Below are 49,287 nucleotides of genomic sequence, written 5' to 3' on the forward strand. Positions count from 1 at the left end.
CATTCAGCGGGTTTGCAATGAATTGCAACATTTAACTACAGATTAATTCTGGCTGGCCGATATCAATATAAATAGTATTCACTTAATGAGGAAGTGTTGATATGATCCGGGTATTTATCGGTTATGACCGCGCTGAAGCGGCTGCATTTAATGTCCTTTCTCATAGTATTCATACGCATGCGTCACAACCGGTGTCAATAACGCCATTAATGTTGAGTCAGTTGCACAATACCTTTACGCGTGAGAGAGACCCTCTGCAGTCCACTGATTTTTCTTTTTCTCGCTTTTTAGTACCTTATTTATGTAACTACCAAGGCTGGGCGATTTTTATGGATTGCGACATGATAGTGAAGGAGGATATTAATAAGCTGTGGTCGCTTCGTGATAGTCGCTTTGCTGTACAAGTGGTGAAACATTGTCATGAGCCAGCAAACCAGCGAAAATTTTTAAATCATGTGCAGACTCGCTATCAAAAGAAAAACTGGTCCAGTGTCATGTTGTTTAATTGTGAGCGCTGTAAAGCATTAACACCTGATTATGTCAATCAAGCCTCTGGATTAGCGCTGCACCAATTTAAGTGGTTAGGGACAGATGATTTAATTGGTGAATTACCCCGTCGTTGGAACCATTTAGTTGGTTATGATGCCGCCAATGAAGATATTGCACTGTTACATTATACAGAAGGAGGCCCTTATTTTGACGAGTACCAGCAATGTGAGTATGCAGAGGACTGGTTTGCTGCCCGTGACCGTATGTTATTTGTAGCACAGGGAGTGCGGGCTGCAAAGCTAAAAAAACATAAAACAGATAAGCACTATTCACATGATCGTCATAAAACAGAAGCAGCTTATTCCCTAAAAGGACAATAAAAATAGAGGATGTCGAAAAAGATTCTGTTATTAGCCAGTAAACTGCTAGGTTTGCAAGTATGTAATCAGTTATTTCAATGCCAAACAAATGAACAACTAATTGTTATCACTTTTACCGATCAACATGACTCCCGCTCATGTTTTACTGATTTTCAGCAATTTACCAACGATCACGGAATTGAGCTCATAGTTGTTGCCAATCAACAAGAAACTAATGACTGGATTACAGCGTTGCAACCTGATTTATGTTTGGTAGTAGGCTGGTATTGGCTGATCCCTGAGCCAATATTGCGTCAGGTACCGATGGGGTTTATTGGTTTACATAATTCACTACTGCCAAAGTACCGTGGTGGCTCACCTTTAGTATGGACATTGATTAACGGCGACTCCTATGCAGGCTTTTCATTTTTTTCGTTAACAGCTGGAATCGATGATGGGCCAGTTTGGGCCCAAGACAAAATCGCAATCAAAGAAAGTGATACCATTGCAGATTGTCTGGCCATTTTGTCAGAAAAAGCAGTAGAAGTGCTTGCCCGAATTTACCCGCAAATTATTTCAGGTCAGTTGCAACCACAACCACAAAAGCACGAGCAGGCCAGTTATTGTGGACTGCGGCGACCAGCAGATGGACTGATCAATTGGCATTGGTCAGCCACTCAAATTAACAACTTTATCAGAGCTCAAAGCCAACCTTATCCGGGCGCATTCACTGAGGTCGACAGTAAACGAGTGGTTATTTGGCAGGCGCAACAGTTTTCTTACCCTTATTACGCAGTACCAGGGCAAGTATTATTGATTGAAGGTGATCAAGTGACAATAGGTTGTGGTGATAATACGGCAATAATTGTCAATCAAGTAGAGGTTAATGAGCAACTGTTGCCTGCAAGTGAAATTTTCAAGTCAATTAAGCAGCGGCTGTAATAGGCTCATATGCTGTTTCTTATGAAAATACTCATTGGAACAAGTCGTTTATCGCTTCTGTTAAACGCTGATCTTTGAAAACTTGCTCGAAAGACTGGTCGTAATCATCAATGATTTTTTTAATGCCAGGCATTTTTTTCGACCAACATACATAGATATAACCATTTTTGAAATCTGGGCCTGCACTTGCAAGCTCATACTTTAGTTTAGGAAACTTATTTCTATATTGATATTTCAGTACTAATGGGTTTTCAAGGATTAGATCTACTCTTTTATATTCAATTAATTCAAAAAGTTGTGCTATCGAATCAACCTCAACTAAAAAGGTCTTTTTTTCTTTAATTGAGTTTATTAGTGTATCACTTAATGCAAAATGTCGAATTACTCCTACTGTCAGGCTTTCTAAGTCTGACGGACTCTTTACAAGAATTTTTTCGGATTGTTTTTTTATAAAGTGGGGACCAGCATCAAGCATTTTTTTGGTAAAATAGTAATAGGCTTCTCGCTCTTTAGTATGCCAACAGCCCAACAAAGCATGGTATTTACCTGCTTTGGTAAGCGCTAAAGCTCTCGCCCATGGTAAAAAGTCTACTGTGAGTGAATGCCCTAGCGGCTTAAGCGTTTCTTTGACTATATAAGTAAGTATCCCATCATTTTCAACTTTAGGAGAGTAAAAAGGAGGCCAGTCTGAAGTGGCTACTCTAATTCTTTCAGCGTATATGCTATAAGATAGCAACAAACAAACTAATAGTGTGATAACAGGTTTCATACTCTTTCTCCTTATACTGTAAACTTAAGTAGAAAAAGGACGTATTTAAAAGGCTAAAATGATATTTGATTAGGCGGGTCCAATCAGAGGTGCCATTTAATGGCATCTACAACTTGGTCAACTGGTGCATCTTTAAAGCAGGGGAGAGTAATCGTATGGTTTTGTAGTTGTTCAGCGTTAGGCTGAACGCTATGGTATTTATGTTGATAGTAGGTGGTTGCGCTTAAACAATAGGTACCTAAAGTCGTTTCTATCTGCTGTTCCCTTAATGAAAATACTAAATGATCACGGCTAATCGTTTCAGGTACTTGGAATACGACAGACTGACAATTAAAAGTAACGTTACTATCTACAGTTTGGGGGATAAAACCGAGACTGGCTAACTCGCCTATGTAATAGTCCCTAATAGCATTGCGTTGGGTAATAATATCGTTCAGCTTGGGAAGTTGAGCTAAAATCATCGCAGCCTGTAATTCAGATAGCCGATAATTATAACCGGCAGCAATAAAATCTAAGGCTATATTATTTTGATGACTGCAGGCGCCATGGTTAAGTAAAATACTTAATTGTTTGGCCAAGGCGCCATGGTTGGTGGCAATAGCCCCACCTTCACCAGCAGTGATCAATTTTCGAGGATGAAAGCTAAAGCAACTCAGGTCAGCGATTGACCCACAAGGTTGGTTATTTTCACAGCTACCAATGGCACAGGCAGCGTCTTCTATTAACCACAGTTTATGTTGTTGACACCATTGTTTGACATCAAGTAACCCGGAAGGGTTACCAAAGCAACTCACAAAAATTACGGCTTTGGTTCTGGCTGTATATTTATTTTCCAGGTCACTGGATTGCAGATTATAGGTGTGTAAATCAACATCGGCAAAAACCGGGGTGGCACCACAATTTTCTACTACATTGGCTGTCGCGGGAAAAGAAAAATCAGCGATAATAACTTCATCACCTTGACCGATCCCTAATACAGCAAGTGCCGTACTGAGTGCAGTGGTGGCCGAACTGGTGGTGAATGTGTATTGGCAGTTAAGTAGGTTAGCCAGGGCAGCTTCCAGTTGTGCAATATAGTTGCCTTTACTGAACTGGCCTGACTGAAAAATCTCTGCAAATGTTGTTTCAACATCAGAGAGTGATATATAAGGTTTAATTAGCCTGATCATCATGTCTTGCAATTATTTGAGACAGGTATACCATTCGATAGTTTTTGCCAGTCCTTCTTTAAACGGCGTTATCGATGGGTTAATTAAACGATTGAGTTTTTCATTACTGGCCTGATGAGCCATTACATCAGCAGGTCTGGCTGATTTTTTGATAATGTCACCTGTATAATCCATTTGGGTACATAACTCGGTAATGAGTGCTTTGATTGACAGTTGATTGTGGCTGGCAATATTGACGCTGTCACCGGCAGGCAGCACTGAATACAGTTGAATAATGGCATCGATAGTATCTTGCACATAAATAAAGTCTCTGGTTTGTTCGCCACTGCCATGTATTTCAGGCGCTTGCCCGGCTAAAAGTCGGTTAATGGTTAAGGGAATAATACTGGCTAATTGTCCTTGGTGGTTTTGTCTAGGACCATAATTATTAAAAGGTCTAACAATAAAGGCATCCAAATCAAACATGCGAACATAAGCCTCTAGCGCCAAATCGGCAGCCGCCTTTCCTGCTGCGTAGGTTGTGGTAGGGTTGCGTGGGTGTTGCTCATCCATTGGGGCGTATACTGCAGTACCATAAACTTCTGAGGTTGAAAAATGACAAAGGGTTTTAAATTGTTCCTGGCGTAACAGCTCTAATAAATTGATGATGCCATGGGTATTGGTACTAAATGCATCAGCGGGATTAATGAAGGAGTAGTTTAATGCTTTAGTCGCACAGTTAAACACAGTATCTATTGTATATTCATTAAATAGAAATGATAGGGTTGCAGGTATTTCAATGTCGCCTTGTAAAAATACACCACCTTGATTAATGGCTTCATGCAGGTTGGCTGTATTACCTAAAAATAGATTATCAATGGCAATCACTTGTTTTGCGCCTGCTGCTAGCAGCTGATCAACTAAATGGCTACCAATAAATCCTGCACCGCCGGTGACTAAGATAGTTTGATTAACTAGAGAATCTCGCATATTTGCTTAGTTTTTAGTGACTGCTGTGGGAGTGATGGTTGATTGGATTTGTTCACATATTATTGCTGCTGTGAGAGCTTGCTCAACACCTGGGAAGGGGACAGGGTTGCCCTGACAATTAGCAATAAATGTTTTTAATTCTTTCAATAGTGCCTCTTGTGGGGGTACGGCAACTGATTCCACCGTTGCAGAGATAGTATAAGGTTGATGTTCATTTTGAAATACCTGGGTTTGGCGATTAATGACAATTTCTTTCCTTAATAAATCACAGTCAATAAAACGGTCGATACAGGTGGCTTGAATCAGCCGGGTTTTTTTCTCGGTTAAGCGACTGGCTAATACTCTTGAAAAGGCCCCATTTTTATGAATTAAAGTAGCAGAAGCGAAGCCAACTTTGCCGGAAGACTCGATCAAACCATTAGCACGAATTTCAGCGACAGGTCCATTCAGTAGCAATGCCAGGTCAATATCATGGATCATTAAGTCAGATATAACATCCACGTCACTGATTCGTGCACTTAATTTATTGGTACGAAAAAAGTCGATATTGATGACTTGGCCACTGTTTTGAAGAATATTGTTTAACTCAACAATGGCAGGACTAAATCGCTCGATAAAACCAACTTGAATGGTTAACTGGTTTTTATTAGCTAGATAAGCAATGGATTGGATAGACTTAATACTAGCTGCTAAGGGCTTTTCTACAAAGAATTGAGTCACGTACTGACTGCACATTTCAATGTAATAGGTATGGGTCGAGGTGGGGGTGGCAATCACCACTGCATCAATCAGTGGGAGCAGTGCCTGGAGGTCAGTTCCACAACGGGTTTGGTATTGATGGGCCAGTGTCTCCATTCGCTGCTGGTGGGTATCAAAAACGAATACCAGGTCTACTGCGCGGAGCATAGCTAAAATGCGCAAGTGATTTTGGCCCATTTTTCCTAAGCCGAGGAGCCCTATTCGAATTGGAGGCATTGACTGATTCAACACGTTACTACCTTTTATTATCTTTGCACGGTTGACGGTTAACCCGATGACCAGCTTTATCAACATAACCTATATGACGAGCAGGATTACCTATTACCAGAGAAAATGGCGCAACATCATGTGTGACCACGGAACCTGCGGCAATCATGGCATATTCACCAATAGTGATCCCACAGATAAGAGTGGTATTAGCACCAATACTAGCACCAGACAATACGACAGTAGGGCTTACTTGCCACTCCTGATTGAACGCTCGTGGCACTTTGTCATTGGTAAAACACACATGGGGGCCAATAAATACATCGTCATAAATAGTGACGCCATAAAAAATTGAAACGCTATTTTGAATTTTGCAGCCGTTGCCAATTATTACATCGTGGTCAATATAGACATCTTTACCAATAGTACAGTGGTTGCCAATTCGGGCATTTTCACGAATTTGGGTATTGATCCAGATGTTACAGTTTTCACCAATCATTGCCCGTTCATCAATAATAGCCGTTTTATCAATCATGATACCCTTCGCGAATCATTGGTGGACGGTTACATTTTTAGTGAGCTTGAATTTATCGGTAATACCATCAGTCATATTGAAGCCAGATACAATATCCGAGCCAGAAGTAGCAAAGTGTTGTTTTGATTCGGTCATTTACAATAGTCAGTGGTTAATAATGATTATCGGCTGGTGGATTTAATTACTTTAACGATTTGATCAATGACTGCCGCTTCTAGATAAGGGTGCATGGGTAGACTGAACAGGGTATTGGCTAGCTGTTCAGCCATTGGTAGATCACCGGGTTGATAACCTAAATAGTGAAAAGCCGGTTGTAAGTGTAGGGGAATAGGGTAGTAAATTTGGTAAGGTATTTTATTCATTTTAAGGGCGTTGCAAATGGCAGAGCGTTGATCCTGCTGTTTTGCTTTGACGGTAAATTGTGCCCAGGCACTTTGCTTTTGACTTTCATTCGATGGGGTGTTGATGCCCTGGGTCGCTAAGTTAATATGTTTACATGCGGTTTGATAATAGTCGGCAATTCTTTGCCGTTGTTGCAGCTCTTGAGGAAAAATAGTTAGTTTTTCAAGTAAAATAGCTGCTTGTAGTGTATCTAAGCGACTATTGAGGCCTATTTGGATATGCTCCGCGCGGGTTGGTCCCTGCCCGTGAAGGTGAATAGAACGCAATGTTGAAGCTAATTTCTCGTTATTGGTAAATAAAGCCCCTCCATCCCCATAGCAACCTAAAGGCTTGGTTGGAAAAAAAGAAGTGGTTGTAATATCACTCGCGAGGCTACCGACTTTTTGCTTATTTATGCTGGCACCAAAACTTTGGGCGGCATCAGCAATGACAAATAAATTATATTGGTGAGCCAGCTGATTAATAGCTGAATAATGACAGGGTAGGCCGAATAAATCCACCGTAATAATACCAGCAACGCGCGGTTTATCTGGCAGCTGTTGTTGAAGTGATTTAGGTAGCAACTGTTGTTGATTATAAAAATCAGTAATTACTACTTCCAGCTGAGTGGCATCTAAATTAAAGTCATCTGGATTTACATCGCAAAATAGCGGAATTCCACCAACTAATGCAATCGCCTCCGCAGTTGCAAAAAAACTATAAGGGGTCGTGATAATCACATCCCCAGGCTTCACTTGCAATGCATAAAGAGCCAAGATCAAGGCATCAGTGCCTGATGCACAGCTAATGACGTGTTCTACTTGACAATAATCAGCCAGCTGTCGCTCCAGCTCAGAAACTTCAGGCCCTAAAATATAATGGTTATGATTCAGTACATCAGAAATGCGTTGGTTAAGTTGATCTTTAATAATAGCTTGTTGTGCTTTTAGGTCAATAAATGGAATCATGTTTGTTGGCTGATTGACAGAAAATGCTGGCAGTATATCTGGGCACATCGCTGTTGATTGGCAAATAACTCATTAATTAAATGCTGGTTAAGCTGACTGGCTTGTTGGTATTGGTGCGGATCGGTAGCCAGGTGTAACGCAATAGCCTGATATTCGTTAACATTAGTTGCAATTGACTGATAAAAAGCGACTGTCGTAATATTCGCCGGAAAGTAGGTGTTAATTAATGCATCAATTGTAGGGTAATAACTAACATAATTTGGTTGATTAAACATCACCACTGGCTTTTCTGCTGCCATACTTTCTAGAAGTGAATAACCGCTTCCACAGGGGAATGAATCGAGAAAAATATCAATAACCTGGCAATATAATTTCGAGTTTACCCACCCTACATAATGGCAGCGGTGAGCAACTCCGCGTTCGCTAAAAACCTGTTCAATGGTTGGGTCCAGCTCTCGGCCTGTAAATAAATAACCGGCGTCCGGGTTAGCTGTTAAAATGTCGGCAATACAATTTAGAAACAGTGGGTCATTGAGCTTTTCTTCTCGGGCAATAGTGCCGTATAAACAAGCATAGGGATACTGATGACGTAGTTGTTTTGCAGTAGCGGTTTGGGTTTCATCAAACCAATTAGTTGATGACAGTGTGCCACCATGCCACTGGATGCCATTGTGTTCGAAGGTTTCATCCACATGCATACTCGATACATAGCCATCAATATCAGGCAAAGAGAAACCGTGGAATTTCATCGTCCACCAAATTTGGGTTTTGGCTAGGCGTAAACCAAATGCAAATGACATTTCAGGCACAGAGGTTACCCAGACCAGGGTTTGATAGCCCTGAGTATATAAATAAGATTTTAAGAAAGCATAACGGGCAGAGCGGGGCATTTGAGGGTGCTCAGTTTCAACCTCTATTATTGGCACCTTGAGCGCTTGTAATTGGTTGACCATATCGGTGTTGTGGTCGGCGATAGTAATTACCATCGGGCTAATTAAGGGCGTTGCTAATTGCTGATGACCAGCCAAAAAGCTAATAAGTGCTTCCACATGGGCGAGGGTGCTGCTGGTATGTAAAATAAAGACGATTTTAGGTAAATTATGTTCAGCTAGTGGGTTGCCCGCTGACCAGTTTTCACCTGCAATCATTTCATCAACGGTTTTTCGATAACGTTGACCTGCTTCATGTAATTGGTTTTTCCAGCACTTAAATGCCTGTTCAAAATGTGTTTCCGATTCTTCCCGTTTGACATAGTGCTGGTAAATATAACCTTCCAGAAAAAAAGCTAAGTCATAGTGATCATGTTGAGCTGCTGTCAGCAAGATAGGCAACGCATAATTTTCAAAGATGGCTGTTAGCCACTCCATTGGCTCGGCTTTATTAAATGCCAATTTATCAAAGGTGAGTTTGATTAAATTACCCATTTCGGGTTTTAACTCAGGTCTCATCCATTGGATTAACGTATTAGCTAACGGTTTTAAATACTGATCAGCATGGCTACGTTGCTTTCCTACTAGTGCACACAGGTTATAAATAGCATCAGAATTACTTGGGTTAGCAAGCATGGCCTTGGCAAAGTAGTCCATTGCCTCATAAGTATTACCTTGCAAGGCAGCAATAACGGCAGCAATATTCAGTGCCTTATCATTATTGGGCTGTTGTAATAATACCGGCTGAATGGTAGCCAGTGCGTCATTATATTGCTGCTGACGGACTAACTGCTCGGCTTGTTGAATAATATGATCCATATATCCTTCAAGAGCCCAATTATTAGTATAAAGCGTTTATTGTAGTTAGCATCATGCTCCTTTTGTATGACTATTTTGTTATACGCCATTAGCCTTGTAATAATTGTAATACCTGCTGTGGTAGAGCATTAGCCTGTGACAGCATGGCAATACCCGCCTGTTGTAGTACTTGGGTTCTGGCCAGCTCGGCGGTTTCTGCTGCAAAATCGGCATCTTTTATCCGTGAATTAGCAGCAGATAAGTTCTCTGCTGCAATGGCCTGGTTGGATACTGTCGATTCAAAACGGTTTTGAATCGCACCTAAGTTAGACCGTTGTAAATTAATAGATTGTAACGCATGGTCAACTGACTCTAGTGCAGTGAGTGCGCCCTCTACCGTTGAGATATCGATGTCTTGAAGAAACTGACCTGTTTCGGCGCCGCCAAAAGTGCCTGCTTGTAATCCATGATTAGTCAATCCATTTGCATTATTGCTGGTTAGGGTTATAGGGGCTGCGGAGTTAAGCCTGATTGATGACTCATAAGTACCGGCGGTACCTGCAGCAAGCCCGGTATTGACTAAACCTGTTGACGCTGGGGTTAAAGGGGTTCCCGCCGTTGGGAACGTGATTGTTATATTTCTACCATCTTCAGCAAATAATTGAACTCCACCGGTATCACTGCCTGTATCAACAGCGGTGACTCCTGTTTGGCCAGAAATAGCATTGATCGCGTTAACTACGGCAAATCGGCTCGCCTCAGAATCAGTGGTTGTATTAATAGTGGACGTTTGAACGCCATTAATGGTGAGTACGCCACTGGTTGCCGCAGCAGTCATAGTACTGCCATTCACTAAATTAGGGTTAGGCGTCGCAGTCACGCCTGTTCGCTCACTGACTTTGTTGATAGCAGCCGCTTTAGTGATAGCGCTGCTGCCTTTATCCTGACTAGAGGCAGTATCATCCAAAGGGTTACCAGCAGGGACGGGAACATCATTGATGACAAGATCGCCATCATTAAGCGTCGGGGCTGCCTGCTTTCCTGCTGTGCCCGAGTCACCATCTATTGCCGCGAGTGAGGAAAGGAACGCGCCTGTTCCTGGGTAGGTGCCTTCTGCCAGGCCAACATTTTGATTCAGCTGGCCACTCGTGCCTTGTTCGATTTTAATGGGGGTGCCATCTTTGGATATTAAGGTAAAGCCACCTGATGCTGACGCTCCGGAAGACGCAGCAGTAATGGCAGCTGCACTGGTAATATCAGCCGTGGTACCGACATTCGCGGCTCCTCCGATAGTAGGCATGCCGGTAGCGGCGGAAGTGACATTATCGCCACCACTATTATTGTAAATAAGCGTTATGTTTCTGCCATCCGCCGCTTCCAATACGATACCGGAGGCATCTTGTCCAGTATTGGTGGCTACCACCCCCGTTTGATTAGAAAAGGCATTAATAGCCGTTACCACCGCCTCGCGATTAGAGTCGGTTGATAAATTAGCGCTGGTGGCTAGGGTAATGGTGACTCCATTCAGCAAAATATCACCTGCAGTTGTCACCGCGGGGGTTGTCTGGTTGGTTCCTTCAACAGAGTTGGTTAATACTTCTGCTGTAACGCCTGTTTCATCAGACTTGGAGTTAATTGCAGCGACTTTAGAGATGGCACTGGCACTTTTGTTGGCTACTGATGCGGTATCAGAAGTGGATTTTGAGCTGGGAATTGGCACCCCGTTAATTAATAAATCCCCTTGAGCTATGCCGGTACTGGTACCGCGAGCACTGACACCAACTTCTTCAGAAGCACCTAGTTGATCAACCCTTGCGCCTTCAATGTTAAAAGCGATATTTTCCCCTTCATTGGCCCCAATTTGAAAAGTGACTTCCGTAAAGGTGCCATCTAGTAGCTGGGTGCCGTTATAGTTAGTTTGCTCAGAAACTCGTTGAATTTCTTTTTTCAGTTGTTGTACTTCGGCATTGAGTGCTTCACGGTCTTCAGCGCTGTTGGTGGCATTAGCCGCTTGTAAGGCCAGATCACGAATCCGTAATAAATTATCTTTCATGGCACTTAATGCACCCTCGGCAATTTGTGCAAGGGAAACTCCATCATTGGCATTGCGAATAGCTACATTAAGTCCTCGCACCTGGGTATCAAAGCGGGTAGAAATGGATAGCCCGGCAGCATCATCTCTGGCACTGTTAATCCGTAAACCAGAAGATAACCGTTGCAAAGCAGTGGCATTGGCTGACTGGGAAGAATTTAAATGACGCTGGGCATTTAACGACGCAATATTGGTATTAATGACTTGTGGCATCACTGCTCTCCTTGTCTATACCTAAAGCAAACTGTTTTTACTAATAAACAGCCCTGTTTTAGATATATTTATGACCCGTGACTCACCGCCCTATAAAGTCATATTGACATGGTTATAGTGCAGCTGTATTAGGTTAATCTCTGGCCTCTCGTAGGCAATACATGACTCACTACACGTTATACAAGGGGTATGCCAAGGGATAATTCACCTGCCTTATAAATCAAAATAAGTCTTATAAATCAAATAGCTGATTTTATTTTACGTGAAACTATCAGGAAAATAGAAGCCTGTTAGTGGCAGAATTTTGCCACTAATAAACTGAGTTTTAAGAACCAAAAAATGTAATAAAAAATTAAACTTTTTATTAATTAAGCCGTTAAGGGAATTGTCAATAATGTTGATGTTAGGTGAAATAAATAGAAAGAATAATAACAAGCTAATAATAAAAACTTAATATTAAAAAAGTGACTTATTCTGTCGCGATTAAGTTACTGTTTTATTTTGCTCCACTAACCTTATTAGTAAGGCTGGTGGCGCACTTATTTTCTCTATAAAAATGTGCCACTTATTATCCCGTGAGGATAATGCTCACAAGTTTTATCCCCTTAGCCCAACCTTCTCTTAGATGAAGGTGTTGTAAAGGTGATCCAAACCAAGTTCCTTCTCCCCCTTGGGGGAGAAGGTTAGGATGAGGGGGTGGCATAAGCTAGTAGCTCTAAAATTAAACCCTCACCCCAGCCCTCTCCCAAAGGGAGAGGGGGCTAAAAATGCCTTTTGTGACGGAGAGAGATTTAATCTAAGTACTAAAGCAGTGAGCAAAGCCTCTCGATCAGCAGGGTAGTATGATCAGAGGTGACTTATGGTACAGGTCATTAATACCAATATTGCTTCGTTAGTGGCGCAGCGCAATTTAGATCGTGCTGATCGGTTGCAGAGTACTGCGTTGGAGCGATTATCATCAGGGCTGCGGATTAATGGTGCCAAGGACGATGCGGCGGGATTTGCTATTGCCATTCGCTTTGATAGCAAAATCCGCAGTACGTCTGTCGCCATTCAAAATGCCAACAATGGTATTTCCCTTTCTCAAACCGCTGAAGGCGCGTTGGGCTCGATAACGGAAAACCTACAACGCATTCGCGAACTAGCCCTTCAGTCGGCCAATACCAATAACACGGAGGTGGATCGAGGCGCGTTAAATGAAGAAGCTAAACAACTGATTGCCGAAATCCAAAGTGTTGCTGTAAATACAGATTTCAACGGCAAAAAATTATTGGATGGCTCTTTTTCCACTACGTTATTTCAAACCGGGCCGGATATTGGGGAAACCATCCCCATCGATATCGTGAAAGCGACCACTGACAGTTTAGGCAGTGCCTTAACAGATGGTATTTCTTCAACTCGGCCTGCCACTGTCACAGCCTCTTTATCGGGTGATTTACTGCTTAATGGGTTTTCAGTGGGTGCATCCAGCTCGGTAGATGATAACCTGTCCAGCGTGTCTAAAGATGCCAGTGCGGTTGCTAAGGCTGCTGCCATTAATAAAGTCACTAACCAAACGAATGTCAGCGCGACAGTGAATGCCAATAGCGTAGGTTATACCGGGGCGACAGCAACTAATGCGACAGTCAACGGCGGCATTAAAATTAATGGTGTATCCATATCAGTTGCAACCAATACTGCACTATCAGCCGATGTTAACCGGGCGGCTGTCGTTACGGCTCTTAATAATGTGAGTGGCCAGACCGGAGTCAAAGCCATTGATACGGGTAATACCACTACCGGCATTACATTGGAAGCCAGTGATGGTCGCAATATCCAATATGATGATAATGCTTCCGGGTTGGCAGCGGCTGTCGGAGTAGGGCAGGCAGGTGCCGCCACTACCTATGTAGGGACATTTAGTTTGGTATCAACCAATGGTAAGGAATTTACCGTTGATTTTGGCCGTTCAGAAATCGGCAATAATATTTTTGGCCTTAATGTAGGGACGTTTAGTGGTGGTAATAGTGGTGCTGTCAGCCAGCGGCTGGTGAGCAGTACCTTAAATGTGGGGGATTTAGTGATTAATGGAACCGCTGTGGGGCAGTCATTAGCCAGTTCTGATAATGCATCGTCAAGTACAAATGCAGGCAGCGCTATTGCTAAAGCAGCGGCAATTAATTCAGTCAGCACTCAAACTGGTGTGACGGCTCAAGCACTTTCCACCATTGTTTATGGTGGTGCAATTACAACGGGTAATACCCGTAATGAATCCATCCAAATAAATGGCGTTACTATCAATATTTCATTTAATGCTGCCGATAGTGCCAGCACGATTGTGAATAATGTGATTACAGCCGTTAATAACAGCCAGGGCACAACAGGCGTAACAGCAGAAACCTTTGGTACTTCATTTCGTTTAGTAGCACAAGATGGCCGGAATATTATTTTGGAAAATGAATCGGCGAATATTGGCGAAGCAGGTTTTGGTGCTGCAACACTATTTTTTAATAATGCCCAAGCGGCTCCTGTTTTATTGTTGTCTGCGGGTAAAATTGCGTTGACCACTAATACCGGTTCTATCGCTAATTCTGGTTTTAGGGTGGGTAATTTCGGTAATGTATTATCAGGGCAGTTAGTGAAAGATATTGATTTAACCACCAGCACAGGGGCGAACGACGCGATAACTGCAATCGATAATGCCCTTGACCAAATTGCCCTTCAGCAATCCCGATTAGGGGCTTTTCAAAATCGGTTTCAATCGGCTATTGATAATTTATCTATTTTTAATGAAACCCAAACCACCGCATTATCACGGATTCGTGATGCCGACTTTGCGGCCGAAACGGCTAATTTATCCAAGGCATTGGTATTACAACAAGCGGGAATTTCCGTACTGGCCCAGGCCAATGCCAGACCGCAGCAGGTGTTAGAGTTACTGCAAGCGGCAGAGTAAAAACAAACCCTCCTAACCAAGGGGATTTCGCAAAACTGTTTCCCCCTTTAATAAAGGAGGCTGTCGCGAAAGCTGTTCCCCCCTTTGATAAAGGGGGGCTAGGGGGGATTTAAATGGACTAGGGTTATAAACCGTCTTTGCCTTATTTGTATATAAAAATCCCCCTCAATCCCCCTTTTACAAAGGGGGAAGTTGGATTGTGCTATCGTTCTAATGCCCCTGTTTTTGACAACAGTTTTAGAATACCCTGTTACTTCATATTTATTCACCAATACCCTTTTGCAACAGCCTCAAAGGGGGAAGCTGTATTCCTAATCCTCCATATGCGACAACCATCCATATGTAGCTGAAGAACCCTCTACACCCAGCAATCAACCCTATATGACATTCAGTTATCAAAAAATATGAAGTAATTTTGTATTTTTTGTTAAAGAAATCACATTGATCGCCGTTAACTCAATCAGACAGGTGAGTCGCGATCCATTCAGCAAGCTGCTGGGACCTCGCGCCGACCCTCTGACCATAACCAAGTGATTGGTGATGTAACGGGAGATCAAGCATGCCCCAGATAATAAATACCAATATTGCTTCGCTGAATGCCCAGCGGAACTTAGACTCTTCTCAAGCAGCAACAGACCTATCCCTTCAACGACTATCCTCAGGTCTGCGAATTAATAGCGCAAAAGATGATGCCGCTGGATTAGCCATATCTACACGCTTTGATTCGCAAATTCGGGGTACCTCAGTTGCCATTAGGAACTCCAACGATGGGATTTCACTCGCTCAAACCGCAGAAGGTGCTTTAGCATCAATCACTTCAAGCTTGCAGCGGATACGTGAGTTGGCCCTGCAATCAGCCAATGGCAGTAATACCGACGTTGACCGAGTAGCACTTAACGAAGAAGTGCAGCAATTGGTTACTGAAATACAAAATGTTGCGGAAAAAACCAATTTTAATGGGACCAAGTTACTTGATGGATCATTTGATAATACCCTGTTTCAAACCGGGGCCAACTTGGGTGACACTATTGATGTAAGCATTGCTAAAGTAACAACAAATAGTTTAGGGAGCTCATTAGTTGATGGGGTTTCCTCAACTAGAACAGCTCCTGCCAATAACTCTGCTTTAAATGCAGGAGACTTAGTGATTAATGGTGTGGCTATCAGTGCATCTAGTGGAGCGGATGATAGCTTCTCTACAGTGAGTCAAGACCAGAGCTCAATAGCTAAGGCTGCAGTAATTAACCGAGCTTCTGAACAAACCGGTGTTACTGCCCGAGTTAATGCTAATGTCGTTGGATACTCAGGCGTTGCTGCTACAAATGCAACAGTTGCTGCTGGTGCATCTATAAAAATAAATGGAGTTGTAATAAAAGTTTCAGCTGATACCAACCTTGATGCTGATACTAACAGAGAGGCAACAATTGCTTCTATTAACGCTGTGTCAGCACAAACAGGAGTAAGGGGTGTCAATACAGGAGATGCTAATACAGGGATTACTTTAATCGCTGATGATGGTAGGAATATTGCCTATGACGATAATGGCTCAGGTATTGCGGCTGCAGTAGGTTTAAGTGATGGTGCCGCAGGTACAGATACTTACACTGGTACTTTCACCTTAATATCTAGAGATGGTAGTGATATTCAGCTTAATACTAATAATGCTACCAACGGTAATGGAGGCATAGATAATGCTGGCCTACAGGTTGGTACTTTTAGTGGCGTAAATAGTGGACTTCTAGGTAGAGAGTTAACAACAGCTGCGCTTGTAACTGGTGACCTTGTGATTAATGGGGTGGCTATAGGTCCCTCCTTAGTTGTGGATGACACGGCTTCAACTGTTAACAAGGATGGTAGTGCTATAGCTAAATCAGCCGCAATAAATAGAGTTTCTTCTCAAACTGGAGTAATAGCTCAGACAGCTGCTACTCAAGTATTTGGTGAGGCTATTACAGCGGGTAATGATCGGACTGAAAGCATAAAAATAAATGATGTGTTGATCAGTGTCTCTTTTGGTGCAGCTGATACAGTTGGTGATATTCAAGCTGCAGTAATTACAGCTGTAAATAGTAAGTCGGGCCAAACAGGCGTCAGAGCTGAAGCGTTTGGTCAGTCTTTTCGCTTAATTGCAGACGATGGCCGTAATATTAGACTTGATACTGGGTCAGGTAACGTTGCTGATGCAGGGTTTGGAGCCAATATAGCTGGTGCTGGTACAACTCACTTAGGGTCAATTAACTTACTATCAGCGGGTAAAATTGAGCTGACATCTAATACGGCTTCTGGTGGAATTACTAAGTCAGGATTTGAGGTTGGTACCTATGGTAATGGTGATGATGGTCAATTAGTGAAGGATATTGACATATCATCAGTTGAAGGGGCGAATGAAGCGATTGTATCGGTGGAAAATGCCTTACAACAAATATCTTCCCAACAAGCCCAGTTAGGTGCAATCCAAAACCGGTTCTTATCAACCATCAATAACCTATCAATTAGTAATGAAAACCTGTCAGCTGCTAACTCTCGGATTCGAGATGCGGACTTTGCGGCAGAAACCGCTGAACTATCAAGAGCGCAGGTACTACAACAAGCAGGTATCTCAGTGCTGGCTCAAGCCAACGCAAGACCACAGCAGGTGTTATCACTTCTACAGTAATAACTAAATAATAAAATAACAGCCGGCCTTGAATATTCAAGGCCGGTTTTAAGCTCAAGGAAAAAAATAATTAGTTTAATCAATAACCGTTTTAAAAAATTAATAAAAATAGTCTTATTTAATTAATGATTAATAAATGTAAGTAAATAAGAGGAGATAGAGTAGAACCCAAAACACTGTAAATCATTGAGAAGTAAATATAAAAATTGATGATGTAGGTTAATTAATATTGATGATGTTTTTAATTACTAAAACATCTAAAATATTTTTTCCTTATTGCCGCTAACCAACTCAGGAAGGTTAGCCGCGACACTTCAGTCACCTGCTGAGACATCGCGTAGGCCCTCTGACCTGGAATTGTTAGAGGTTAATAAGGAGAACAAGCATGCCTCAGATCATTAATACGAATATTGCTTCTATCATGGCACGTCGTAACTTGGACACCTCACAAGCTGCTCAAGACCAAGCGCTACAGCGGCTGTCATCAGGCTTACGAATTAACAGTGCCAGAGACGATGCTGCGGGTTTAGCCATTTCTTCTCGACTAGATGCACAAATACGAGGAACCTCGGTGGCCATACGTAATGCAAATGATGGAATTTCTTTAGCCCAAACAGCGGAAGGGGCATTGGGGTCTATCAGCTCGAACTTACAACGGATTCGTGACCTGGCATTGCAATCAGCTAATGGCAGTAACACCAGCATTGACCGAGAAGCCTTAAATGCCGAGGTCAAACAGTTGGTCACTGAAATTCAAAATGTGGCGGAAAAAACCAACTTTAACGGCAAAAAACTACTGGATGGTACCTTTGATGGCTCTATTTTCCAAACGGGAGCCAATCTCGGGGATACCATTGGGGTGAGTGTCTCCAAAGCAACCACAGATAGTTTAGGCAGCGCTATAGAAGCAGGTATTTCCTCTAATATTGTTGCGGCTAACGCATTAGCAGCTGGTGACCTGGTAATTAATGGCATTGCCGTAGGTGCGTCGTCAGGGGTGGATGATGGTTTTTCAACAAGTTCTCAAGCGGAAAGTGCAATTGCAAAGGCTGCAGCAGTCAATAGAGTCTCAGATCAAACCGGTGTGATTGCTAAAGTTGATGGTACCACTGTTGCTGGGACAACTTACACATCGACTGATAAAAATGGTGGGATTTCGATTAATGGGCTGTCCATAGAGGTAGCCACTGACGCTAGTTTGTCTGCGCAAGCTAACCTTCAAAGTGTTGTTAATGCCATAAATGAAAAGTCAGGTCAGACTGGTGTGGTTGCTTCTTTTGATGGCAACGCTACAACCGGTATTACCCTAACGGCAGCTGATGGTCGCAATATTGTTTTGGCAGATGGAGCAATTGCAACGAATGCTGTTGGGCTAGCAGCTGCTGGTACCTCAATTGGGACATATTCGTTAATTTCTCGTGATGGTACTGATATTTCTCTGGATACAACAACAGGCAGTATTGATAACGCGGGTTTTGAGGTAGGTACTTATAGTGGCGTTAATAGTGGTGTGGCTGGCGATAATGTGACTAACGCAGCATTGGCTACTGGTGATTTGGTCATAAATGGTGTGGCAGTAGGACCATCACTTGACTCTTATGATACCGCCTCAGTTGATGTTGGTGGCAATGAAAAAGCGGAAAGTGCAATTGCTAAAGCGGCGGCTATTAACTTAGTTAGTGAACAAACTGGCGTAACAGCAAAGGCTAATCAAACAATAGTAGTGAGTGATGCTATTACAGACCCCGCAGCAAACAAATCGGGAAGTGTTGTTATCAATGGTGTATCAATCAATATATCTTATGTGGACGATGACACAATTAGTGACGTTCAAAATATTGTTGTGACAGCCATTAATAATGCATCAGGGCAAACTGGGGTTAGAGCAGAAGCATTTGGGTCAAATAGATTTAGGCTTATTGCGGAAGATGGTCGAAATATCCAAACAGGTGCTTTGACAACCATAGGCGCTGAGACTGGATTTGCTAACAGTTTGGCTGCTAATACCACCAACTTTAGCTCTGTGGCATTGTTCTCAGGAGACAAAATAGAGCTAAGCAGTAACACTGGAAGTATAGGCAGTGCAGGTTTTCAAGTTGGTACTTTCGGCGGTGGCCTGGATGGCCAGCTACTCAAAGATGTTGATATTACGACAGTGGATGGAGCCAACAAAGCTATACAATCGGTAGACAATGCTCTCCAGCAAATCTCTAAACAACAAGCAGACTTAGGGGCTATTCAAAACCGATTCCAGTCTGCCATCAGTAACTTAACCATTAATAGTGAAAATTTATCTGCTGCCAATTCGCGGATTAAGGATGCGGACTTTGCGGCAGAAACTGCTGAGCTCTCACGAGCCCAGGTATTACAACAGGCTGGTATTTCGATACTGGCGCAGGCTAACGCCAGGCCGCAGCAGGTTTTATCTCTACTACAGTAGTGACGTTGCTACAGTAATAGAGGTCGACTTAGCTGTGGGCCGACACCGGGAAACTGGTGTCGGCTTTGGTGTTTGAGAGGTGATGAGGTGAGATATGAAAGAGGTTGATCTGACATCGCCTACCTTGAGAATGGAGGCTGTAACAACCAAGCCTAGTTCATTGCCCCCCCAGGTGGCGGCGAGTACCAAGGAAGTGAGTGAAACAAGGAAGGCTGCAAGTGTGAAGCAGGATGTAAGCCCTAGTCATGCTGAACGTGCTGTTAATATCAATACGGGTGATGCAAAGGAGTTGCAATCATCACAACAGCAAAAGCGGCAGCAAGTTGAACTGGCAGTTACCAAGCTGAATGAGTTCGTTCAGGCTCAGCAGCGAGACCTTCGTTTTGATATGGATTCTGCTTCGGGCAGAACTGTAATCACGGTAGTCGATAGAAAATCAGAAGAGGTAGTCAGACAAATACCAGATGAGTTGGCATTAAAGTTGGCGCAAAGCTTGAATGTTGAAGATGATATTCACTTGTTGAATATACGAGCTTGAAGCATTCATAGCTGATAAAGGCATTCTGCAAAGTGTCTGCAGCAAGTAGCTTGCTTATAGGCTTATTACAAATGGCTTGATAAGAAGGGTAAAGTTTTGCCGCTAATTGCCGCTTTAATGAGTAAGCTTAGTAAGTTCCTCCTGATAGAACGTGGGTTTAAATAGGTAGCAGCCATGGCAGGTATTTCATCCATCGGTATAGGATCAGGGGTATTAACCAGTGACTTGATTGATAAGCTGGTTGCCGTTGAAAAAGAGCCCGCTGATAAGCGTTTGACCAGCCGGGAAAACACCCTGAATACTCAACTATCAGAGTTTGGACGAGTGCAAAGTGCGTTGGTTGATTTACGCTTAGCTTCGCGTTCATTAGACTCGATGGCCGATGTGCTTGCTGTTAAAGCTTCAACTACCTCCTCAGCATTTTCAGCAACGGCTTCTTCCGACGCACCGTTGGGGCAGTTTTCAATAGAGGTCACTCAATTAGCTCAAGCCCACTCACTCGCTTCTAGTGTATTCACCAATAAAACCGATACGATTGGCACCGGTACCCTCAGTATTACCGTGGGCACTACCACAAAAAATATTACTATCAATAGCAGTAACAACACCCTAGAAGGTATTCGAGATGCGGTCAATGCAGAAACGGGGCTGGATGTTTCTGCCAGTGTACTGGATACCGGTTCAGGCTTTCAGCTGGTATTTAATGCCACTCAAACCGGGCTGGCAAATGACATTACCATCAATGTAACCGATGACGATAGCAACAATACCGATACCAATGGTTTGTCCCAGCTAGTGTTTAATGGCACCACCAATAATTTAACCGAAACCGTGCAAGCCAAAGATGCCAATTTAAAAGTGAATGGCATCAGCATCACCCGCTCATCTAATACCGTATCTGATGCGATTGAAGGGGTAACATTAAACCTAACTGGCACCAATACAGGCGCTGCTTCCAGCTTATCAATCACTCGTGATGAAGCAACTATCGTTGATCGAGTGCAGGAATTTGTCGATAAATTCAACGCTTATCAAACCCTGGTCAATGAATTGACGGCGTTTAATCCTGACACCTTGGAAGCGGGGGTGCTAATTGGTGATTCGACTTTACGGAGTATTACTGCCCAAACCCGAGATATTCTGAGTGGGGTAGTTAAAGGGTTAGAAACAGCCAATATTCGAAGCCTGGCTGATATTGGTATTAGTACTCAAGTGTCTGCCTCAGCAGGTTCAAATGATGGCGGCACCTTAATTTTTGATAGCGTTAAATTTAAAACAAAATTAGCAGAGTCACCTGATGATGTGGTGGGGCTGTTTGCTAGCCAAGGCCGTACCTCTGATAATCAGGTGAAATTCTTATCCAATACCGGTGCCACCCAAAAAGGTACCTATGCCATTAATATTACGACGGCAGCGACACAAGGAAATTTAAATGGCACGGTAGCATTGGGTGGCTCAACAACCATTGATGGAAATAACGATACCCTTAAAGTCAACATCGATGGCACTGAAACGGCTGAGTTAACTCTTGCACCTGGTAGTTATTCGCCAACCCAGCTAGCAGCAGAAATTCAAAGTAAAATTAATGCCGATAATAATTTAATAAATGCAGGTAAAACGGTGTCTGTGACAGTGGATGGTTCTAATCAGCTGGTGATTACCTCTAATACTTTTGGTACCACATCTACTGTTGAAATAACGCAAGTTGATACGAATACGGCGGCGCAGCTGGGACTATCAGTAGGTACCGGTACGGCAGGAGTAAATGTAGCAGGCACGATTAACGGCAAAACTGCCACAGGCTCTGGCAAAGTACTGACGGCGGCAGTGGGAGATGACGCTGAAGGTATTCGCTTGGAAGTCAGTGGTACCACCACCGGTGACCGAGGTACAGTCACATTTATTTCCGGTGTAGCGGATCAATTAATTGATAAGGTGACTTCATTTTTAGCTTCAGATGGTGCTGTGACCACCAAAACCAATTCATTAACTGAAAGTTTGGATGATATTGCTGATGAAAGGGTCAAACTAGATGAACGGGTTGAAGCCTTTAGAAAACAGTTGGAAACCCAGTTTACTGCAGCAGATATTCAAATTGCTAAGCTTAAAAATACCCAGGACTTTATCAAATCCCAATTGGATGCGTTAGTAGCTAGTAGTAAGAGTGATTGATAACGAGAGAATGAGGTGATCGATGAATGCATATAATCAACTGAAGCAATATCAGGCAGTGAATCGGGAGACGGGCATTATCGATGCAGACCCACATAAACTGATTCAATTATTAATTGATGGTGCTTTAGAACGTTTACTGACTGCTAAAGGTCATATTGAGCGGCAAGAAATTGAAGAAAAAAATCGCTTTATCAATAAAGCCATTGAGATTATTGGTGGGCTGAGAAGCTTTCTTAATAAAGAGCAAGGCGGTGAAGTGGCTGAAAACCTTTTTAGCCTTTATGAGTACATGGAATTCCGCTTATTTGAAGCTAATGCCTCTAATAGCCCAGAGCTGGTTGAAGAAGTGATTACATTATTAAGAGAAGTGAAAACCGGTTGGGATGGTATTCGTGAACAAGTGGCCCAGCCAACGGCAGTCGGTTAATCATATACAACGCAATACTTTGATAATTATGAAAATATCAGTTATTGCCGTTGATTGATAAGCGCTTTTTTCATTTTATGGATTAATATAGGTAACGCTCACAAACTGTACTTAATGATGAAAAATAATCGTCCATTACCAGCTGTTTTACAGCTTAGCCAATTACATGACCAGTTACAGGTTATTGTTAAGCAACAAACCTGGGAACAGTTTGAGGTAGTTGATCAGCAGTGTCGTGAGATATTGTCTCAGTTAACAATCAAGGCTCCCCAATCCACTGAAGTTGTTACTGTGCTTCGCCAGCTGTATCAAGGCTATCAAGAGGCCATTAGCCAGTATGAGCAATATAAACAACAATTAGCTAGCCAATTACAGCGATGTCAACAAGGTATTGTTGGAGTAACTGCTTACCGTCAAATTCAAAATTAATCTGCATTTAGCTTTTAATCGCTGTCTTTCAAACGGTTTAAAACAATCTTCTTTATATCTGACCCTTTGGCACTATCTATCTAAACTTTAGCACTAGCTATGGTTTTTAGCTCGTAAAAGCCTGTCTGGTTGTTATGTTGGTATTATCCAAGCCACTGTCAAGAATTAACCTCACTATCATGATTGCAATATGTCAATTAGATGAAGGTTGCTAGCACAAACCGGTTAAATCGATTATAAATGTGAATCATGTCACTTTAGCGGGAATGCCTGTCATAAATTTGACCAATCTCACATTTCTGACTTTACTGAGGTAAGCATCGCTTGGTCATCCGACGATGATATTACCAAACGGTCTTTCAAGCGAGTTTGGTATTTTCTGCAATAATAAAGCTGTTGCAAAAGGTGTTGCGCATAATCGCTTTGTGACAGCTTCTAATAATGAAAGTCGAGCGGAAGTGGGTATGTGGCGAGAAATCAAAGTCTTGCTAATTGATGATAATGCCAATCGTCGGCACGAAATGAAGGTCATCCTGGAGTTCTTAGGAGAAGACTTTATTGCTTTGGATTCCAGTCATTGGTTGCAGGCGTTAAAAGAGCAGGATGTTAACCCTGAAGGTATCGCTGGGTTATTATTGGGCGATTGCCATAGCCCTTTGGAGTCGATGATTGCTGATATCCAAAAATGGTATGGCGGTATAGCCGTATTATTAATTGGTGAACAATCGCTGTCAGAAGCCTGTGATCCAGACTTGAAACGGCAAGTGATCGCGACGATTGATTACCCGCCCAGCTATAACAAGCTACTGGATAGCCTGCATCGTTCTCAGGTTTTTCACGAGCAATATCAGCTTAGTCGTCATCATGGTCGTAGCCAGCAGCGAGAAATTCAGTTGTTCCGCAGCTTAGTTGGCACCAGCCGGAAGGTACAACAGGTGAGGGAGATGATGGCTCAGGTGGCGGATAAGGATGTCAGTGTACTGATCACCGGGGAGTCTGGAACCGGTAAAGAAGTGGTTGCACGAAACCTGCATTATAACTCCCATCGCCGCAATGGCCCTTTTGTACCTGTCAACTGTGGTGCCATCCCTGGTGAGTTACTGGAAAGCGAATTATTTGGCCATGAAAAAGGCGCATTTACTGGGGCCATTTCTACTCGTATTGGACGGTTTGAACTGGCACAGGGAGGCACGCTGTTTCTAGATGAAATTGGTGATATGCCTCTGCATATGCAAGTGAAAATACTACGGGTGTTGCAGGAAAAATATTTTGAGCGAGTAGGGGGCAATAAAACCATTACCACAGATGTACGCATTATAGCAGCCACCCATAAGAATCTAGAAGACATGATTCAGGATGGCGGGTTTCGTGAAGACTTGTATTATCGGTTAAATGTTTTCCCCATTGATATGCCACCCCTTCGAGAACGTGTGGAAGATATACCGCTGCTGTTGAATGAGTTAATTGCCCGGTTGGAAAATGAAAAGCGCGGTTCAATCCGATTTAATTCCGCGGCGATTATGTCGTTGTGTCGTCATGAATGGCACGGTAATGTCCGAGAGTTAGCAAATTTGGTTGAGCGCTTAGCCATTATGCATCCCTATGGTGTTATTGGCGTACAGGAATTACCCAAAAAATACCGGCATATTGATGAGCATGATGAAAATACTAAAGATGTGGTAGACATGTTTCCCCAACAGATCGAAACCGTCGGTTTAGTTGGCTTGGATACGCCCGCCTTATTACCTGTGAATGGTTTGGATTTAAAAGACTACCTGACTAACCTGGAAAAAAGCTTAATTAAACAAGCCCTGGATGATAGTAATGGGGTTGTTGCTCGGGCTGCTGAGCGGTTGCATATTCGCCGAACCACCTTGGTAGAAAAAATGCGAAAATACGGTTTGCAACGTCGTGAATCCATGTCAGGGAATTGACTGCAATTTGTTTTGGTCAGCTAACCTATTGATTTAATAAATAAAAAATATTGGGCATTGATATTGCAAACACCGGTTAAGTCCAATGAATTGGCACCACAGAGTGTCTTCAGGGAGCTTACCGATGTCGAATTATATAAAAACGCTCACGGCGGAGCCCACGTCTACCGCTAAAAGCCAAGCAGAGTTACCTGATGTAAGTACTGAGGAAATGATTCAGCTGCGGCCTGATAGTAACGTAACCGTTCCTTATTCCACACTATTTAGCTCAGCACTTAAATGGGAAAGCCAGTCACTTGAGAGTCAAGTGAATTGTTTAGCTCAGCAGCTAGCGACAACTAAAACTCAATACCAACGAGAAATTGCAGAAAAGGTTCGGTTATCTCAGCGGCTAGAAAGTTTGTTACATATTTTACCGGCAGGGGTTGTGGTCATTGATGCCCAGGGAATAGTGGTAGAATGTAATCAAACGGCAGTTGATTTATTAGGTGAGCCACTACTGGGAGAGGTATGGCGGAATATTATAACACGCTGCTTTGCCCCTCGTGATGATGATGGCCACGAAATATCGCTAAAAGATGGGCGCCGAGTGAATATTGCCACCCGCTCACTGGAATCTGAGCCGGGTCAAATCATCCTGTTAAATGATTTAACGGAAACACGACGCTTGCAGCAAGCGCTGAGTCATCATCAACGGTTATCAGCACTGGGCAAAATGGTGGCGTCATTAGCTCATCAAATTCGAACACCACTTTCAGCAGCGATGCTCTATGCAGGGCATTTAATGAAAGGATCGCTGCCGCCTGTCCAACAAATTAAATTTGCTGAAAAACTCATGGCCAGACTGAGTCATCTGGATCGACAAGTACGAGATATGCTGGTGTTTGCTCGTGGAGAATTGCCCATGGCGAACCAGTTGTCGGTTATTGCGTTTTTTACCAGCTTGCAACATGCGGTGGAAGGGGTAGCAGTTTTTCAACGGGCCAAGATTGAATGGCAATGTCCTGCCAATAAAGATAAGCCCAATCAAGAGACGATTTATCAGCAGGCAATTTTGCAGTGTAATCAGGATGCGTTGGTTGGGGCTTGTTTAAATTTAATGACTAATGCAGTTGAAGCCGCTAATCAACAGGCTGTTTGGTTGCGGGTAACGGCCAGGGTAACCCGTAGTCGATTGCTAATCACTATTAAAGATAACGGGCCTGGTATGAGTCAAGCGCAAATAAAGCAAGCGAAAGAACCTTTTTTTACCACTAAAGCTCAGGGAACAGGGCTAGGCATCGCTGTGGTACAAGCCGTGGTGCGTGCCCACCAAGGGGATTTTCACTTGCACTCTATACCGGATCAGGGTACTTGCGCTCAAATCAGTATTCCCTTATCAAATCAGCCAATAGCCACCAATGTAGCTGAAAAAATAGTGAATATTTAGCAAACAATATTGGCAAAGGAATAATGGAGGTAGTCAGTATAATGAGTCAATACACTGTATTAGTTGTAGAAGATGACCAGGCCTTACAAGAAGCTATTTGTGATACCTTGTCTTTAGCTGGCTATCACTGCCGGGCTGCCATCCATGGTAAAGAAGCGGTTCAGCAGCTGAGTCAGCAACGCGTGGATATGGTGGTAACCGATGTCAATATGCCAGAAATGAATGGCCATGATTTACTGTTGTATATTAAGCAGCATTTCCCCCAAATTCCGGTGTTATTAGCTACGGCTTATGGCAGCATTAATCAAGCAGTGCAGGCAATGAAAATGGGTGCTATTGACTATTTGGTCAAACCCTTTGCGCCAGAAGCACTGCTGGATATTGTCGGCAGGGTCATTACTGGTTGCTCTAATATCAAAGGAGCTGATAGCCCCGTTGCAGCGGCAGAAACCAGTCGACAGTTGTTGGCTTTAGCAAAACGGGTGGCTGCTTCCGACTCCACAGTGTTGATTTCAGGTGAAAGCGGCTCGGGCAAAGAGGTTTTAGCTCGCTATATCCATCAACAATCTGCCAGGGTAAAACAACCTTTTATTGCCATTAATTGTGCTGCTATCCCTGAAAATATGTTGGAAGCGACTTTATTTGGCCATGAAAAAGGGGCTTTTACAGGTGCTTACCAAAGTATGCCAGGTAAATTTGAGCAAGCGGATGGGGGCACATTATTGCTGGATGAAATTTCAGAAATGGCCTTGGGGCTGCAAGCCAAACTATTACGGGTATTACAAGAAAGAGAAGTTGAGCGAGTGGGGGGACGAAAAACCATTTCCCTGGATGTAAGAGTGCTAGCAACCACGAATAGAGATATGCTGGAGCAAGTGAAAGCGGGCAGTTTTCGTGAAGATTTATACTACCGGCTGTGTGTATTTCCACTGCAGTTGTTGCCATTACGGGAGCGGCCGGCGGATATTGTGCCCATTGCTGAACGGTTATTTAGCCAGCATTGTCAAAAAATGCAGCGGGTACCTGTGCAATTAGATGCATCAGCTAAACAGCAATTGTTGCATTATCATTGGCCTGGCAATGTCAGGGAGCTGGATAATGCCATACAACGGGCATTAATTTTACAACCAGGTGATGTTATTTATGCCAGTGACTTATGTGTTGATCTGTCACCTGAGCAGCTGATGAGTGATATTCAAGTTAATCCGCCTGCCTTTCATACGACTGCTCCCGTCGCTGCCATGGTTGATTCACAGCCATCTGATGGGTCGTTGTCGGAGTGTAGCCATAAGGCTCAGTTATGTGATGGGGTTCGACAACGGGAATTTCAGTTAATTATTGATGCGTTACGACAAGAGCGGGGGAAACGCAAAGAAGCGGCAGTGAAACTCGGTATTAGCCCACGTACCTTACGTTATAAATTAGCGAAAATGCGGGAAGCAGGGATTAATGTGGAAGCAGCGATTGGTGGGTAGCCCATTTCATCATTACTTTAAATCCTGTTAAGCTTGGGTGGTTTTATTTATTTGTTTAGAACCTCATGAGCGACCCAACTAAAATAGTATCTCCGTTACCTGATAAGGTTGATAAGGCTGACAAAAAAGTAACCGGCATTATTTTGGCGGGTGGTCAGGCAAGCCGAATGGATTACCAGGACAAAGGCTTAATTGATTTAGCGGGTAGGCCGCTGGCCAGTTGGGTTAAACAGGCAATGGAGGGGGTGGTTACTGATGTCTACATTAGCTGCAATCGTCACTTCGATCAGTATCAACAAATCACCAGGCAATTAATTAATGATGCTGAACCGACTCAGTATCAAGGCCCTTTAGCGGGTATTCTAGCGACGGCAAAACAAGTCGATACACCTTGGCTATTATGTGTACCCACTGATACCCCATTAATCACCGAAAACCTGTTGGCTAGCTGGATAAATGAAGTTAATTTAACCGCTAACCCGACCAGTTATTTACAAACAGAAAAACAAGGACATTTTCTCCACTGCCTTGTTAAAACGGTCGATGCATTACGTATCGAACAGCAATTACAACAAGGTAATCGCAAAGTATTTGACTGGTTAGCTGCTATTGGTGCGAAACCTTGGCAAGTACCTGCTTTATTTCATTCACAGCTAATGAATATCAATACTCCCCAAGAACTGACAGCTGCTGGTGAGTTGCTGAAAAAAATACATCAAGTTTAAATAAAAAAGAATGGGCAGCTTGTTTAGATAACAACTGATATTATGATTTTAGTTGCCTAAAAATCATTAATGATAGCTATATATACCCAATACGAATGGTTTTTAGGTGCGGCCATCGAGTGACGAAACTTCATGAGCCTATAAATAATAGGTGATTGGGGTGAGGAATGAAGATAACAAAACCTAAGAATCATTCGTGAAGGGTATATTAATGTTATTCATAATAGCAGCACTGTCGTTCATCGTTGTACTATCAGTGGTTATTATTGGGTATGCGGCAGGATTGGTGGGAGCTGAAAGAGTACAATTACTCCATAGTTTGTCTTGGATGCAATTGATCATTGGAGGAGCCCTTTTTTACTATTGCCAGAAAAATTGTGCTAACGTTTTCTTTTCCGGGGGTGCTTCACATTCTATTCGTTATATGTTGGTGCGAAGCGCAATACTCCTCAGTGTCTTGCTACTGGTCATTGGCTTGATTTTTGGTTTGACTGAACGAACCTCAAATTGGTCGCAACTAAATTTAACTATAGCCCTAAAAGGGCTTTTTTATTATTTGGTGCTGATTGCTTTAGCAGAAGAAGTTTTATTCCGTGGGTTGCCATTTTTTAGCAATAACCATCGTCCAGGCTTAATTATATTAATAAGCAGTGTACTATTTGCGTTATATCACTTTAATAATGGTTTACATACCTTGCCTTATTATTTCTCGTTAGGGGTGTTATTAGCGGTATTGCGTTATTTTTCAGTGTCTTTATTGGCTCTGGCGGTAGGACATGGCCTATTTGATTTTATGGTTATCCTGGTTTGGCCCGGTACAGGCTTTCGATTTGGTGTAGCCGTATTTTATGTGGTTTCGCCCATAGTGATACTGGGTATTGCCGCGTTGGCCGGTTGGATGCTAAAGCAGCTGGATACCTGATGAGTCTTTCATGGCGCTTGCTTTTCATTAGCGGTATTCGTTATTTCAAGGCTGGCACGTGCTTCATCAAACGCTTCAAAATACTGCTGCTGTTGCTTAATGGTTGATAATGATGCCTGTAACTGACTGAAGTTAGATGAAATACCTTCGGTATAATGGGACACCAAGCGGAAGGCTTGGTGAGCATAGTCCGTTGCCTGGATCAATTGTAACTGAAGGCTAAATTCACGAATTTGCTGAGCAACGGCCTTGGTCTGCTGAGTCAGTTTAGTTTCTTTAGCCTGTAACTGCACAATATGATTTTGCTGATTAGCCAGGCTGGACTCTATTTCAACAATGGTGGCTGCTATGTCGATAGCAAGCGACTCTTCCCCTTTATTTAAAGCCTCAAGGGCTTGTTGTTCACTTTTTGCCAATTGGTGTTTGAGTAACTGGCAGCTGCTTTCCAGTTGAATACGTTCGGCCATTACCAGACGTAAATAGTGTTTTACTTGAGTCAACCCAGCTTCAGCACTGACCAATTCCTGTTGATAAGTGCGGATTGCATTCCCATCAATCATCGGCTCAGCTATCTCCCTTACTTTGCCTCGGATTACAGCCAATATTTTTTGTAATACACTCATAGCGGTAAGGGCACCTCTAATAATTGTTTTCAGTCTCTGGCCTTCTGGTAAATTCGCAATCAAGGCGTTGGCTTGAAGGCATGCTGGTGGCCTGTCGAAAAGGTGTCCTAATCTGTAAACTCATTAATAATCTTCTGCGTTTTAGCCGTTGATATTTTATTAATTAAACGCTCTTTTTCGTGCTCATCACGTAAGGTTTTTGATAGGGTGATAGTTGAGTTGATAATAAATAAGGCACTGATAACTAAATAGCCTTTTATTTCCAGTGAGGCAGGGATAATTAAAATACCCATTAACATGGCTGCAATGGATAATACAAATGAAATCTTTACGAAAACAACCCAGCTCTGGCTTGAGCCTTGTAAATCGGAATAGTCCATAAAATCACCTCTTAAAACAGTTGGTATCGTTGATGGTTAAAAAGTAACTAGGAATGGCAGTTAACTCAATCAGGAAAAGAGAAGTAGTAAATAATGAGTAAGTAGGTATTACTTTATAGTACCCAGCTTTACGCATGGACCACTAGAGTGATTGTGTCACTATTGTTGCAATTGATGGTGTTGCAACTGATGGTTTGGCCCTTCGCAGGTCAGGATAAGCAACCAGCTACACTCCGTAAGCTGTCTTCATCAGCCTGTATAGAGGCCATAAACAATTATTAGAGATGCCCTTAAAACCATCTATACTTAACTTTAGTTATACTTTAGAAGTAAAAAGGCAGTTTATGTGTAAGCAAGTATACCCTCAGTTTCCTCTCAGAAAGCTCAAATCAAGCATTTTCAAAATACCACTGCAATAGCCAAGCACAGGGCTAGCGTAGTATGTTGGATAATCTAAGTAATTACAGCCTACTTAAAGCTTTTTTTGATAAGTACGCTTTTGTGCGAATCGTTGCTATTATCTTGGTCTCTATAATTTTTATTCCACTATTTCAGCAGGCACTATTTTTAGATGATTTTCCTGATTTTAGCTTAAAAAAATCAAGTGGTTATCTTAATAATCCATTAAGTTATCCTGTCTACACTGAACAATTTGTCTCATCAGGTATTACACCAGAAGTACATAGTGCATCAGCCGTCTTTACAAGGAATGGCAGTATGCATGCTTTTTGGTACGGAGGTGAACGTGAGGGCGCTAAAGATGTGTCTATTTATACCGCGCAACTTGATGTTAAGCATAATCAGTGGCATGGCGAGAAACAACTATTTAATCGAGTTAATATCAGTAATCAGTTAAATATTTATCTAAAAAAACTGGGTAATATCGTTTCTATTCGTGATAATGAAGGAAAAATATGGTTATTTTTTGTTAGCGTATCTTTAGGCGGTTGGGCTGTCAGCAGTATTAACTTTGTTGTTTCCGATGATGATGCGCATAGTTGGTCTAAACCCAGGCGGTTAATCACTTCCCCAATGTTTAATCTAAGTACGCTTGTCAAAGGAGAACCTTTTTTATATGAAAACGGCAGTATAGGGCTGCCAGTGTATCACGAAATGATAGGAAAATTTGGCGAATTGTTACGCTTAAGTCCAAATGGTTATGTATTGGATAAGGCTCGCCTTAGTTATGGACGAAGTGGCTTACAACCTATTTTATTGTCTACTGATAGAAACACGGCAAGCGTTTATTTACGAAATGGAACAGATGCCGTTGATAGCACACTGCTAGAAACCAGAACGATTGACTCAGGAAAAAGTTGGCAAACGCCCCTGTTTACTGACTTACCCAACCCTAATGCTGCTATCTCAGGAATAGCTGTAGACTCAGGTGGGCTGTTATTAGTTATTAATAATCTACATGATAAGAGAAATAATTTATCTTTGTTTTATAAAGCCAAGAATTCAAAGTTGTGGTATCTACTTCATCAAATTGAGAATAAAAAAAATACTAATGATAAAGAGTTTGAATATTCTTACCCAACAATAAAACGATCTCATGATGGAGACTTTCACATACTGTATACATGGAATAAAACCCATATTAAGCATGTGCGTTTCAATCAAACCTGGCTTGAGGAAAGAATAAAAAAATGACAGCAATTGCTTTTTACTCTACAACACTTCTGATGATGGCTATTAGTATAAAATTATTTAAACGTTGGCTATCTACAAGTAGCCTGACTGTTTTGGCTATTTGTTTAATGCTTATCTCGTTTATTCAGGTTAATCAGTTAACGATAAGTGCATATGTGTTTGCTGTTACTAGTTATTTGAGTATATCAACTCTTTTACTATTAACTGCCTATGTGCTGATTAATTATGTTGAATCACTTTATCCATCACTCAATCTATTTTGGCAGAATTCACGGCAATGGTTACCGGTATATGTTTTTTTTGTAATAAATGGAATAATTTTATACCCAATGGCCAGCGGGTTAACGATGTTAGATCCTTACCGATGGGGTTTCGCTAACTCACCTGATGCCATTTATTATCTCCTTTATTTAATGATATCAATGCTTGTTTGTATTATATACAACTGGTACTTGCTATTTGCTTTACTGCTAAGCGCTGTATTGTGTTTTAAAATGAAAATCATGGTGTCGTTAAATCTATGGGATTACCTCATGGACCCCTTTATTGTTTTTTATTCAGCCATTAGATTGGTTTATATACTTCCTTCGTTACTCAACGTTAATAAAAGGTCATTATAAATGTTATCAATCACTGAAAAAATAGTTTTATCGTTGGTACTAATTTTGGTGCTAGTGGGCATGGGATTATCTCATTATGATGAGTTACTATTTCGCCACTCCTATGTTATAGAAGATGGCATTATCGAGTGGCTTACAGTGTTTGGGTTGTTGTTATGCGCAGGTATATGTATATACCGTATGACTACATTATGGCGGCAAAAAAGCGCTCTGTTTTTATTCACGTTATCTATGTTAATGTGTGCTTTTATTTTCGGGGCAGGAGAAGAAATCTCATGGGGTCAACGTATTTTTAATGTGGAAAGTAATGCTTTTTTTAAACAGTATAATACGCAAGGTGAAACGAATATACATAACCTTCGTGTTAATGGAGTAAAAATAAATAAAATAATTTTTGCTAAAGGTATAGCATTGATCTTTATTATTTATTTGGCTGTATTAACACCACTCTATATTAAAAACGTAGAAGTACGATCTTTTTTGGATAAATTTGCATTTCCTCTTCCTCAGAACTACCAAATCATTGCTTACATAGTCGTTTTGCTTATCGTAGAAGGACTGATCAGTTCCTCTAAACGTGGTGAGATGACAGAGTTTGCGGTAAGCTTTATTGTCTTCTTAAATTTAATGTATCCAAGGAATAAAGAGGCGTTTACCCCTAGTCAGTTTGCAATTGATGAAAATACTACCTAATAATTAGTTACCGGGATTTGGACGGTATTTTAGATAAATATTAAAAATTACTTATCGACCGGAAAAACCTTACCTCTGCTCAAATGCCAATTCATTTACGGGCACCGCTAAAAGTGCCCTTACTACTATAATGGTTGATCATTACTCAAACTTATAAGCTGCTGTGTAAACAGGGGATTATAGGTATTTCTCCTTATCAATGTGACCTGTTTTTGAATGGTTATGCAACATGGTCTGCTTTATAATTGAGCAGCCAATACCATTTACTTCTATTTTTTCAGAGTCAACATGGATACCAATAACGAAACCCCCCGTATCAAACCCAGTAATGAGTTAGTCAACCCCGTTGATGGCATAGTGAACTGGTCATTTTCTAAGTCGCTATGGCTAACGGCCCATGGGCTTATTGCGCTGATCGGTGGACTATTCACCTTATCCTTGGAAGCCATTCTGGTTTTTTTAACAACCACAGCAATTACCTTATGTTTAGGCCATTCACTGGGGATGCATCGACGACTTATCCATAACAGTTACGAATGCCCCAAATGGTTAGAGTATTTTTTTGTCCATTTAGGAACCTTAGTCGGAATGGCGGGGCCATTAGGGATGGTATATAGCCATGACTTACGAGACTGGGCACAACGACAACCCAATTGCCATGATTATTTACGCCATGGCCAACGTTTTTTAAAAGATGGTTGGTGGCAACTACATTGTGATATTCATTTAACTCATCCACCGGCATTTCAACCAGAGCCGGCGATTGCTAACGATAAAGTCTATCAGTGGATGGAACGTACCTGGATGTGGCAACAACTCCCTTGGGCTATTTTGTTTTTCTGTATTGGTGGACTACCCTGGGTAATCTGGGGGATTAGCGCGCGTATTGTAGTCTCTGTAACTGGCCATTGGTTAATTGGTTATTTTGCCCATAATCAAGGAGGTAGAGACTGGCATCTAAAAGGCGCCGCCGTTCAAGGCCACAATGTAAAATTCGCTGGGTTAATTACCATGGGTGAATCCTGGCACAATAACCACCATGCGTACCCAGGCTCAGCCATCTTAGGTATTTACAAAGGCCAAACCGATCCCGGTTGGTGGGTATTAAATCGCTTAATGAATATTGGTTTAGTCTGGAATGTAAAACTACCCGAAGATATGCCTTATCGCCCTGAATTAAATGCCATCAGTGAAAAAGGGTTACAAGCCGATTTAGTCAAATCGCCTAAACCTTGTGCGTTGATGAGCCGGTTGAGTTTGGGGTGAGGAATATATAAGGCACTAAGTAGTAGGATATTTTTCCGCCGCACTTGAAGGGCCTTCCATGGCCCATCAAGCACTAATAAGGCATCCATGCCTTAGCTACAAAAGATCCCACTACTTTATACCGCAGGTTTACGTCAGATAGAAACGATGAACGTGGTTAATAATCGCGGTATTTCTAGTTCTAAGTTTTGAATGTCCTTAAATTTCCTCTGGATAGCGACTGATAGATGATGGGTATTTCGGAGTCAGAAAGTTCGAGTGTTACGCTATCAGACTTATACCTGCTTCGTTGGTGAGCTAGGTGGTTTTGGATATTGATTGAGTAGGATGGGATAGTGATTTGGTAGTTAATGTGTGTAGAGATATTACAAAATTTACATCGTCGATTATAATGAACTAAACATGATATAATCGTTCTATTCTATTTAAGATTTTTTTAACTTTATATTGAGTTTGTTAAATGCCTGTAAATAAGTATGAATATAGATTTAAAAATAGAGTGATTTTATTTCTCTCGCTACTGATGGTGGCTGGCTTTTTTTATCAGTTTTTTCTGTGGTCAATTGATCCTAACTATGTTGTAGAAATTAAAGGGATAGTTTTAAGCAAAACAGCAGGACTTGTTTTTTTGTGTGGAATTCTTATTTTTTTATTAGCAGGGATAGTATTTATCACTTTAGCTTTGATAACGACATTTATTCACAGAGAAATTGTTGTAAGTAATGACGCTATACTTACCCCACAATACCCATGGAGTACTAAAGTCATTGAAATGAATTCAGAAAATATTAAGAGCTATAAAATAGAAACTGTTAAAAGTAATCAAACTCTAATTGTCAAAACACATTCGGGAACTGCTAGAATTTCTAAAGTAGCCTTACCTAGTAGCGTATGCTTTGATGAAATATGTGAAGAAGTACATAGAATGTGTATGAGATGAACATAACAAATAATCAAGAGGCATAACCACACCAACTTGGCTATGCTGTTAACAATAGCCTCATTACGAGGTTGGCCGGGTTATTACACAAGGTGCCACTGTATCCCAGCCATCCAACCAATCATTTGTGCTTTGGCGAAAGATCCTTTTGCTCCAAATGGCTACCGTGTCCATAGGTCGTTCCCGAAACCAAGTGATTAGGAGTAAATAGTGAGCGAAATATTTGAATACTTCTTTGATGCTTATTTCCATCAGGATTGGCGCGATGATTATGAATCAACGCTAGCCGTTGTAGAAGGCTTCAAAAATGCTGAACCCACTGAATCTGTAGTTCAATTGGTTCAGGAGCTAAAGGAACTTTTAAGTAAAGAAGATTTACTCCAAGATACATTCAATAAGCTTGGCGGTAATTTCAAGCCGGAATCGGAAGGCATGTCTGTTGCTGAATGGGTAGTCAGGGCATTGGAGGTTTTAGACAGGTAATTCTGTGTCGAATATTTGCGAATATTAAGGCACACTAAATTTTTATACAAAATCGCTTAATAAATATTGCTTAGTTTGGAATGTAAAACTACCGGAAGATATGCCTTATTGCCCTGAATTAAATGCCATTAGTGAAAAAGGATTACAAGCGAATTAGTTAAATCGCCTAAACCTTGTGTGTTGATGAGCCGGTTGAGTTTGAGGTGAGGTTTTAAAAATTTAGGTAATACCATTTTTGTTGGAGTATAGAGGTGAAGACAAGCTACAAAATAATAGTTGGTTTTATTCTGTCGATACTTGTTTATTTGGCAATATTTCAGCCAAGGTTTTATTTGTATATATATATGAATATTTTTTCAAAAATCACTATACCGTATTCTTTGAAAATAATGATGATGTGGTTGAATTTGAAATACCAAAAAAGTATTTCCATCCTTTTGGAATGCAAGAACCTTACTTTAGACCTGCTGGCACTATTTTGCTTCGAGTACCGTATAAAGAGTACGGTATGGATGAAGAGATAAATGGAGGTAACTGGATCTTTGATATTGAATATCTGCCTAAATCTGAATTCATAGAAATTAAAGAAAATAGACTGTCAGGAAAAGATTACTCGTCAAAAATATTGAGTGGTATTGGAAATTATTATTTTACTCCAATTGAGTATAGTAAAGAATATTATGTTGAATGTAGTTCGCGTAATCCAGCATGTAAAGTGTGGGTCTATGAAGAACAGAGCTTAGTTGTTACATTTCTAATTGATAAGAATAAAATTAGTGAGCTTAGTTTTTATTTGGAAAAATCAGAGAAAGTTTTAGAAGGCTTAAGGGTAAATTAATAATATTTCTAAATTTATATAAAGAATTTACAGTTAAAGTATTATAGCGGATTGAAAAGATAAGGTTTCGCCCAGTTTGTTATTGTGTTGAGCGTACACTGAAAGACTCAATGCATTTATAGATAACTAATTAAATTATTTTGATAAATTGCAAAAGGTTTGAGTAATGAGTTTTATTCGAGAAAAATTGACAGCTGATGATACAAAGTACTATTGTCAAATGTTGGAATGAAACAGAAAATGATAACGTATCTGTAAGTGGTCCAATTTCAGATAACTCACGTCTCTATGAAACACCATTAGGTGAGATAACTAAAGGTGGTGATTGGAACGTTGATAAAATTAATAGCTCATGGCTTGTTCCTGTAGAATCAGATATGTTTGAAATAATTTTATTTGCATTTTTTTATAATGGAACAATATATCCAATCAATACAGTTTTTTCTGATGACTCTAAATTAGAAATGCTTTCTTATATTTTAAATACTGAAGAAAGACATACAGTAAAAAAAGTTGTCGTTGAATGTACAAACAAGCTAGGTTATATGATGGAATTTGGTGGTAGTGAATAACGAATCCTATAATTAAATAATTTTTAATTGCCTTTTTGCAAAACTGTTTGATTGGGGAATACTTTAAATTAATAAGCCAAAATAATCATTTGGCTATCGTAAACCCCCTTAAATAGCTTTTTACTCCGACAATGATCAATCGGCAAATTCAACTCATTTGATGGTAGTTATCCTTAGCCATTAGCCATATTTATAGTCCCTTACTCTAATCATAATGTGTAAGTGTTTTCCCTTATGTTGATGGCCGGAATTTGAATGGTTAGACAAAATAGATTGCTTTATAATCAGCCGACAAAGCTTCGACTGACTTGAAAGACTTGTTCAACTGACAAATTGCCATGATATGTATGGGTTTACTTGTTGGGGAGAGTAGGAAATCGTTGCCAGTCGATGAGTGTGGTGCTTAGAGACTGTTGCTATTGAACGGTTGTGATTTCCCTGAATATTTCTACATCTTAGGTAAAACATTTACAGTTAAAGTGTAGCGAATTGAAAAGATAAGGTTTCGTCCAGTTTGTTATTGTGTTGAGCTTAAATATGAAAGGTTTATGGATATTAAGCGAGTATATTATTTTTATAAACAAAAACCATTTATTGAGTGAGTTTTGATTTTATGAATAAATTGTTTTTTTTAATGATCTTTATTATAGCGATTGTATTTTCTTATGGTTGTGAAAAAGTCCCCTCTGCAAATACACCTGAATACTTTGAAGCTCATGGGATAAAAAAAGGAGAAGAAAATATTATTCGTATTGAAGATATAGCATTCAAAATTCCTGCTGATATACCTATGAATGTTTATACCGTAGGGGATATTAAATCAGGCCAAACAGATACATTAACAGTGTATTTGGACTTATCATATTTACTTGAGCATACCTGGGATGGTGGAATACTTGCGCCTTGGATGGTAAGAGTCGAAATGGAGAAGTTTTTATATGAAAATCCTAAAAATTCAGATTTTCGACTTCAAGCAAACAAATGGAGCAAAGTGATTGATAATACTGAACTAGGATTGACTGAATTTCATTCAAAAAATTATCGTGGGGGATGGGGTTATATAAGTTATCAATCAAGTGCTAAGCATGTAGTTACCCCATTAGGTGGTCCAGTTCAGTTTAGATGTACAGGGCATCCAATAGGAGAGATAGATACATGTTGGGGGGGGTATCAGCACCCAAATGGCTTTTATGTTTCATATTTCATAAGCAGTGAATTACTGCCTTTTTGGCATGAAGTTCATCAAAATATTGTTAGCAAAGTAAATTCATTAATAATAGAGTAATTTTCAAAATGACAAATATTTATCTTAGCCAAGAGCAAATTGAAATAATTAAAGATTTCCAAAAGAGAGGGCCTAATGAAAATAACAGGTATGATGATGTTTATCGTGCCATTTCAGAAATGTTACCTGATAGCGATGTTAAGTTATGGTTTAAAGGAGCTGAGCAAGCAAATGCAGGTAGAGGTGTGTTCTCAGAAATAATTCGTGTATATAGCAAGCGACAGATGGAATTGAGGGGGGTTACATATACTGATGAGATAATGCAAGCAGCATCAAATGCAGTAGCAGAAAAAGCGTTGGAAGATGTTCTAGATTCTAGGCGTAAACAACCTGATGGTCGTTGGCTATTCCCAACTATAAGAAATATTGCAGATAAGGATGCAACAGGTGTTGGCCAAACGTTATTTGCAAGCCTAGATGATAAAGACACTGCAGGGGGTGATATTAATGCTGGTTGGGCAGGGTCAATATTATTTTCAGCTTTTGGCGATAATCAGACATATAGATTACTAACCGCAGGTGGTGGGCATCTAGATAAATTTGATGACTTAAAAAATATTCTATTTGCGTATGAAGCATATAGTAAAGCTCTTTGGGAGTCAGCAAAACAGGCAGGAGTTCAGCTTCTTACACTTGATAAGCAGCTTCTTACTGACTTAGGGATAGGTTGGGATACATTTCAGGAGGCTAACTGGGATGACTTGAAAGCAATGGCATTCAATAACATTAGCTCTTTGTTAACAGGTGATGCGAAGCTGTTTGGAGAATTAATAAGCAAAGCTGGTACAGAAACTGTGCTAGATTGGATAATAGCTGGTTATAGTGGAAAAAAAGCTCAATTTATTACCACTAGTGAGAATTTTTCTGAAAGGGCAAAAGATTTTTTTGAAAACTTTACACCTGAAGCTCAGCAAAATCTATTTATTCAAGTACTCCCTGATAGTAAACAGCAAATAATAGAACTAGCCAAAAAGAATGTTTCTGTTAGAAATGCACTATATACACTAAATCCAATTGCAATAACATTAGATAACTATCAATACGATTTAAGCCTAAAAGATCCAATCACTGGTGATGGAAGTTTATCTGAAGAGTGGCTGGATAAACGGGCCACTTTTTTGGTTTTTGAAAAACTATACCGACAAAACAAAACTAATAATGGTATTTTTGAAATAACATTAAACTTCCTCGAGTCTATAGGGATTCCTCCAGTGGGATTATTTCCTGTACCAATAATTGGAGATATAATCTTTACAGATTACACTGGAGACAAAAAATACGAGCTAAAAGTAAATGGAATTGATGGTGGGATAGCTGAAACTAAGCGTATAGTTTTTGGTGGAGAGAAAGGGGATAGTCTCATAGGGGGCGGTGGAGACGATTACCTATTTGGAAATGTAGGCAACGACACGCTCACGGGAGGGCAAGGAAAAGATTATCTTGAAGGTGGTAAAGATAACGACGAATTAGATGGAGGTGAAGATACTGATAAATTATATGGCGGCACAGGCAATGACACCTTAACCGGCGGTAAAGGAGACGACACTTTAGTTGGCGGGGCGGGTGATGATACCTATCACTACAACACTGGCGATGGTGACGATATCATTGACGACACCTTTGGTATAAACCAACTAGTCATTAATAATAAAACCATCACTAAAGTGACTCGTATTGCTGATGATGCTGAGCTATATCAAGATGATCAGGGCAACCGCTATACCTACAATGGTAGTCAGTTATTAGTACAAGTGCGTGATGGTGATGCTACAGGTTCCATTTTATTTAAATCCTTCTATAAAGATAACAACAGTTTTGGTATTACGTTTGAAGAAGCAGAAGAAATTAAAAAACCGGTAGTAGATGATTCAGCTTTTAATTTTGGTGATGGTGATCCTTCCAAAATACCAGGGTTTACTACCAGTTATCGTCTTCAAAAGATTCCTGGCTCCTATGCTTACCGGTATCACTCTGCAAGTCAAAGTTTAAATCAGCTAAATAACCGTTCATTAATTATGGATGCGTCTCTATATAAGCATGATGATGCGCGTAAGGAGAATTATCATTATGGTGAGTGGAGTTCCGCATTTTTTGGTGGTTTAAAAAATGATGAGCTGAAAGGTGATGATTACCAAGATGCTCTCTATGGATTAGCAGGTGATGATGTCATCTACGGTGGCGGAGACAAAGATACTCTAGAAGGCGGCAGTGGCTCTGACTATATAGAAGGTGGGGAAGGCCAGGATTTAATTTGGGGTTCAGGTGGACGTAACAAATATGAGTGGCAATTGGATGAAAATACTGAGCTGAATCAACATGAATTGCTGGGTGTTGATAAAGCAGGTGATATTAATGTACTGCATGGTAATGGTGGCAGTGATTTTATTACCGGTGGTGAACATACCGATTATGCTTACGGTGGAGAAGGGTTAGATACTATTGCTGGGGGAACGGGTAATGATGTCTTATCAGGAAACCAAGAGAATGACTTAATTTATGGTGACTCACGACAATATGCGGGTTTTAAGGCATTTAAAGGTGAGCATGAATTAAAGCCTGACGTGCGGTTCGTTAAAGATATTATTTATTCAGCTGGTTTAGACAATCAATACAGCTATAACGATGTGATATCAGGTGGTGAAGGAAATGATGTCCTACTAGGTGAGCAGGGCGATGACATTATCACAGGGGAAACCGGTGAAGATATAATCTATGGCGACCGCCCCAGTACCTATGATGAATTATTTGAGTCGATCCCTCGAAAAGCCTTTGGTGACACGAATAGTCAGCTGGCCACAGAATACCATGGCAGAGATATGCTGTATGGGAATGATGGTGATGATATTATTGTGGGTAATGGTAATGATGACCGTCTCTATGGTGGTGCTGACAACGATACCCTCTATGGTGATGCTCGTGAAGAAGAAAGTGCGGTAGCGGGTGATGATCACTTATACGGCGAATTTGGTAATGACCTTCTGCATGGAGGTGCTGGAGATGATGTACTAGATGGCGGCGAAGGTGATGACCAGCTCTATGGTGATGAAGGCAATGACATCTTATCAGGAGGTGCAGGCACAGACTTTCTAAGAGGTGGTGAAGGGGATGATATTTACCACTTTAAAACAGGTGATGGCTATGATGTTGTTTGGGATACGGAAGGTAACAATATCATTGACTTAACAAGCACTTCTTTTTCTAGTGTGAAAATGGCAGTTAAACCATCATCGCAACAAGGCCAGCAGATTGAAGGAGATGTACTGGCTATTCAATTACCCTCTAAAACGGATGTTATTTACATAGCCGCATTTGATACAAGAACCAGGCAGTTATTACCGGGAGCCGAGCAAATCACATTTAATTTTGCTGACCGACAAAATGTCACCATCAGTGATTTTATGGACTCGATTATCTTTGAAAATGGCTCGCCTAAAGATGAAGAGGTTAAATTTCGTGCAACACCTGAGCAACCGAATTTTAAAGCAGGTGATGCACATGACACCCTTTTCGGTAACGAACAAGCTAACCATTTAGAAGGTGGTGCAGGTAATGACTGGCTCTATGGATATGATGGGAATGATATTTTAGATGGTGGTGATGGTGATGATAGTATTAAGGGGGGAAAAGGTGATGACGTTCTGTTGGGTGGTGCAGGAAATGATACTTTAAAAGGCGGGCCTGGCTTTGACAAACTGATAGGCGGTGCTGGTAATGATAGCTTATCTTTTGGGGATGAAGGGATTGCAGTATTTGGTACTGGTGATGGGGTTGATGAGATTTTTGGTGTTTCATCGTCTTCAGAGCAAAATATAACGCTTCAAATCAAAGATGATATTACTCAAGACCAATTAAGATTTCTTTGGTTTGGCAACGCCTTGGTTATTGGCTTCAAAGATAACTATCAGGACTTTTTTATTTTCGGTAAGTATTTAACGGAAGACCACAAAACAAAACTAAGTATTGAGTTACCCAATGGGGATATAATTACTGAGTTCCCTACGTCAGGATTTTTTGTGGATGAAAAAGAATATGGCAGTTATCGGGGGTATAACTGCTTTATAAATGGTGGCTCTATTGGATATGGAGTTTCAGGGCCAGCATGGGCAAAACGAATTGATGGGGTTGCCATTAGTGGAACAGATGAAAGTGATATTATGTTTGGTTCCGAAGATAGTGATTATATAGAGAATAAAGTCATTAATGGAACACAACAAAATGATTATATTGATGGCCGTGAAGGCGACGATATAATTATTACTCGATACCAAAATGCAACTATTTTAGGTGGTGAGGGTAATGATGAGATTACGTCAGATGGTTACGGATGGGATGAGGGTGATGAGAAGGTTTATATCTCTGGTGGCAAAGGTAATGATAAAATAGCATTATCTGGAAAAGGAACCATTATATTTAATAAGGGTGATGGTAAGGATACGCTCGATATCAACCAATCTGCTCGTTTAGAATTTAAATCTCCTATCACTAGAGAAGACCTTTCTTTCTCTATTGATGCTCAGGATTTAATCATTAATTTCCCTTGGGAAGGTGATGAGATTAGGATTAGTCGATTTGTCACTGGTGAAGGGTTACGCTTAGATGGAGTTCCTTTACTATTTGCTGATGGTAGTGAATTAACAACAAAGGCAATTTATACTGAGCTTGATCAAACAATAGTTAAACCAGTTGCTAATCCTGATGTTTATACAATTAAAGAAGATTCTTCTATTTCTATTGATGTACAAAAATTGCTTAGTAATGACAGGATAGGTGGTGATAACTTAAATCCATTTGTAGTCGAAGTGTTTGAAGAAAAAAATGGTAAGTTAGATCGCATGGAGTTTATTCCTGATGCGGACTTCATTGGCACGGCATCATTTAAATATCGGTTATCAAACGGCTTTAAACAGTCTGAAGGAGAAGTGACAATTACTGTCGAATCAGTGAATGATGCTCCTATCATTAGACGCCGCTTAAACAATATCCGGTGGCAGGCTGGTGATGAATTTAGTTACCGTATCCCAGCAACTTCATTCTTTGATCCTGATGCTGACGACACATTGTCACTTGCTGCTACCTTGGCGGATGATGAAGCCCTACCTGTTTGGTTACGTTTTGATGCTGAACAACAACGGTTTATTGGTGAACCGCCAGCTGACTTTTCAGGTGATTTATCCATTAAATTAACGGCGACTGACAATGCTGGCGAGTCTGTGTCACAGTCATTTAACCTGACGATTTTACCTTCGGATGATGCTGAAGACACTAGCAGTACAACAGGTGAAGAAACAACACCTGAGTTAAGTGATTTTGCACAGGTAAAAACCGGTACTAATGACGCTGAACAACTGTTGGGTAGTCAGGAAGCTGATTTAATTAAAGGCTTGGGTGGTAAAGACCAAATCTTTGCTTTTAATGGTGATGATTATCTACAAGGTGGCTCCGGCGATGACCGTTTAAATGGTGGTAATGGCTCTGGTAAAACCAACGATGGTAACGACACCTTAGAAGGTGGTGCGGGCAACGATGTATTGTATGGTGAAGCGGGCGATGACCACCTAGTGGGTGGTATCGGTGATGATCACTATTATTATGGGTTGAACGGTGGTGTTGACACCATAGACAACACCGGTGGTGGAAACGATTGGTTATTCTTTATTAATGGTATTACCCGTGAGCAGTTAAGTTACCATCGTGAAGATGATGATTTAATTGTGCGGGTAGATGCTGATGAAAACCAGCAAGTACGAGTTTTAAACCATTTTAAAGGTGGTGATTTTGCGATTAAATACATTCAGCCTTCAGGTGGTTATGCAATACCCACATCTAGTATCGAGCGCGAACTAGCTGCACAGTCTAGTACAGAAACGGAAACCCCTGAAAATACTGATACCGATAATAGACAAACCACTACTGATAATGGTGATAATACAACCGATAGTACTACAACCACAGAGTCAGGAACTAATAACAGTCAGGAAACCACTGGAGAGAATACAGGTTCTACGAACACGACACCGATTGATACCCAAGTGGATAGCTATGTTCAATTAGGTGGGAGTGGCAATGATACTTTCACTGGTACCAGCCAAGCCGAAACCTTTTTGGGTGGCGCAGGTGATGATACCTATGTGTTTAAGCTAGGTGGTGGACAAGACACTATTATCGACACCCAAGGGAAAAACCGACTGGTATTTGAAGGCATTCAGTTTAGTCAGGTCGGCTCCAATTTATTTAAATCGGGTAATGACTTACAGCTAAGCGTTAGCGGCACCCAAGATAAAGTGATAATTAAAGAGTTTTTCACTACCGCTAATATTGACACGATTGCCTTTAAAACCGGTGGTGAAATTAAAGCCAGTCAATTATTCGGTATTTTCGGTTTAGCCATGCCAACAGCTTCAGCAGAAAGTCAGCCAGAAGTATTAGGTGATAATCAAGCGAATACTTTAGCCGGAACGGCAGCGGGTGAAGTGATTAAAGGGTTTAGCGGTAATGACTCGATTTCTGGTGGTAAAGGCAACGACACCCTTATCGGTGGTCGCGGTGATGACATCTATACCTTTAAGCAAGGTGATGGTGTGGATACCATTATCGGAGAGGGAGGAGGCACTGATACTATCCACTTTGATGGGTTTAGTTATCGGGATATTGCCCAGAACCTGTTTAAAATGGGGAATGATTTAGAGCTATCGAAGAAGAACTCCGGTGATAAATTGATCGTTAAAGACTTTTTCTTGGGTGGTGATAATATCGTAGATGACATAACTTTTTCAGGGGGTGGACAATTAGCAGGTGCACAAATATTCCAGATATTTGGCATTACTAATCCCAACCCTATTAAATCGCCTAATTATACCGGGCTACCGAATGAGACTGACTATGCCGTTGTTTTTAAAGGTGATGGTTCAAGTCAGGCAATTACAGGGTCAATCGCTGCTGATTGGCTAGAAGCTGGTGCCGGCAATGACGTACTAGCTGGTGGGAAAGGCAATGATTTATTACTGGGTGGCCAAGGGCATGATACTTATCAGTTTGCCTCAGGAGATGGGCAAGATACGATTAATAACCTCACTACTGCACCGGATGAGGATACCGATGTACTTAGACTGTCGGGTATTTCCAAAGATAAATTATGGTTGACTCAGGAAGGCGATGATCTAAAAGTGGATGTACTTGGCTCTGATGATCAAGTCACCATCCAAAACTGGTTTGCTGGTGAAGCCTATCGTCTGGATAAACTTGAAACCACAAACTCTGTGTTATCAGCTGAAAAAGTGGATACGTTGGTGCAAGCCATGGCGGCTTTTAATAACTATGAGACCACTGATGGGAATTTAACACCAGAGGTTCAAACAGCGATTAATCCAGTACTAGCTGCTGCATGGCAGTCTAAATAACAGTCGTTATTATTTTTGTTGGTGTAGTTAAAGAACAAAGGCTTACTATTTGATGGTAAGCCTTTGTTCCATTTTAGACACTTATTCTGGAGTGAAAGTCTGTAGTATTATGAATGATGATCAAAAGCTACAAAGAATATATGATAGTATTAGAAAAACGGGCTATGCTTTAGCAGGAGGTCTTCAGGATTTACCGCAGCGAGCATCTGTTTATTATCATTTATATGAAGATTCTGGCTATCGTAATGTTTTCCCTCTGATTGCGGCACATGGCGCTTTATGGGCGAGTGGTTATTTTGCAAAAGGGATGAAGATAGGGAAAGTCTTATCAATACAGTATCTTTTTAGTCGTCAACAACGCCATGCTCAATATTCAAGTTTACAGCAATTTGCTGATGCATTTAGGGATATTAATAGAAGAGTCTGTGCGGAAGCATATACTGTATATCATTTTACGAAGGATTATGGTCATACGGCATTTGCTTCTTCTTTTATTGCAGAGCCTCTCTTGTCAATTCTTAATCAGTGTCACTTAGCCAATAAAAATAACTTGTACTTTTCTGCTGAGTTAAGACGTAAACTATTCGAAGCATTTTTTCTTTGGGAACAAGAAACCATTGTCGCCCCTTCTGTTGAAAGTGCAATGAGAAAATTTGATTGGAGAATAATAAAGTGGCTGGCAATGAAACCTTGCATTAAATTTGCTTACTTTAACAAAGAGCATAATTTGCAGTTTGTAGACTTTGCAAGTAAATTCGAAAGAATAGAAAAAGGGCTATCTGCCTATGAGACAGCAGAGTTAGTTGGCTTGGAGATTGTTGAGACTGCATTAAAAAAATATTGTATTATGCCTGATAATTTTTTCAGAAATACTAGTAAATATTTCTATGATATTAAAGCCAGTGCTTGCATTTAAAATATACTATACGTTTTTATGATATAGTGTATGAGGTACAAAGAAACAAAGGCTATTCATCAATATTGCCTGTACACTCTCCAGAATTTCCATCATTATTTTCTTCAACTAAATAATCATCTTCCTGATATTCAAGAGGGTAGATAGAAACAGTAGGGTTGTTGTAGCAGGAAGCACCTTCATAACACTTGCCATCATAATAACCGGCTTCACTGCCACCGTCATCAGTCAGATTCATACCTACTGAGTATATCCATTCGTTTTCTTTCGAGTAACGAAGCGGTTTTCCATCAAAAGCATCTTTAGGTATTTCAGCTATATATTTGGGTATTAATTGGGATAATTGATCGGGCAGTTCGTCAAACTCAGTATGATATTGCTGTAATGCGGCGGATACTTTTGCTGCATCTATATATACACGAGCAAAGCATCTTCTATAAAAGTACTCTGGGAAATATCCTTCCATATCTATCGTGTAATATTTCCCTGCAATGTTGGGTTGAAAATAGTGGTACCATTGTAGTTCTCTAAGCTTAATATAATTTCGATTTTTTCTTTATAAGTATAGCTAACCTGCTACAAACTATTTTTTCCCTTACACCTTTAGCTAGAACATAGGGTAGCGAATAGTGGAGGCAGCCGTCAGCGATGAATAAGCAGGCGGCGCTTTTAATTTAATTAGAGGGATCCTTAACACTAACTATTTCAACATCTGCTAACTTAAGTGCATTGATTAGTTTGTTACGATAGGCTTTCACAAACTCTTGTAAGAAGTCTTTTTCGGCATTGTCTTGGATAAGGTAAGCTTGGAATTCATCGATAATGATAGTGTCTTCGGTGTTGTATGCTTTTCCTAGTGTTTCTTTAATTTTCTTTTTGTCTTCACTAGAAACCTGTGTTTGCCAGAACTTGTCTACAGTTTCTTTATAGTTGGGGGTTAATAAATACTGGGCATGAAAAATTTCATGGCTGACAACCGATTCTTGTGATTTGGTACTTTGAACAGAAAGGCCAATGACATAATAGTTGTCTTTTTTGGCTTGAATCACGGGATTATTTACGAAAGACGCTTTGAATGACGCTTCCATTTTATTAAGTTTAATGGCTGGTTTTTTCTTCGTATTATTATAAAAATCTATAATGGTTTTACCTGGCATATTATGACCAGCAACTAATTTTTTATAGTTTTTAAGTTTCCAATCACTTGCTTGTAGTAAAGTACCTTGTTTTAGACCTTTACCGGCACCCATAAATAAGCCAATTCGGGTAAAAGCATCATTTAAATCTGCTTGATAAAAAGTCACGCATACATAAGCGCCTGGCACTTCAGTTACACCATTACATTCCATATAGTGGTCCATCATTGAAGTATCTTTATCAATATTAGTCAATATTTTGATGGCTACTGATTTTTTTACTTTAGTTAACAGGTTCGCAACGCCACCTTCTTTAACAGAGATGGGTTGATTAGAAAGAACGACCTGGGCCTGAGAGGTTTGGCTTAAGAGAACAGTCATACCGACTAGTGAGCGTAATAAGAGTTTTTTCACTGGTAGTTTCCGATAAAAATTTAATGAATTTATAACGATAGGCAACTAATGGTACCATAAAGTTATGGTTTTTGCTGGATAACGTAGTATGCCATTGGAGTGCTGTGATCAGGCATAACAGGTCTTGAAGGGAATTATTTGCTCATACTTGGAAAAGCAACCAGCTTTACACCTCGCAAGTTGTCTTGTTCGAGAACTCGTCACCTTGTGCAGAGGCCATAAACGATTGTTTGAAATGCGTCTAAATACGACGTTCGTTCCACAAAATACCCGATGTATTTTGATATACATCATAAGCCGAGTAACTTATACTGATCTAAGTCAACAGTTCAGCCCTTTCAAGGTGAGAATACAACCAATCTGGACATAACTTAATCAGATCGTGACTTTAGATTGTAACTCCTCCA

The 49,287-nt window shown here is 40.9% G+C and carries 38 protein-coding genes (1 of these 38 cut by a window edge); 26 read left to right on the forward strand and 12 right to left on the reverse strand.

The window, feature by feature from the left end:
* The 3 genes in view from ORQ98_RS16240 to ORQ98_RS16250 are tightly spaced (at most 55 nt apart) and all read left to right on the forward strand, a layout consistent with a single transcriptional unit that may run on beyond the window.
* On the forward strand, positions 1-46 hold the 3' end of the coding sequence (locus tag ORQ98_RS16240; RefSeq protein WP_274689855.1) for a tetratricopeptide repeat protein. 1,682 nt of this gene lie to the left of the window's left edge; 46 of the gene's 1,728 nt are visible here — the last part of the coding sequence; its start codon lies off the left edge, out of view; its stop codon occupies positions 44-46.
* A gap of 55 nt (positions 47-101) precedes the next feature.
* On the forward strand, positions 102-869 hold the full coding sequence (locus ORQ98_RS16245) for a glycosyltransferase (RefSeq protein WP_274689856.1): 768 nt from the start codon (positions 102-104) through the stop codon (positions 867-869).
* Positions 870-878: 9 nt separating this feature from the next.
* Positions 879-1,790 (forward strand): methionyl-tRNA formyltransferase, encoded by a 912-nt coding sequence (locus tag ORQ98_RS16250; protein WP_274689857.1) that lies wholly within the window; start codon positions 879-881, stop codon positions 1,788-1,790.
* A gap of 31 nt (positions 1,791-1,821) precedes the next feature.
* Here the strand turns inward: ORQ98_RS16250 and ORQ98_RS16255 are convergent, their stop codons facing one another.
* The 8 genes from ORQ98_RS16255 to ORQ98_RS16290 form a co-directional block, all read right to left on the reverse strand.
* A complete protein-coding gene (locus ORQ98_RS16255; RefSeq protein WP_274689858.1) occupies positions 1,822-2,559 on the reverse strand; it encodes a substrate-binding periplasmic protein in 738 nt (245 codons plus the stop codon).
* Positions 2,560-2,642: 83 nt separating this feature from the next.
* On the reverse strand, positions 2,643-3,731 hold the full coding sequence (locus ORQ98_RS16260) for a DegT/DnrJ/EryC1/StrS family aminotransferase (RefSeq protein WP_274689859.1): 1,089 nt from the start codon (positions 3,729-3,731) through the stop codon (positions 2,643-2,645).
* A 9-nt stretch (positions 3,732-3,740) separates the two neighbouring features.
* Positions 3,741-4,697: a dTDP-glucose 4,6-dehydratase gene (locus tag ORQ98_RS16265; protein WP_274689860.1), complete on the reverse strand. Its 957-nt coding sequence runs from the start codon at positions 4,695-4,697 to the stop codon at positions 3,741-3,743.
* A 6-nt stretch (positions 4,698-4,703) separates the two neighbouring features.
* Positions 4,704-5,687 carry a Gfo/Idh/MocA family protein gene (locus tag ORQ98_RS16270; RefSeq protein ID WP_274689861.1) on the reverse strand — a complete coding sequence of 328 codons (984 nt, stop codon included), beginning with the start codon at positions 5,685-5,687 and terminating at the stop codon, positions 4,704-4,706.
* A gap of 4 nt (positions 5,688-5,691) precedes the next feature.
* Positions 5,692-6,198, reverse strand: a complete 507-nt coding sequence (locus ORQ98_RS16275; RefSeq protein ID WP_274689862.1) for an acyltransferase — start codon at positions 6,196-6,198, stop codon at positions 5,692-5,694.
* 161 nt (positions 6,199-6,359) lie between these two features.
* Positions 6,360-7,547, reverse strand: a complete 1,188-nt coding sequence (locus ORQ98_RS16280) for a DegT/DnrJ/EryC1/StrS family aminotransferase (RefSeq protein ID WP_274689863.1) — start codon at positions 7,545-7,547, stop codon at positions 6,360-6,362.
* On the reverse strand, positions 7,544-9,295 hold the full coding sequence (locus tag ORQ98_RS16285; RefSeq protein ID WP_274689864.1) for a tetratricopeptide repeat protein: 1,752 nt from the start codon (positions 9,293-9,295) through the stop codon (positions 7,544-7,546). The genes ORQ98_RS16280 and ORQ98_RS16285 overlap by 4 nt, the downstream gene beginning before the upstream one ends.
* Before the next feature lie 88 nt (positions 9,296-9,383).
* Positions 9,384-11,579 (reverse strand): flagellin N-terminal helical domain-containing protein, encoded by a 2,196-nt coding sequence (locus ORQ98_RS16290; protein WP_274689865.1) that lies wholly within the window; start codon positions 11,577-11,579, stop codon positions 9,384-9,386.
* A gap of 859 nt (positions 11,580-12,438) precedes the next feature.
* On the opposite strand from ORQ98_RS16290, the gene ORQ98_RS16295 reads away from it, so the two are divergent.
* From ORQ98_RS16295 to ORQ98_RS16350, 12 genes are all read left to right on the forward strand, one after another.
* Positions 12,439-14,514, forward strand: coding sequence for a flagellin N-terminal helical domain-containing protein (locus ORQ98_RS16295; protein ID WP_274689866.1), 2,076 nt, complete (start codon positions 12,439-12,441; stop codon positions 14,512-14,514).
* A 559-nt stretch (positions 14,515-15,073) separates the two neighbouring features.
* Positions 15,074-17,170: a flagellin N-terminal helical domain-containing protein gene (locus ORQ98_RS16300; RefSeq protein WP_274689867.1), complete on the forward strand. Its 2,097-nt coding sequence runs from the start codon at positions 15,074-15,076 to the stop codon at positions 17,168-17,170.
* A 385-nt stretch (positions 17,171-17,555) separates the two neighbouring features.
* Complete coding sequence (locus tag ORQ98_RS16305; RefSeq protein WP_274689868.1) at positions 17,556-19,610, forward strand: flagellin N-terminal helical domain-containing protein; 2,055 nt, start codon at positions 17,556-17,558, stop codon at positions 19,608-19,610.
* Positions 19,611-19,704: 94 nt separating this feature from the next.
* On the forward strand, positions 19,705-20,148 hold the full coding sequence (locus ORQ98_RS16310; RefSeq protein WP_274689869.1) for a flagellar protein FlaG: 444 nt from the start codon (positions 19,705-19,707) through the stop codon (positions 20,146-20,148).
* A gap of 174 nt (positions 20,149-20,322) precedes the next feature.
* Positions 20,323-22,320: a flagellar filament capping protein FliD gene (fliD, locus tag ORQ98_RS16315; RefSeq protein WP_274689870.1), complete on the forward strand. Its 1,998-nt coding sequence runs from the start codon at positions 20,323-20,325 to the stop codon at positions 22,318-22,320.
* A gap of 22 nt (positions 22,321-22,342) precedes the next feature.
* Positions 22,343-22,750: a flagellar export chaperone FliS gene (gene fliS, locus ORQ98_RS16320; protein ID WP_274689871.1), complete on the forward strand. Its 408-nt coding sequence runs from the start codon at positions 22,343-22,345 to the stop codon at positions 22,748-22,750.
* Between the two features lie 114 nt (positions 22,751-22,864).
* The gene (locus tag ORQ98_RS16325) at positions 22,865-23,179 is read left to right on the forward strand and encodes a hypothetical protein (RefSeq protein WP_274689872.1); all 315 of its coding nucleotides are present in this window, start codon (positions 22,865-22,867) and stop codon (positions 23,177-23,179) included.
* A gap of 464 nt (positions 23,180-23,643) precedes the next feature.
* Entirely contained in the window at positions 23,644-25,113 is a 1,470-nt protein-coding gene (locus ORQ98_RS16330) for a sigma-54 dependent transcriptional regulator (RefSeq protein ID WP_274689893.1), read from the forward strand.
* A gap of 124 nt (positions 25,114-25,237) precedes the next feature.
* Entirely contained in the window at positions 25,238-26,542 is a 1,305-nt protein-coding gene (locus ORQ98_RS16335; protein WP_274689873.1) for a sensor histidine kinase, read from the forward strand.
* Positions 26,543-26,583: 41 nt separating this feature from the next.
* Complete coding sequence (locus ORQ98_RS16340) at positions 26,584-28,017, forward strand: sigma-54-dependent transcriptional regulator (RefSeq protein WP_274689874.1); 1,434 nt, start codon at positions 26,584-26,586, stop codon at positions 28,015-28,017.
* 65 nt (positions 28,018-28,082) lie between these two features.
* The gene (mobA, locus tag ORQ98_RS16345) at positions 28,083-28,742 is read left to right on the forward strand and encodes a molybdenum cofactor guanylyltransferase (RefSeq protein ID WP_274689875.1); all 660 of its coding nucleotides are present in this window, start codon (positions 28,083-28,085) and stop codon (positions 28,740-28,742) included.
* A 211-nt stretch (positions 28,743-28,953) separates the two neighbouring features.
* Positions 28,954-29,664, forward strand: a complete 711-nt coding sequence (locus tag ORQ98_RS16350; RefSeq protein ID WP_274689876.1) for a CPBP family intramembrane glutamic endopeptidase — start codon at positions 28,954-28,956, stop codon at positions 29,662-29,664.
* A gap of 8 nt (positions 29,665-29,672) precedes the next feature.
* On the opposite strand, the gene ORQ98_RS16355 is transcribed toward ORQ98_RS16350, so the two are convergent.
* Together ORQ98_RS16355 and ORQ98_RS16360 are read right to left on the reverse strand one after the other, a co-directional pair.
* The gene (locus tag ORQ98_RS16355) at positions 29,673-30,287 is read right to left on the reverse strand and encodes a PspA/IM30 family protein (protein WP_274689877.1); all 615 of its coding nucleotides are present in this window, start codon (positions 30,285-30,287) and stop codon (positions 29,673-29,675) included.
* 107 nt (positions 30,288-30,394) lie between these two features.
* Positions 30,395-30,667: a YiaA/YiaB family inner membrane protein gene (locus ORQ98_RS16360; RefSeq protein WP_274689878.1), complete on the reverse strand. Its 273-nt coding sequence runs from the start codon at positions 30,665-30,667 to the stop codon at positions 30,395-30,397.
* Between the two features lie 441 nt (positions 30,668-31,108).
* Here ORQ98_RS16360 and ORQ98_RS16365 point away from each other — a divergent pair, with 441 nt between their 5' ends.
* From ORQ98_RS16365 to ORQ98_RS16415, 11 genes are all read left to right on the forward strand, one after another.
* The gene (locus ORQ98_RS16365; protein ID WP_274689879.1) at positions 31,109-32,320 is read left to right on the forward strand and encodes a sialidase family protein; all 1,212 of its coding nucleotides are present in this window, start codon (positions 31,109-31,111) and stop codon (positions 32,318-32,320) included.
* A complete protein-coding gene (locus tag ORQ98_RS16370; RefSeq protein ID WP_274689880.1) occupies positions 32,317-32,940 on the forward strand; it encodes a hypothetical protein in 624 nt (207 codons plus the stop codon). Before ORQ98_RS16365 ends, ORQ98_RS16370 begins: the two co-directional genes overlap by 4 nt.
* On the forward strand, positions 32,941-33,633 hold the full coding sequence (locus ORQ98_RS16375; protein ID WP_274689881.1) for a hypothetical protein: 693 nt from the start codon (positions 32,941-32,943) through the stop codon (positions 33,631-33,633).
* A 288-nt stretch (positions 33,634-33,921) separates the two neighbouring features.
* On the forward strand, positions 33,922-34,899 hold the full coding sequence (locus tag ORQ98_RS16380) for an acyl-CoA desaturase (protein ID WP_274689882.1): 978 nt from the start codon (positions 33,922-33,924) through the stop codon (positions 34,897-34,899).
* 460 nt (positions 34,900-35,359) lie between these two features.
* The gene (locus ORQ98_RS16385; protein ID WP_274689883.1) at positions 35,360-35,839 is read left to right on the forward strand and encodes a hypothetical protein; all 480 of its coding nucleotides are present in this window, start codon (positions 35,360-35,362) and stop codon (positions 35,837-35,839) included.
* A gap of 210 nt (positions 35,840-36,049) precedes the next feature.
* Complete coding sequence (locus ORQ98_RS16390; protein ID WP_274689884.1) at positions 36,050-36,322, forward strand: contact-dependent growth inhibition system immunity protein; 273 nt, start codon at positions 36,050-36,052, stop codon at positions 36,320-36,322.
* A 235-nt stretch (positions 36,323-36,557) separates the two neighbouring features.
* Complete coding sequence (locus tag ORQ98_RS16395; RefSeq protein WP_274689885.1) at positions 36,558-37,160, forward strand: hypothetical protein; 603 nt, start codon at positions 36,558-36,560, stop codon at positions 37,158-37,160.
* A 197-nt stretch (positions 37,161-37,357) separates the two neighbouring features.
* Positions 37,358-37,732, forward strand: a complete 375-nt coding sequence (locus tag ORQ98_RS16400; RefSeq protein WP_274689886.1) for a hypothetical protein — start codon at positions 37,358-37,360, stop codon at positions 37,730-37,732.
* Positions 37,733-38,345: 613 nt separating this feature from the next.
* On the forward strand, positions 38,346-39,017 hold the full coding sequence (locus tag ORQ98_RS16405) for a hypothetical protein (RefSeq protein ID WP_274689887.1): 672 nt from the start codon (positions 38,346-38,348) through the stop codon (positions 39,015-39,017).
* A gap of 8 nt (positions 39,018-39,025) precedes the next feature.
* A complete protein-coding gene (locus tag ORQ98_RS16410) occupies positions 39,026-46,414 on the forward strand; it encodes a calcium-binding protein (protein ID WP_274689888.1) in 7,389 nt (2,462 codons plus the stop codon).
* A 109-nt stretch (positions 46,415-46,523) separates the two neighbouring features.
* On the forward strand, positions 46,524-47,330 hold the full coding sequence (locus ORQ98_RS16415) for a hypothetical protein (protein WP_274689889.1): 807 nt from the start codon (positions 46,524-46,526) through the stop codon (positions 47,328-47,330).
* Positions 47,331-47,382: 52 nt separating this feature from the next.
* On the opposite strand, the gene ORQ98_RS16420 is transcribed toward ORQ98_RS16415, so the two are convergent.
* Both ORQ98_RS16420 and ORQ98_RS16425 read right to left on the reverse strand, forming a co-directional pair.
* On the reverse strand, positions 47,383-47,796 hold the full coding sequence (locus ORQ98_RS16420) for a hypothetical protein (protein ID WP_274689890.1): 414 nt from the start codon (positions 47,794-47,796) through the stop codon (positions 47,383-47,385).
* Positions 47,797-48,004: 208 nt separating this feature from the next.
* Positions 48,005-48,880, reverse strand: coding sequence for a hypothetical protein (locus tag ORQ98_RS16425; protein WP_274689891.1), 876 nt, complete (start codon positions 48,878-48,880; stop codon positions 48,005-48,007).
* Between the last annotated feature and the right edge of the window lie 407 nt (positions 48,881-49,287).

The sequence above is a fragment of the Spartinivicinus poritis genome (assembly GCF_028858535.1).
GTDB lineage: Bacteria > Pseudomonadota > Gammaproteobacteria > Pseudomonadales > Zooshikellaceae > Spartinivicinus > Spartinivicinus poritis.

Coding starts and splice junctions, on each gene's coding strand:
- ORQ98_RS16250 (WP_274689857.1), top strand. CDS start 879: ATGTCGAAAAAGATTCTGTTATTAGCCAGTAAACTGCTAGGTTTGCAA.
- ORQ98_RS16415 (WP_274689889.1), top strand. CDS start 46,524: ATGAATGATGATCAAAAGCTACAAAGAATATATGATAGTATTAGAAAA.
- ORQ98_RS16375 (WP_274689881.1), top strand. CDS start 32,941: ATGTTATCAATCACTGAAAAAATAGTTTTATCGTTGGTACTAATTTTG.
- ORQ98_RS16380 (WP_274689882.1), top strand. CDS start 33,922: ATGGATACCAATAACGAAACCCCCCGTATCAAACCCAGTAATGAGTTA.
- ORQ98_RS16290 (WP_274689865.1), bottom strand. CDS start 11,579: ATGCCACAAGTCATTAATACCAATATTGCGTCGTTAAATGCCCAGCGT.
- ORQ98_RS16335 (WP_274689873.1), top strand. CDS start 25,238: ATGTCGAATTATATAAAAACGCTCACGGCGGAGCCCACGTCTACCGCT.
- ORQ98_RS16300 (WP_274689867.1), top strand. CDS start 15,074: ATGCCCCAGATAATAAATACCAATATTGCTTCGCTGAATGCCCAGCGG.
- ORQ98_RS16350 (WP_274689876.1), top strand. CDS start 28,954: ATGTTATTCATAATAGCAGCACTGTCGTTCATCGTTGTACTATCAGTG.
- ORQ98_RS16420 (WP_274689890.1), bottom strand. CDS start 47,796: ATGGAAGGATATTTCCCAGAGTACTTTTATAGAAGATGCTTTGCTCGT.
- ORQ98_RS16385 (WP_274689883.1), top strand. CDS start 35,360: ATGCCTGTAAATAAGTATGAATATAGATTTAAAAATAGAGTGATTTTA.
- ORQ98_RS16305 (WP_274689868.1), top strand. CDS start 17,556: ATGCCTCAGATCATTAATACGAATATTGCTTCTATCATGGCACGTCGT.
- mobA (WP_274689875.1), top strand. CDS start 28,083: ATGAGCGACCCAACTAAAATAGTATCTCCGTTACCTGATAAGGTTGAT.
- ORQ98_RS16325 (WP_274689872.1), top strand. CDS start 22,865: ATGATGAAAAATAATCGTCCATTACCAGCTGTTTTACAGCTTAGCCAA.
- fliD (WP_274689870.1), top strand. CDS start 20,323: ATGGCAGGTATTTCATCCATCGGTATAGGATCAGGGGTATTAACCAGT.
- ORQ98_RS16265 (WP_274689860.1), bottom strand. CDS start 4,697: ATGCGAGATTCTCTAGTTAATCAAACTATCTTAGTCACCGGCGGTGCA.
- ORQ98_RS16370 (WP_274689880.1), top strand. CDS start 32,317: ATGACAGCAATTGCTTTTTACTCTACAACACTTCTGATGATGGCTATT.
- ORQ98_RS16260 (WP_274689859.1), bottom strand. CDS start 3,731: ATGATGATCAGGCTAATTAAACCTTATATATCACTCTCTGATGTTGAA.
- ORQ98_RS16365 (WP_274689879.1), top strand. CDS start 31,109: ATGTTGGATAATCTAAGTAATTACAGCCTACTTAAAGCTTTTTTTGAT.
- ORQ98_RS16275 (WP_274689862.1), bottom strand. CDS start 6,198: ATGATTGATAAAACGGCTATTATTGATGAACGGGCAATGATTGGTGAA.
- ORQ98_RS16285 (WP_274689864.1), bottom strand. CDS start 9,295: ATGGATCATATTATTCAACAAGCCGAGCAGTTAGTCCGTCAGCAGCAA.
- ORQ98_RS16310 (WP_274689869.1), top strand. CDS start 19,705: ATGAAAGAGGTTGATCTGACATCGCCTACCTTGAGAATGGAGGCTGTA.
- ORQ98_RS16280 (WP_274689863.1), bottom strand. CDS start 7,547: ATGATTCCATTTATTGACCTAAAAGCACAACAAGCTATTATTAAAGAT.
- ORQ98_RS16405 (WP_274689887.1), top strand. CDS start 38,346: ATGAATAAATTGTTTTTTTTAATGATCTTTATTATAGCGATTGTATTT.
- ORQ98_RS16340 (WP_274689874.1), top strand. CDS start 26,584: ATGAGTCAATACACTGTATTAGTTGTAGAAGATGACCAGGCCTTACAA.
- ORQ98_RS16330 (WP_274689893.1), top strand. CDS start 23,644: ATGTGGCGAGAAATCAAAGTCTTGCTAATTGATGATAATGCCAATCGT.
- ORQ98_RS16400 (WP_274689886.1), top strand. CDS start 37,358: ATGATACAAAGTACTATTGTCAAATGTTGGAATGAAACAGAAAATGAT.
- ORQ98_RS16255 (WP_274689858.1), bottom strand. CDS start 2,559: ATGAAACCTGTTATCACACTATTAGTTTGTTTGTTGCTATCTTATAGC.
- ORQ98_RS16410 (WP_274689888.1), top strand. CDS start 39,026: ATGACAAATATTTATCTTAGCCAAGAGCAAATTGAAATAATTAAAGAT.
- ORQ98_RS16245 (WP_274689856.1), top strand. CDS start 102: ATGATCCGGGTATTTATCGGTTATGACCGCGCTGAAGCGGCTGCATTT.
- ORQ98_RS16295 (WP_274689866.1), top strand. CDS start 12,439: ATGGTACAGGTCATTAATACCAATATTGCTTCGTTAGTGGCGCAGCGC.
- ORQ98_RS16355 (WP_274689877.1), bottom strand. CDS start 30,287: ATGAGTGTATTACAAAAAATATTGGCTGTAATCCGAGGCAAAGTAAGG.
- ORQ98_RS16360 (WP_274689878.1), bottom strand. CDS start 30,667: ATGGACTATTCCGATTTACAAGGCTCAAGCCAGAGCTGGGTTGTTTTC.
- fliS (WP_274689871.1), top strand. CDS start 22,343: ATGAATGCATATAATCAACTGAAGCAATATCAGGCAGTGAATCGGGAG.